Source organism: Vibrio sp. 2134-1 (assembly GCF_033339495.1).
This window is the reverse complement of record NZ_JAWOUS010000002.1, coordinates 403701-461371: the sequence shown is the minus strand read 5'-3', so window position 1 is coordinate 461371 and position 57671 is coordinate 403701. Positions and strand designations below refer to the sequence as shown.

At 43.0% G+C, this 57671-nt stretch carries 50 protein-coding genes (1 of these 50 only partly in view); 38 read left to right on the top strand and 12 right to left on the bottom strand.

Going from position 1 to position 57671, the window contains the following annotated elements:
- Window positions 1-68: 68 nt before the first annotated feature.
- A complete protein-coding gene (locus R7R78_RS04445) occupies window positions 69-1325 on the bottom strand; it encodes an aromatic amino acid transport family protein (protein WP_086047610.1) in 1257 nt (418 codons plus the stop codon).
- Window positions 1326-1704: 379 nt separating this feature from the next.
- Here R7R78_RS04445 and R7R78_RS04440 point away from each other — a divergent pair, with 379 nt between their 5' ends.
- The 11 genes from R7R78_RS04440 to nirD all read left to right on the top strand — a co-directional run bounded on the left by R7R78_RS04440 (window position 1705) and on the right by nirD (window position 15150).
- Window positions 1705-2139 (top strand): GNAT family N-acetyltransferase, encoded by a 435-nt coding sequence (locus R7R78_RS04440; protein ID WP_017634213.1) that lies wholly within the window; start codon window positions 1705-1707, stop codon window positions 2137-2139.
- Window positions 2140-2426: 287 nt separating this feature from the next.
- Complete coding sequence (locus tag R7R78_RS04435; protein ID WP_225473149.1) at window positions 2427-5090, top strand: nitrate reductase; 2664 nt, start codon at window positions 2427-2429, stop codon at window positions 5088-5090.
- A gap of 20 nt (window positions 5091-5110) precedes the next feature.
- Window positions 5111-6016: a uroporphyrinogen-III C-methyltransferase gene (gene cobA / locus R7R78_RS04430; RefSeq protein ID WP_225473148.1), complete on the top strand. Its 906-nt coding sequence runs from the start codon at window positions 5111-5113 to the stop codon at window positions 6014-6016.
- Complete coding sequence (locus R7R78_RS04425) at window positions 6013-6966, top strand: glycosyl transferase family protein (RefSeq protein ID WP_225473147.1); 954 nt, start codon at window positions 6013-6015, stop codon at window positions 6964-6966. Before cobA ends, R7R78_RS04425 begins: the two co-directional genes overlap by 4 nt.
- 229 nt (window positions 6967-7195) lie before the next feature.
- The gene (locus tag R7R78_RS04420) at window positions 7196-8113 is read left to right on the top strand and encodes a dienelactone hydrolase family protein (protein ID WP_225473146.1); all 918 of its coding nucleotides are present in this window, start codon (window positions 7196-7198) and stop codon (window positions 8111-8113) included.
- Between the two features lie 73 nt (window positions 8114-8186).
- On the top strand, window positions 8187-8768 hold the full coding sequence (locus R7R78_RS04415; protein ID WP_171306487.1) for an ANTAR domain-containing response regulator: 582 nt from the start codon (window positions 8187-8189) through the stop codon (window positions 8766-8768).
- Window positions 8769-9033: 265 nt separating this feature from the next.
- A complete protein-coding gene (locus R7R78_RS04410; RefSeq protein ID WP_005375887.1) occupies window positions 9034-10398 on the top strand; it encodes a CmpA/NrtA family ABC transporter substrate-binding protein in 1365 nt (454 codons plus the stop codon).
- A 72-nt stretch (window positions 10399-10470) separates the two neighbouring features.
- Window positions 10471-11436, top strand: a complete 966-nt coding sequence (locus tag R7R78_RS04405; protein WP_005387563.1) for an ABC transporter permease — start codon at window positions 10471-10473, stop codon at window positions 11434-11436.
- 11 nt (window positions 11437-11447) lie between these two features.
- Window positions 11448-12284 (top strand): ABC transporter ATP-binding protein, encoded by an 837-nt coding sequence (locus R7R78_RS04400; protein ID WP_213910243.1) that lies wholly within the window; start codon window positions 11448-11450, stop codon window positions 12282-12284.
- A 10-nt stretch (window positions 12285-12294) separates the two neighbouring features.
- A complete protein-coding gene (gene nirB, locus R7R78_RS04395; protein ID WP_225473144.1) occupies window positions 12295-14814 on the top strand; it encodes a nitrite reductase large subunit NirB in 2520 nt (839 codons plus the stop codon).
- On the top strand, window positions 14815-15150 hold the full coding sequence (gene nirD, locus R7R78_RS04390; protein ID WP_047009252.1) for a nitrite reductase small subunit NirD: 336 nt from the start codon (window positions 14815-14817) through the stop codon (window positions 15148-15150).
- A 98-nt stretch (window positions 15151-15248) separates the two neighbouring features.
- Here nirD and R7R78_RS04385 read toward each other — a convergent pair whose 3' ends face one another.
- Both R7R78_RS04385 and R7R78_RS04380 read right to left on the bottom strand, forming a co-directional pair.
- Window positions 15249-15653, bottom strand: a complete 405-nt coding sequence (locus R7R78_RS04385) for a PPC domain-containing DNA-binding protein (RefSeq protein ID WP_225473143.1) — start codon at window positions 15651-15653, stop codon at window positions 15249-15251.
- A gap of 1 nt (window position 15654) precedes the next feature.
- Entirely contained in the window at window positions 15655-16230 is a 576-nt protein-coding gene (locus R7R78_RS04380; protein ID WP_225473142.1) for a TetR/AcrR family transcriptional regulator, read from the bottom strand.
- A gap of 284 nt (window positions 16231-16514) precedes the next feature.
- Between R7R78_RS04380 and R7R78_RS04375 the strand changes: the two genes are divergently transcribed.
- The 4 genes from R7R78_RS04375 to R7R78_RS04360 all read left to right on the top strand — a co-directional run bounded on the left by R7R78_RS04375 (window position 16515) and on the right by R7R78_RS04360 (window position 19311).
- Window positions 16515-17129 (top strand): glutathione S-transferase family protein, encoded by a 615-nt coding sequence (locus tag R7R78_RS04375; RefSeq protein WP_225473141.1) that lies wholly within the window; start codon window positions 16515-16517, stop codon window positions 17127-17129.
- Between the two features lie 220 nt (window positions 17130-17349).
- Entirely contained in the window at window positions 17350-17610 is a 261-nt protein-coding gene (locus R7R78_RS04370) for a hypothetical protein (protein ID WP_017820228.1), read from the top strand.
- A gap of 29 nt (window positions 17611-17639) precedes the next feature.
- Window positions 17640-18869 (top strand): PP2C family protein-serine/threonine phosphatase, encoded by a 1230-nt coding sequence (locus tag R7R78_RS04365; protein WP_225473140.1) that lies wholly within the window; start codon window positions 17640-17642, stop codon window positions 18867-18869.
- A gap of 64 nt (window positions 18870-18933) precedes the next feature.
- Complete coding sequence (locus R7R78_RS04360) at window positions 18934-19311, top strand: ATP-binding protein (protein ID WP_263856255.1); 378 nt, start codon at window positions 18934-18936, stop codon at window positions 19309-19311.
- A gap of 70 nt (window positions 19312-19381) precedes the next feature.
- Here the strand turns inward: R7R78_RS04360 and R7R78_RS04355 are convergent, their stop codons facing one another.
- The 3 genes from R7R78_RS04355 to R7R78_RS04345 form a co-directional block, all read right to left on the bottom strand.
- Window positions 19382-19573 (bottom strand): hypothetical protein, encoded by a 192-nt coding sequence (locus R7R78_RS04355; RefSeq protein ID WP_025767706.1) that lies wholly within the window; start codon window positions 19571-19573, stop codon window positions 19382-19384.
- A 34-nt stretch (window positions 19574-19607) separates the two neighbouring features.
- A complete protein-coding gene (locus R7R78_RS04350) occupies window positions 19608-19943 on the bottom strand; it encodes an Hpt domain-containing protein (protein ID WP_031781126.1) in 336 nt (111 codons plus the stop codon).
- A 446-nt stretch (window positions 19944-20389) separates the two neighbouring features.
- Window positions 20390-22540 carry a serine/threonine-protein kinase gene (locus R7R78_RS04345; protein WP_225473128.1) on the bottom strand — a complete coding sequence of 717 codons (2151 nt, stop codon included), beginning with the start codon at window positions 22538-22540 and terminating at the stop codon, window positions 20390-20392.
- Window positions 22541-22852: 312 nt separating this feature from the next.
- On the opposite strand from R7R78_RS04345, the gene tagH reads away from it, so the two are divergent.
- The 22 genes from tagH (at window position 22853) to R7R78_RS04235 (ending at window position 51801) form a co-directional block, all read left to right on the top strand.
- The gene (tagH, locus tag R7R78_RS04340; RefSeq protein WP_053307738.1) at window positions 22853-24046 is read left to right on the top strand and encodes a type VI secretion system-associated FHA domain protein TagH; all 1194 of its coding nucleotides are present in this window, start codon (window positions 22853-22855) and stop codon (window positions 24044-24046) included.
- 11 nt (window positions 24047-24057) lie between these two features.
- On the top strand, window positions 24058-24513 hold the full coding sequence (tssJ, locus tag R7R78_RS04335; protein WP_005375933.1) for a type VI secretion system lipoprotein TssJ: 456 nt from the start codon (window positions 24058-24060) through the stop codon (window positions 24511-24513).
- A gap of 21 nt (window positions 24514-24534) precedes the next feature.
- Window positions 24535-25860 carry a type VI secretion system baseplate subunit TssK gene (tssK, locus tag R7R78_RS04330; protein ID WP_225473126.1) on the top strand — a complete coding sequence of 442 codons (1326 nt, stop codon included), beginning with the start codon at window positions 24535-24537 and terminating at the stop codon, window positions 25858-25860.
- An 11-nt stretch (window positions 25861-25871) separates the two neighbouring features.
- A complete protein-coding gene (tssL, locus tag R7R78_RS04325; RefSeq protein ID WP_225473124.1) occupies window positions 25872-27164 on the top strand; it encodes a type VI secretion system protein TssL, long form in 1293 nt (430 codons plus the stop codon).
- Between the two features lie 16 nt (window positions 27165-27180).
- Window positions 27181-30699, top strand: coding sequence for a type VI secretion system membrane subunit TssM (tssM, locus tag R7R78_RS04320; RefSeq protein WP_213966267.1), 3519 nt, complete (start codon window positions 27181-27183; stop codon window positions 30697-30699).
- Window positions 30681-31376 carry a type VI secretion system-associated protein TagF gene (gene tagF / locus R7R78_RS04315; RefSeq protein ID WP_169644549.1) on the top strand — a complete coding sequence of 232 codons (696 nt, stop codon included), beginning with the start codon at window positions 30681-30683 and terminating at the stop codon, window positions 31374-31376. The genes tssM and tagF overlap by 19 nt, the downstream gene beginning before the upstream one ends.
- Window positions 31377-31385: 9 nt before the next feature.
- On the top strand, window positions 31386-32180 hold the full coding sequence (locus R7R78_RS04310; RefSeq protein ID WP_213966266.1) for a PP2C family protein-serine/threonine phosphatase: 795 nt from the start codon (window positions 31386-31388) through the stop codon (window positions 32178-32180).
- The gene (gene tssA, locus R7R78_RS04305) at window positions 32173-33288 is read left to right on the top strand and encodes a type VI secretion system protein TssA (protein WP_158173106.1); all 1116 of its coding nucleotides are present in this window, start codon (window positions 32173-32175) and stop codon (window positions 33286-33288) included. Before R7R78_RS04310 ends, tssA begins: the two co-directional genes overlap by 8 nt.
- 15 nt (window positions 33289-33303) lie before the next feature.
- Window positions 33304-33834: a type VI secretion system contractile sheath small subunit gene (tssB, locus tag R7R78_RS04300; RefSeq protein WP_005387524.1), complete on the top strand. Its 531-nt coding sequence runs from the start codon at window positions 33304-33306 to the stop codon at window positions 33832-33834.
- Window positions 33834-35327, top strand: a complete 1494-nt coding sequence (gene tssC, locus R7R78_RS04295) for a type VI secretion system contractile sheath large subunit (protein WP_005375950.1) — start codon at window positions 33834-33836, stop codon at window positions 35325-35327. The genes tssB and tssC (R7R78_RS04295) overlap by 1 nt, the downstream gene beginning before the upstream one ends.
- Window positions 35328-35379: 52 nt before the next feature.
- Window positions 35380-36891 (top strand): type VI secretion system contractile sheath large subunit, encoded by a 1512-nt coding sequence (tssC, locus tag R7R78_RS04290; protein ID WP_225473122.1) that lies wholly within the window; start codon window positions 35380-35382, stop codon window positions 36889-36891.
- A gap of 10 nt (window positions 36892-36901) precedes the next feature.
- Window positions 36902-37696, top strand: coding sequence for a type VI secretion system accessory protein TagJ (locus R7R78_RS04285; RefSeq protein WP_225473121.1), 795 nt, complete (start codon window positions 36902-36904; stop codon window positions 37694-37696).
- 7 nt (window positions 37697-37703) lie between these two features.
- Window positions 37704-38168 carry a type VI secretion system baseplate subunit TssE gene (gene tssE / locus R7R78_RS04280; RefSeq protein WP_017635621.1) on the top strand — a complete coding sequence of 155 codons (465 nt, stop codon included), beginning with the start codon at window positions 37704-37706 and terminating at the stop codon, window positions 38166-38168.
- Entirely contained in the window at window positions 38165-39988 is a 1824-nt protein-coding gene (gene tssF / locus R7R78_RS04275) for a type VI secretion system baseplate subunit TssF (protein ID WP_005387518.1), read from the top strand. Before tssE ends, tssF begins: the two co-directional genes overlap by 4 nt.
- A complete protein-coding gene (tssG, locus tag R7R78_RS04270; protein ID WP_065275344.1) occupies window positions 39985-40950 on the top strand; it encodes a type VI secretion system baseplate subunit TssG in 966 nt (321 codons plus the stop codon). Before tssF ends, tssG begins: the two co-directional genes overlap by 4 nt.
- 10 nt (window positions 40951-40960) lie before the next feature.
- The gene (tssH, locus tag R7R78_RS04265; RefSeq protein WP_225473120.1) at window positions 40961-43528 is read left to right on the top strand and encodes a type VI secretion system ATPase TssH; all 2568 of its coding nucleotides are present in this window, start codon (window positions 40961-40963) and stop codon (window positions 43526-43528) included.
- Between the two features lie 208 nt (window positions 43529-43736).
- Window positions 43737-44216: an Hcp family type VI secretion system effector gene (locus tag R7R78_RS04260; RefSeq protein ID WP_005375967.1), complete on the top strand. Its 480-nt coding sequence runs from the start codon at window positions 43737-43739 to the stop codon at window positions 44214-44216.
- 48 nt (window positions 44217-44264) lie between these two features.
- Entirely contained in the window at window positions 44265-46100 is a 1836-nt protein-coding gene (tssI, locus tag R7R78_RS04255) for a type VI secretion system tip protein TssI/VgrG (RefSeq protein WP_225473119.1), read from the top strand.
- A gap of 11 nt (window positions 46101-46111) precedes the next feature.
- A complete protein-coding gene (locus R7R78_RS04250; RefSeq protein ID WP_005375969.1) occupies window positions 46112-46402 on the top strand; it encodes a PAAR domain-containing protein in 291 nt (96 codons plus the stop codon).
- Window positions 46403-47242, top strand: coding sequence for an NAD/NADP transhydrogenase subunit beta (locus R7R78_RS04245; protein WP_225473118.1), 840 nt, complete (start codon window positions 46403-46405; stop codon window positions 47240-47242).
- Window positions 47243-47601: 359 nt separating this feature from the next.
- Window positions 47602-48735: an exonuclease SbcCD subunit D gene (locus R7R78_RS04240; RefSeq protein WP_225473117.1), complete on the top strand. Its 1134-nt coding sequence runs from the start codon at window positions 47602-47604 to the stop codon at window positions 48733-48735.
- 9 nt (window positions 48736-48744) lie between these two features.
- The gene (locus R7R78_RS04235; protein WP_225473116.1) at window positions 48745-51801 is read left to right on the top strand and encodes an AAA family ATPase; all 3057 of its coding nucleotides are present in this window, start codon (window positions 48745-48747) and stop codon (window positions 51799-51801) included.
- A gap of 58 nt (window positions 51802-51859) precedes the next feature.
- On the opposite strand, the gene R7R78_RS04230 is transcribed toward R7R78_RS04235, so the two are convergent.
- Window positions 51860-52240 carry a cystatin domain-containing protein gene (locus R7R78_RS04230; RefSeq protein WP_005387498.1) on the bottom strand — a complete coding sequence of 127 codons (381 nt, stop codon included), beginning with the start codon at window positions 52238-52240 and terminating at the stop codon, window positions 51860-51862.
- Window positions 52241-52547: 307 nt separating this feature from the next.
- Here R7R78_RS04230 and R7R78_RS04225 point away from each other — a divergent pair, with 307 nt between their 5' ends.
- Window positions 52548-53081, top strand: a complete 534-nt coding sequence (locus R7R78_RS04225) for a lipocalin family protein (protein ID WP_017820207.1) — start codon at window positions 52548-52550, stop codon at window positions 53079-53081.
- A 207-nt stretch (window positions 53082-53288) separates the two neighbouring features.
- Here the strand turns inward: R7R78_RS04225 and R7R78_RS04220 are convergent, their stop codons facing one another.
- The 5 genes from R7R78_RS04220 to R7R78_RS04200 form a co-directional block, all read right to left on the bottom strand.
- Window positions 53289-54284, bottom strand: coding sequence for a succinylglutamate desuccinylase/aspartoacylase family protein (locus tag R7R78_RS04220; protein WP_054574303.1), 996 nt, complete (start codon window positions 54282-54284; stop codon window positions 53289-53291).
- A gap of 110 nt (window positions 54285-54394) precedes the next feature.
- Window positions 54395-55927: a putative basic amino acid antiporter YfcC gene (gene yfcC, locus R7R78_RS04215; protein WP_213877391.1), complete on the bottom strand. Its 1533-nt coding sequence runs from the start codon at window positions 55925-55927 to the stop codon at window positions 54395-54397.
- A gap of 212 nt (window positions 55928-56139) precedes the next feature.
- On the bottom strand, window positions 56140-56460 hold the full coding sequence (locus R7R78_RS04210; RefSeq protein WP_149192240.1) for a c-type cytochrome: 321 nt from the start codon (window positions 56458-56460) through the stop codon (window positions 56140-56142).
- 78 nt (window positions 56461-56538) lie between these two features.
- Window positions 56539-57543, bottom strand: a complete 1005-nt coding sequence (gene ltaE / locus R7R78_RS04205) for a low-specificity L-threonine aldolase (RefSeq protein ID WP_005375978.1) — start codon at window positions 57541-57543, stop codon at window positions 56539-56541.
- A gap of 22 nt (window positions 57544-57565) precedes the next feature.
- Window positions 57566-57671, bottom strand: the 3' end of a protein-coding gene (locus tag R7R78_RS04200; RefSeq protein WP_213969379.1) for an NUDIX hydrolase. The gene runs 410 nt beyond the window's last position; the window shows 106 of its 516 coding nt (coding positions 411-516); the start codon falls outside the window, past its right edge; it ends in the stop codon at window positions 57566-57568.

Below are 57671 nucleotides of genomic sequence, written 5' to 3'. Positions count from 1 at the left end.
AAAATTCAGGGAATCACCTTAACCTTGTGTAAGGTATTCCCCTGAAAATCCAAGCTAGTCTTTAGTTATTAGCTGAAGAAGCTAAAAATCAATGCACTTACCGCCACAATGCCTGCTGCTAGAACAAAGTAAGTAGAGACATTTCCTCGATATTGTTTCATCGCCTCGATTTTATACACCGCTAACATTGGCATAATAAATAAGATCATTGCAATAACAGGCCCTGACAATGCTTCCATCATACCAAGAATACTTGGGTTCATGATCGCCGCCGCCCAGATTGAGAAGAACAGTGCTGCCACGCTGATACGATCAACACGCTTCTCAGATAGGTTAAAATGCTTGGTAATTAAACCATTTAAGCTTTCACGCGCACCTAAAAAATGCCCAAGGAAAGATGAAGTGATAGCAACAAACGCTACTAAAGGACCAAGTGTTGCAATAAATGGATTATCGGTTGCGTTCGCTAAGTAAGACAATACGGATACGTTTTGTTCTTTTGCTTGAGCCAATTGTTCAGGTGACAGTGTTAGCACACAGGAAAATACAAAAATAAGAACAAAGGCAATAAGCATGATGCTAGTGCGACGAAGAATAACTTCGGATTTGGCATCTGCCTGCTTACCATAATGGCGACGTTGTACATTTGCAAAGCTTGAAATTGCAGCTGCGTGACTAAACGAGAAAATCACTACAGGAACTGCTAACCACATAGTGCTAGCAAAAGCTGACGCTTCTGGCATATCCATGACAGGCATGGTCCAGTTCGGTATTAAGTAAAATGATAGAAAGGCAAGAATGGCAACAAGTGGGAACACCATAATGGCAAAGGCCCGTAGCATTACTTTTTCACCCGCCATCATAATAGCAATTAGTGCAAACACTAGTACGCCAGAAAGCAAAGGTCTAGGTAAAGAAGCCATATCAGCCTGATTTACCATGAAGCTATCTACTGTGTTTGTTATTCCAACCCCATATATCAACAGGATCGGGAAGATCGAAAGAAAATACAGCAGTGAAATAGAACGACCTGCTTTTGCGCCGAAGTGCTCTTCCACTACATCAGTGAAGTCTGCGTTTTTGATCTTAGAAGATAGTACAAAACGAGCTAAGCCACGGTGCGCAAGATAGGTCATTGGAAAAGCAAGTACTGCCATCGCGACTAAAGGCCAAAAACCACCAATCCCAAGGTTAATTGGCAGAAACAGGATGCCTGCGCCAACGGCTGTTCCAAATAGGCTAAGAACCCAATGTGTATCATGTTTTGACCAAGCTGTGGTTGTGTTTATTTCACTAGGATTTAAGGCATTTCGAGATTCTTTCACTTTAAAACTCGCTTTTATAAAAATAATAATGCTGAAAATGGTAAAGGTTTTAGTGTTTATTATCACATGCGAAGCTTGGTGAATAATGCTGTGGATTTGGGGTGGTTGTAAATTATCCAACTATGAATTTTTTAATAAACCAGAATAAAGTTCTTAATTTTAATGATCTTAATGGTTGTATGTTTTGAAATTTTCATCTTGTATGGTTTTTGATTTTGCGGTTAAAACTTAATCACGGATGTATGTTCTAAGTGAGTTAGGCCTAATTTTCAGGAAGAATATTACATTTCTTAAGCACTTAATTGAGATGTTTGTGTCCCGTCATTTAGATGAGATTTAGGTATACTGCTGCCATTCATGTTAAAGAAGGAGTCATTGAATGGACATCTTGTCTGCGCAAAAAGAGGACTTATTTGCCATATATAAGCTCGAAAATACTTTATTTGGAGAACACGCCTATCCTCAATTTTTCTTTCGGCAAGCTTTTGATTGTTGGGGAGAGAGTTTACTGGTAGCAAAAGAGGGAGAGCAGGTCGCAGGGTATATATTGCTAACGACTAGCACAAATGCACATCAATATTGGATCATGTCATTGGCCGTCGATATTCAACATAGAGGTAAAGGTATTGCGCGTTCCCTCCTAGAAAACGTTATTGCGTCGTTGACGTTAGGCTCAAGCGTGAAATTGACTGTCGATCCTAAGAACCAACCTGCATTGTCTTTATACCTCTCCCTTGGCTTTAAAACGTTAGAAGAAGAAGCGCATTATTTTGGTGACGAAGAATCCAGGTTAGTTATGGAATTAGTAAAGTAATACTGCACGATAATGACCGAAATTTGCACACAATCAGTGCGTAGCATTACGTTGCTATAATTGGTTTTAAGCTAACCCTTTGTATAGTAAGGGTTTTTGATCTTGGCACCTCACTTGCTTTACATAAACGTTCATCGATAACTCGATGCGCCGCTCTTAATAGCAGGCGAGAGCGGTATAGGGTATTACTTTTTTGAGCTTTTATAGGCAATGCAGCCTCTCTCGTTTCGGGAGAGGTTTTTTTTCGCTTGTAGCTCGTCATTCTAAGGAAAGAATCAGGGGGCGGAATGTCGCAAGGATGCAAAAAAACCACTTGTCCCTATTGTGGTGTTGGATGTGGTGTCGAGGTCAATGCGAAAGGAATCGTTGGGGATGCGTGTCATCCTGCAAATGAGGGATCACTGTGCGTAAAGGGCGTCGCGCTGGCAGAGAGCTTGAATATGCCTTCGCGCTTGCTGTATCCAAAGCTTGTCACCAAGCAGCGACCTCAAGGGCAAGAAGTACAATGGCAACAAGCCACGGATCTAATTGCAGAGAAGATTCATCAAGCGAAAGCAGAGTTTGGACCGGATTCCGTCGCGATGTACGTGTCAGGTCAGTTGCTAACGGAAGACTATTACGTCGCCAACAAACTCATGAAAGGCTATGTTGGCAGCGCAAACATCGATACGAACTCCCGTTTGTGTATGTCTTCGGCGGTTGCGGCTCATGTACGAGCATTTGGTGAAGATGTCGTTCCCGTCAATTACGACGATATTGATAAGACTGAGCTATTGATAATTTGCGGTGCTAATACCGCTTGGACGCATCCTGTTTTATTCCGACGTATTCAACAAGCGAGAGAAAACAATCCTAACCTCAAGCTGGTGGTCATTGACCCGCGTGAAACGGTCACAGCACAGCAAGCCGATTTGCATCTACCGATTAAAAACGATGGGGATGTATCACTTTTTAATGGGCTGCTTAAGTTTCTTATTGAGCAGCAATGCATTGATTCTGAATACATAAATTCCTATACCGACGGGTTTGATACACTTAAAGAAGAAGTCTCTGACTTGCGTTACGATGTCACTAATCTAACGTCTTCAATTGGGATTTCAGAAGAAAAACTCACGACATTCTTCCAATGGTTTGCGCAAAGCCCAACCGCAATCACGTTGTTTTGCCAAGGGGTTAACCAAGCCGAAAATGGTGTCGATAAAGGCAATGCCATTATTAATGCACATTTGGCGTCAGGTAAAATTGCCAAGTCAGGTTGCGGACCATTTTCAATTACAGGTCAGCCGAATGCGATGGGCGGGCGAGAAGTCGGTGGATTGGCAAATCAATTAGCGGTTCATCGCGCTTTTGATGCAGAGTCTATCAAGCAAGTGCAGGCGTTTTGGGATTCACCAGAAATTGCCACTCAGCCCGGTTTAAAAGCCGTTGAGCTGTTTGAGGCGGTAGAACGTGGTGAGATTAAAGTTCTCTGGATCATGGCAACCAATCCGGTTGTCTCTTTGCCAGATAACCAATTGGTAAAACGAGCACTAGAGATTTGTCCGTTTGTGATTGTTTCCGATATCACAGCGGATTCGGATGTAGCGCATTACGCGGACCTGTTGCTGCCCGCTGCTGGCTGGGGGGAGAAGCAAGGCATGGTGACCAATTCTGAGCGTCGACTTTCAAGGCAGCGCCAGTTTCAAACGCCTCCGGGTGAAGCAAAATCAGATTGGTGGGCGATAAGCCAAGTCGGGCAAGCTCTGTGTGCATTGGAAAAGACACAAAATGGCTTTGCGTTTACTTCTGAGCGGGCGGTATTCAGGGAATATGCGGCGATGACAGGCATGAATGCAGATTCGCCATTGAAGCTAGATCTTTCTCAATACGCCAACTTAACCGAGCAAGAATACGAAGAGTGGGTGCCGACACAATGGGGAGGAGAGCGTCCTTTTGCTGATGGAATCTATTCGCACCAAGATGGAAAAGCGCGCTTTGTCGTGACCAGTGAATCTCCAACGCGTTTAGAAAGAACAAAAGGCTGGTGGCTCAATACGGGCAGGCAACGTGATCAATGGCATACCATGACGCGCACAGGTCATATCGCACACCTTGCCGCCTCTGAGTTAGAACCAACCGTGTACATGAACACACTCTCTGCTACTCAAAATCGCTTAAAAGCAGGACAACTCACCAAGCTGTTTCAGCCTACTTCAAACACCAGTATTTATGCCAAAGTTGCCATTGATGAAGGTTTGGGTTTTCAAGAGCTATTTATGTCAATGCACTGGGCGGGTCGATATGGCGGTGAAAGCAGTGTTAACGCGATAGTAAACAGCGCAAAAGACCCTATTTCCGGGCAGCCTGCGTTTAAGTCGTCTTATGTTGAAGTGCAAGACGCAGCGGTCAAAACCTACGGTATGTTCGTCGGTACACAGTTTGATTCCGGCAAGTTTCTCTACAGCGCATTTCAAGCAGAAAGCAATTTGGGCATTTGGCGCTTTGCACACGATAAGCGACCAAAGAAGCAGAGTTTTTGTCGAACAGACAAGAGCCGCAGGATTACGATGGATATTGCCCAGGGTTGGCTCGCGGTGGATTACGACCTTGTTGGAGACGTTCGTATCATTCGCTCTGTTTTGGTGGTGTCTAGCGAACCGATTCAAACCGACTACACCAACTTTACCGGTTTGATTGGCAAACCGATGGAGCTATCGCAACTGCTTACCATCACTCAATCGCAAAGCAGTGCCAAACTGGTTTGTAGTTGTTTCCGCGTCACCGATAAACAAATACATGACGCGATGGAGAAACAAGACTGCACTTCACTGACTCAACTTCAAAACAAACTCAAATGCGGCACTAACTGTGGCTCGTGCGTCTCTCAAATCAAACAAATGGTCGACAGCCATCAGCATCAAAAGGGCAAACAGCAAGCGAACCAGCAAAGTCTGGCGATTCAAATTAAGTAAGTCATAAAGAGGATAAGCACATGGAAGCGCCTTATCAAAAGTCTTGGTTTAAGAAAGGACAAGCGAGTCAGAATCAAGGACGCTCGTCTCGCTTTTCTAAGCATGACCAAGCAAGCAAACTGAACCAACTTTTAGAAGACCATTCAGTAGACCTCGACGCGAACCACAACGGTTTTGTCTCGATTGTCGGAGCAGGGCCGCACGATCCTGACTTGTTAACCATGAAGGCTGTGAAAGCGATTATGTCGGCAGAGGTGTTGCTTTACGACCGTTTGGTTAACAAAGATATTTTGGAGTTGGCTTCGCCACAAGCCGATTGGATTTACGTGGGCAAACGATGCGGACAACCTAGTATTGGTCAGGAAGAAATTTGTGACTTGATGGTATCGCTCGCTCAGCAAGGAAAGCAAGTTGTGCGCTTAAAAGGGGGAGATCCATTCGTATTTGGCCGTGGAGGCGAAGAAGCGTTAGCACTCGTCAAACACTCAATCGCTTACGAAGTCATCCCCGGCATTACCGCTGCGATTGGGTGTTCTGCAAACAGCTTGATTCCGCTGACTCATCGTGGCGTTGCTCGCAGTGTTACCTTTGTGACAGGGCAAGTGGTAACAGGCGCATTTGAGGCGTGGAGCCAACTGATGCAAAGCGGACAAACGTTAGTCTTCTATATGGGGTTAGAAAAGTCATCGCAAATACAAACGGGATTAATCAACTCCGGTTTGAGAGAAGATTTCCCAGTCGCGATCATCACTCATGGTTGCAGCCCTCAACAACAAGTGCACGTTACACAACTCAATCAGCTCAATGATTTATCGATTACACTTAAAGGCGTGAGCCCAGCATTGATTGTGATGGGAGAAGTTGTCAAACTGCGCGAACAACTAATAGAAACCGTACAGTCAGTGACGGAATACGAGGGAATATGAGCAGCATTTTGGAATGTATTAGAACAGTCGGTCGTGGCGAACGTGGTAGAAAACCACTGAACTTTGACCAAGCGTTTCGAGTTATGGATGAATACCTAAACGGTGAGTGCGACGACGATCAGATGGCAATGCTGTTGATGCTGATCCGCGTACAGAACGAGACTCAACAAGAAATCGCTGGCTTTGTGAAAGCATTCCAATCCCGCATGCCTGCTATTGGTGCAGACATCGACTGGCCATGTTATGCAGGCAAACGTGAAGCGGCAGGTCAACCTTGGCACCTGTTGGCAGCGAAGATCCTCGCCGATAATGGTCATAAAGTGTTGATGCACGGCTATCACGACCGTCAATCTGGTCGTTTACACGCTGAAGACTACCTCGACAAATTTGCTATTACGAAAGCGGAATCAGCAGAAGACGCAAAGCGTGTATTAGAAACACAAAACATTGTGTATCTGCCGCTCAGTGCGTTTGCTCCTCAAGCAGAAACCATGATCGGTTGGAAGAATCGTTATGGGCTTAGAACGCCGATTAATACCGTGGTTCGAGCATTGAATCCGGGGCAGGCGACGGTTGGTATTCGTGGTAGCTTCCATCCTGGGTTCCAACAACTTCATGCTGAAGTTGAATTCGAGATTGGTCAAACCGCTCACGCCGTTGTGTCATTCAAAGGACAATCGGGTGAGTCAGAATACAACCCGAAAGTAAGCCAAACGGTATGGTTAAGCCAAACAAGCGGCGTGACATCGCACTACTGGACGGAGCAAATGCTGTCTGAGGTGCGAATGCCTGCGAATTGCCCATTTGGGACGTCAGAAGACGACATGAATCAAATGGCGAATACGGTTCTTGCCACCATGACAGTGGTGCTATTTGCACAAATTCACGACAGAGAAAAAGCATTCGAACGTGCCTTCTCTTACTGGCAAGTCTATTGTGGCCAACAATAACGCACTATTGTCAATTAATGTAAAACCAACGACGCAAAGTTGTTGAATCTGAATCCGTTATCTATTGTTTGAAGAAGGTAAAAGATCCTAGCTCGCCAATGATGTGTTTCACCACCTTGCTCCGTATCAGAGTGGTGAAACCGCAGTTTTAGCCTCAATCGCGTTCGTTTTTAGCTTCGCGTTTGAGAATGAGAAAATCCCATATGGTAAGACACAGAGGACATGGATAATGGTTCTAAAGCATACCACTCCTAGTGAAAAGGTTTCTCATCCGATCCCGCAAGAAGCCTTCGATTGGTACGACGAATACGCCCACGGAAAAATCACGCGCCGTGAGTTTCTTAATAGGCTGGGTGGCCTTGCTGTGCTCGGCTTTAGCATGACAGCACTGGTCGATGCGTTAACCCCGAATTACGCACTCGCAGAACAAGTTTCATTTAACGATCCTGACATCAAAGCAACTTACGAAACCTTCCCATCTCCAAATGGGCATGGAGAGGGGCGTGGTTATTTGGTGATGCCACAGAAGAAGACCTTAAAATCGCCGACTGTGTTGGTGATCCATGAAAACAGAGGTCTGAACCCTTATATCAAAGATGTCGCAAGACGACTTGCAAAGGACGGCTTTATTGCTTTCGCTCCAGACGCGCTTTATCCACTCGGCGGCTATCCGGGGAACGACGATGAGGGGCGCGCCATGCAGAAAGAAATGGACAGAGCCAAGATCGAACAAGACTTTATTGCAGCCGCGAACTTCCTCAAACAATACGAGGGTGGAAACGGTAAATTGGGCGCGGTTGGATTCTGCTTCGGTGGATACATTGTCAACATGCTTGCCGCGGTAATACCAGAAGAGCTCGATGCAGGTGTGCCTTTCTATGGAACACCAGCGGCGCAAGAGATCCAAAAGCAAGTCAAAGGGCCACTGATGATTCACTTTGCAGGGCTCGATAAGCGTGTTAACGACACATGGCCTGATTATGAGCAGCAATTGATCACGACCGACGCACAGTATCAAGCGTTAATGTATGAAAACGTCAACCACGGTTTCCATAACGACTCAACGGCACGCTACGCTCCGGAAGAAGCAGCGCTCGCTTGGGAACGTACACTCGGCTTCTTTAAAGAACATCTCGCCTCTAGTTAAAACGCTTCAACCTTAGTTGGCACATTCCTTGTTATGTCTCTCTTAGTGAGTGAGATATAAACAAGGAATGTGCATGACTCAATCAACGTCAAAAACACCTATCATAGTATGCTGTGACAGCCTCCAAGAGCAGGCTCGATTGTCCGGCTTATTGAGCAAAGATTACGACAACATCATGGGTTGCCAATTGGCACAACTAGAAACGTTAATGCAACGAGAACCGTCAGCAAGCGTTGTGGTTGGATGGCAGCAACCAACCGCGGAACTGCGTTTGATCGTCGATTTCTGCCGCAGAAAATCGGCACCACTTCTTATCGTCTTAAAGCAATTATCATCTAATGATATCAATCGTTTATCAGAAAAAATGGACTATGTGCTCATGCCCCACGATAGTGAGTTTGCGCTTCAGCCTTGGATTGAACATGCGACATTGGTGAGAGCGAAATTCGAAAGTATGCAATCGGAAATTGAATCGCTGACCCATAAGATTGAAGAGCGCAAGCTGGTGGAAAAAGCCAAAGGTCTGCTGATGAAGATGCACAGTGTTGATGAAGAACAGGCTTATAAAGCACTTAGAAATTCAGCCATGCAATCGAGCCAAACGCTCGCACAAGTTGCCAAGAATTTGATAACTACTTTGGAGGTGCTTGATTAATTGCTCTACCACTTTGGGGTTAGAGTGCGTTTTCTAACGTGGTGCGTGTTGCACTATCAGCAAGCAATAACAGGAAATAACAAACGGCAAGATATACTAATTTATTGTATTTACTGTGAAAAATAAGTTGGCACAGTAATTGGATTAGTAGAATTGGGTTTATTGTTGAATCGCTTATCTCAATTATCAACGGCGGTAATTGTAGACTTAGCAACGGCGCTACTGCTCTTCGGAGTAGTGGCGCTTTTTTTATGGGAGCAAACCAATGAAATGGAGTTCTATGCTGAAAGTGTCAGCAATTTCGTTATCGGTATTCACCACGGTCAGCGTAAAGGCAGAGTTGGGTGAACCAGAAATTGAAGATCTGAAGTTTGGTTTTATTAAGTTAACCGATATGGCACCGCTGGCGGTTGCTTATGAGAAAGGCTTTTTTGAAGACGAAGGCTTGTACGTCACTTTAGAAGCACAAGCAAACTGGAAGGTACTATTAGACCGAGTCATCGACGGTGAGCTTGCTGGCGCGCACATGCTTGCTGGTCAGCCATTGGGCGCAACGATTGGTGTCGGCACAAAAGCAGAAGTGATTACCGCGTTCAGTATGGATTTGAACGGCAACGCAATCACGGTTTCCAATGATACTTGGGAACAGATGAAGCAGTACATTCCAAAGCAACCAGATGGCAAACCTGTTCACCCAATCAAAGCGGATGCACTGAAGCCTGTGGTCGACAGCTATCTGGATAAAGGCAAACCGTTCAACATGGGGATGGTGTTCCCTGTATCGACGCACAACTATGAGTTGCGATACTGGTTAGCGGCAGGTGGGATTCATCCTGGCTTTTACGCACCAGACTCAGGCGATAACAGTGGCCAGTTGGATGCTGACGTTCTTTTGAGTGTTACACCGCCACCACAAATGCCAGCAACAATGGAAGCGGGCACGATCAAAGGGTACTGCGTAGGCGAACCATGGAACCAACAAGCCGTATTCAAAGGTATTGGTACGCCAGTCGTGACCGATTACGAGATCTGGAAGAACAACCCAGAGAAAGTGTTTGGTGTTTCCAAAGCTTGGGCTGAGAAGTATCCAAACACGCACATTCGCGTAGTGAAAGCCTTGATTCGAGCGGCACATTGGTTAGATGAAAACGACAATGCCAACCGCCAAGAAGCAGTGAAGATGCTATCAAAAAGCGAGTACGTCGGAGCCGATGCCGAAGTTATCGCCAACTCAATGACCGGCACATTTGAATACGAGAAAGGCGACAAACGAGACGTGCCAGACTTCAACGTGTTCTTCCGTCATAACGCCACGTATCCGTATTACAGCGATGCGATTTGGTATCTGACTCAAATGCGCCGTTGGGGACAAATCTCAAGCGAGAAATCCGATGATTGGTACATGGATGTGGCGAAAGAGGTTTACCGTCCAGATATCTACCAACAAGCAGCTCAAGCGCTAATTGAAGATGGTGTGTTGAGCAAAAAAGACTTCCCAGATTTTAGTGCTGAAGATGGTTTCCGTGCGCCACAAACACACTTTATCGACAACATCGTTTATGACGGTCGCGAGCCAAATAAATATCTAGAGAAGTTCTCTATCGGGCTTAAAGGAAAAGACAAGGTTTAACCATAACGATAAACGCCACAGGCGAGGGAATTCGCTTGTGGCAACAAGGATGTAAATTTCTTAGGAGTGAGTATGTCTAGTAATGTCATTTCCCTGTTTCCTGCTAAGCAGGTAGTGAACCGAAGTCGGTTGGTACTTTTGCCCGTCATTGGTTTGCTGATCTTTTTGGCAATGTGGCACTTAGCAGCGAGAGAAGTGCAAACCTCATTAGGTACGCTACCGGGGCCTGTGCAAACTTTTCAGCAGTTCAGCAACCTTGTCGATGACCATTGGCAAGAGCGAGAAAAGGAACAAGCGTTTATCGAACGTCAGGAAAAACGCAATGCTGCGAAGTTAGTCAAGAATCCGGATGCGGAAGTGAAGATTCGTCCTTACACAGGTAAACCGACGTTCTTCGACCAAATCATAACAAGCTTAGTGACTGTAACTGCCGGCTTTCTATTGGCGACTGTCATTGCGATTCCACTTGGCATCGTACTTGGTCTGAATCAAGGACTGTATCAAGCGTTCAACCCAATCATTCAATTGCTCAAGCCCGTATCACCTTTAGCTTGGCTGCCTATCGTCACTATGGTTGTAAGTGCCACTTATGTGAGTGATGACCCGATGTTTGCTAAGTCGTTCATTAACTCTCTGATCACAGTGGCGCTGTGTAGCTTATGGCCGACGCTGATTAACACCGCCGTGGGCGTAACGAGCGTTGATAAAGACTTGGTCAACGTGAGCAAAGTACTTCAACTTTCGTGGTGGCAGCACATTCGCACCATCGTTTTACCTTCTGCCATTCCAATGATCTTCACCGGTTTACGTCTCTCTTTAGGTATCGCTTGGATGGTATTGATTGCAGCAGAGATGCTCGCGCAGAACCCTGGGTTAGGCAAGTTTGTTTGGGATGAGTTCCAGAACGGAAGTTCAGCATCATTGGGTCGCATTATGGTCGCGGTCATCACAATCGGCTTTATTGGTTTGATGCTCGATAGAGGCATGCTGCAACTTCAAAAGTGGTTGTCTTGGAATAAACAACAAGCGTTGAGATAAGGGAAACGATCATGGAAAAAGCATTATTAGATCTAACGCGTTTAGGGATGCGATTCCCAACGCCAGATGGCGAGTTCATCGCGCTTAAGAACGTCGATTTACAAATCAATAAAGGTGAGTTTGTATCCCTAATTGGCCACTCTGGCTGTGGTAAATCAACGGTATTGAACTTAGTCGCAGGGCTACACATGCCAACAGACGGTGGCGTGATCGTCGATGGACGAGAAGTAGCTGGACCGGGACCAGACCGCGCAGTGGTGTTCCAAAACCATTCATTATTGCCTTGGTTAACCGTGTATCAAAACGTTGAGCTTGCAGTAAAACAAATTGCCGGCAAAAAGGGCAAAGTGTGGATTCAGGAGCAAGTGAACCACTATTTGGAGTTGATTCAAATGCAGCATGCCGCGCACAAAAAGCCCGATGAAATCTCGGGTGGTATGAAGCAGCGAGTCGGCATCGCGAGAGCACTGGCACTTCAACCAAAGGTTCTGCTGATGGATGAACCATTTGGCGCGTTGGATGCGCTAACACGCGCGCATTTACAGGATGCACTGATGAAGATTCAAGCCGAGCTAAACAACACTGTCATCATGATTACCCATGACGTGGATGAAGCGGTGTTGTTATCTGACAAAATCGTGATGATGACTAACGGACCGGCAGCAACCATCGGTGAAGTGTTAGAAGTGAATCTACCTCGCCCTCGTGAGCGTGTCGCACTGGCGGATGATGCGCAGTATCAGAAGTGTCGACAAGCGGTGCTGAAGTTCCTTTACGAGAAGCAATCCAAAGTCGAGATTCCTGCTTCGAAAGAAGACAAACCCAAAGCCGCAGCGCAAACGGCATAAGGAGGCAGCGATGAACAGTCCTTTAACGATTCCAGTAAAGAACGCATTGAGCCACATCGTTGTGGTAGGCAACGGTATGGTCGGGCAACACCTCGTCGAGCAATTAGTGCAGAAAAACGCGCATTTGGAGCACCGAATTACCGTGATTGGTGCAGAGCGTTTTATCGCGTATGACCGTGTACAGTTGTCCTCTTTGTTTGCGGGTAAGTCTCATGATGATTTGATGCTGAGTAACCAAGAATGGTACGACATGCATGGCATCCAACTCGTACTTGGCAGCCAAGTAACAGGCATCGACAGAGAGCAAAAGCGCATTCTGCTTGATGGTGAAGATGTGCTGGGTTACGACCAACTTGTGCTCGCTACTGGTTCGTACCCATTTGTGCCGCCAATTGAAGGTAAAGACCGCGACAACGTGTTTGTCTACCGCACGCTTGATGACCTTTCACAAATCAAAAAGGCATGTGAAGGCGCAAGAACAGGCGCAGTGATTGGCGGCGGCTTGTTGGGTTTAGAAGCGGCAAACGCACTCAAACTATTGGGGTTAGAAACTCATGTTATTGAATTTGCGCCTCGCCTGATGCCCGTGCAATTAGATGATGGTGCAGGCTTGGTGCTAAAAGAGAAGATTGAAGCGCTAGGGCTAACCGTTCACACCTCAACGGGTACGGAGCGAATCTGCGATGGTGAAACGGCTAAGCATCGTATGGTGTTTAAAGACAAAGATCCTCTCGAAGTGGATGTGATTGTCTTTTCCGCAGGGATTCGCCCTCAAGATGAGCTGGCAAAAATGGCTGAGCTGGAAGTAGGCGAGCGAGGCGGTATTGTGATTAACAACCAATGCCAAACCAGCGATGAGAATATTTATGCGATTGGCGAATGTGCTCTTTGGGAGCAAAAGATCTTTGGCTTAGTCGCACCCGGTTACACCATGGCGAGAACCACTGCCGATGTCTTGACTGGGATGCCGAGCGATGGTTTTAAAGGTGCAGACATGAGCACCAAACTCAAGCTGCTTGGGGTGGATGTGGCGTCTATCGGCGATGCACAAATGCAAACCGAAGGCGCTCAAGAAATGGTCTTGCAAGATGCGGTCGCAGGCATCTACAAAAAGCTGGTGGTTGATGCGAGTGGCACTCAATTGCTTGGTGCGATTCTCGTTGGTGACAACAGCGACTACGATGCGCTCTTACAGTGTTATTTGAACAAAACGGTTCTACCAGACCACGCCGCGAACCTGTTGTTTGATACCGGAATGCTTGATGGAGAGATGCCAGACAGCGCCATCATCTGTTCTTGTCACAACGTCACAAAAGGCGACTTAGTTGCCGAGATACAAGCTGGCACTACCAACCTGACGGACCTTAAAGCCAACACCAAAGCTGGTACTGGCTGTGGTGGCTGTAGCAATATGGTCAAATCGGTATTGGATACTCAACTGGCAGCCATGGGGGTAGAGGTTAACAACCACCTTTGTGAGCACTTTGAGCTCAGTCGCCAAGAGATGTTCCATATTTGCCAAGTGGAACAAATCAAAGACTTCGACACCTTAATTGCACTGCATGGCAAAGGGCATGGGTGTGATATCTGTAAGCCGACAGCGGCATCTGTGTTTGCTTCTTTGTGGAATGAACACATCATGGAGCCACAGCATCAATCTCTGCAAGATTCTAACGATGCTTTCATGGCTAACCTGCAAAAAGATGGCTCTTACTCGATAGTGCCTCGTGTTCCGGGCGGCGAAATCACACCAGACAAACTTATCGTGCTAGGCGAAGTTGCTCAGCAATACGATCTGTACACCAAGATCACTGGCGGTCAGCGCGTGGATTTATTTGGTGCGCAGTTAGAACAGCTTCCTGAAATCTGGCAAACCTTGATTGATGCTGGTTTTGAAACAGGACACGCCTACGGCAAATCGGTGCGCACTGTGAAATCTTGCGTGGGTTCTACTTGGTGTCGTTATGGTGTTGATGATTCGGTTGGATTAGCCATTGAGTTAGAGAACCGCTACAAAGGATTGCGAGCGCCCCATAAGCTTAAGTTTGCCGTATCGGGCTGTACTCGCGAGTGTGCAGAAGCGCAAAGTAAAGATATTGGGGTGATCGCTACTGAAAACGGCTGGAATCTATACGTTTGTGGTAATGGCGGCATGAGACCAAGACACGCAGATTTGTTTGCATCCGACTTATCCAAATCAGAGTTGATCACCATGATCGACCGAGTATTGATGTTCTACGTCAGCACCGCAGATCGCTTGCAGCGCACGTCTGTGTGGATGGAGAACATGGAAGGGGGCCTAGATTACCTTAAACAAGTGATTTTGGATGACTCTCTCAACCTATGTGACTCATTGGATGAGCAAATGGCGCGAGTCATAGATACCTATCAATGTGAGTGGAAGAGTACGCTGGATAATCCTCAAAAATTGCAACGCTTTCGTCCTTTCTTGAACAGCACGTCGGGCAGCAAAGTCTTGCCGTACCAGCGTGTGCGCGGTCAGCGTATTCCCGTGAAACAGGAGGTGTAAATGGCAGCTTTAACCAAAGTGAAATTGTGTCAGCTTGATGACCTAATGCCGTTCATCGGTGCCACGGTGTTGATTGAAGGCGAGCATGTCGCGTTATTCTACATTCCAGATAGCGGTGTTTACGCCGTTCAAGATTGGGACCCAATTGGTAAGGCTTATGTGATGAGTCGAGGGATTGTCGGTGATATTGATGGTGAGATGTGTGTCGCATCACCACTGTATAAACAGCACTTCAGTTTAAAGAGTGGGCAATGTTTGGAAGACGATGCGCACTGCCTAAAAACGTGGCAAGTAACGATCGACGATAATCAGGTTTGTTATTTAGCCGAAGAATGATCCTCGAAATTAGCTTGCTCGATATGAGTAAATGCTTAGCGTAAGAGACAAGCGAATAAAGCTCCAGAGACTGCACAGTATGGCTCTGGAGCTTTTTACTATTTGGAAGGATTCACTTGCAGTTCGGTATAGCCAGTCGAGTCGTCCATCGCTCTAGTGAACTCAAGTTCTGAGTAAGAATGGATGATCAATTCTGCGGTAGTATCAATCACTGTGCCTTCCAGCAAATGCCCACCCCAAACTCGTCCTTCACGATCAGACACCGAGATATGAACGTGTTGATGCTCAGGCGTCAGGGTTCCCATCACAGATACGATTTCAAATGGCTCTTGTTTGGTTAACGTACTCTCTGCACCTGCCAAACGAAGGTTGAGGTGAAAGATACAGCCAACGCATGAGGCAATCGAGCCTGCTTTGATACCATGCTGCTCGACCAATTTCGCTAGGCTCAGCTTTAAGTCCATGCCTTTGGTAAGGCGTACTGCTATCACTTCAATCGACATGTTATTTCCTAATCAAAACCAGCAAGCAGGAAAGCGCCGTATCCAAGTCGGCATAACGTTTGGCTTTGCCAAGTACGCGCATGCCTTGCATGTTGTTGAGAACAAAACGAGCAAGCTCTTCTGGTTTAAGCGTTTTCGGCACTAAGGTTTCTTTTTGTGCATTGGTCAGCGCATCCGCAATGATGTCGATAAGATGGTCAAACAAAAAATGCCCTTTACGCAGTACATCATCGTCTTCACCTGCGTGCTCAATCAACGCATTTTGAATAAAACACCCACAGCTGCGTGTGCGTTGCAGCTCAGCAAAAGATTTAAGGAACGATTCTAATTCAGGTAAAGACGCGTCGTCTTTTTCCAAATCATTCAGTGAAGGTAGCGAGACCTTCTTCAAGTAAGTATCGAGCGCCTCGTAGTAGAGCTGTTGCTTGTCACCATAGGTGTTGTAAAGACTGAAGCGGTTGATGTTCAACTCGTCGGTGAGATCCGAGATGGACGTGTTCGCAAAGCCCTTGCGCCAAAACACATCCATAGCCACGAGAAGCTTTTCATCTCGGTCGAAGTTGGCTTTTCTTGCCATAAATTACCTGCCTGGGTCTGCTTATCGGGTAATTAAATTGCTTTGGAGGGATGGTACAGAGAACCTCTAGCGTTCGAACTGAACCAATATGATGAATACCCATCTATTCTTGGGTATCAGCCTCCAAATTCATGTGAACTCACAAACGGCATCAAAAATCTCGCTCAGCAAACAGCCCCACAACTGTTTGAAAATTTTTGATAGTGAAGTTCTTGACTGATCGTTTATAAACTGGCTACAGTATATCCTAACCAATCGGTTAGAAAAAGATAAAAGGATGTGAAATGAAGCTCTATGAAACCGCAATGACTCCAAGTTGTAAGCGAGTTAGCATTTTTCTAAAGGAAATCGGTGGCGAGGTTGAGCGAGTTGCGCTGAACGTTCGTGAGGGCGATAACCTATCTGAACCGTTTAAATCGAAAAGCGTGAACGGCAAAGTGCCTCTGCTGGAACTGGATGATGGTAAGACGATCTGTGAAAGCGTGGCGATTTGTCGCTACCTAGATGAAGCGTTTGAAAATGATCTGGCGTTGTTTGGTGCTAACCAGCTCGAACGTGCTCAGGTGGAAATGTGGCATCGTGTGGTGGAGTTCCAAGGACTAAATGCGGCATTTCAGGCGTTTCGAAACATGACCGGAGTTTATGGAGACAGAGAACGTTGCGTTGAAGCATGGGGCGAAGAATCAAAACAACGCGTCTATGAATTTCTGCCTGTCTTAGACAAGCGGCTTGAACATAATGATTTTATCGCCGTAGACCATTTTACTATCGTCGATATAACAGGCTTTATTTTGATCAGTTTCGCAATTAAAGGCCTAGAAATTGATGTGCTATCGACGTCGCCAAACATTGCTCGATGGTATAACCAAATTTTAGCTAGACCTGCATTTCAGAGTTAATGTATTGCAGCGAGTGGATGATAGCTCGCTGCTACCACCTTACCGATTCTTAACTCAGCAGGATATTCAAATTTTTTCAGATTTTTCTTATTTTTTCTCCTATCGCCTATAATTGGAAAAACAACCTCAATTTGCTTCGTTGCGTTTTAGAGCCTTGAGCTCTTGGTCCGTAGACGCTCTCTTTCATCATGGAAAGTCTAATAATAGACAAGGAGAGGTCATGAGTATTCAAGTGAAAACTATCAATAATATTCTAATCGCCCTGTTAATGGTTTCGGTTTTTGGTCTATTCGCACTGTACCTCAATTACACACAGCAGAATGAACAGATTGAAAGGCTGCAAAGTCAGTTAATCGAAAAAGAGCATCAGATACTAATTTCTAATGAAGCGTTGTCTTACACTCGATATCAACACCAATTATTAGCCGAAGACTACAGCCGTTTTAGAAATGAGCAGTCAGTGACTAGTGTTTTGCGTTAGCCAGTAAAGCAACCGTATTAAGGAGGAAGATGAAACCCATTCTTTTGGTCGATGATAGTAAAACAGTCCTGCTTTACATCAGCAGTGCATTGGAAAAGCAGGGCTATGAAGTGGTTGCAGTTGAAGACGGAAGAGCGGCGCTTGAAGTGCTAACCCACCGCCCTGATATTCAGTTTGTGCTGAGTGATTTAATGATGCCTGGAATTAATGGTATTGAATTGTGTCGCCAATTAAAATCTAAAGTTAGCGAGCGTTACATTTTCTTTGTTCTACTGTCTTCTAGAAATGACCAAAGTTCGATCGTGAAAGGCATTGATGCTGGCGCAGATGATTTCGTAGATAAGAAGACGTCTGTAGAGGAACTTCAGGCCAGAATCCGTGCGGGGTTTCGTACTTTAGAGCTGCACAACAAACTCGTTGAGAGAAATAAAGAACTAGATGCGGCCTATCAAACAATTCACCAAGACCTGCAGTCTGCGAGTCATCTGATGGAGCAACTACTCCCTGCTGAATCAACTATCCAAAATATACAGTTTAGTTATGTCTACAAACCATGCTCCCAGATTGGTGGTGATATGTTGGGGTATTTGGAGCTCGATGAACAACATGTTGCGTTTTATGTATGTGATGTTTCTGGTCATGGTATTTCTTCAGCTTTGATGGCTTTTTCTATTCAACAGACACTATCTCAAAGTCAGGGGCCTGATTCGATCACGATGGAGTTGAGAGATGACGGCTATTACGTAAGTGAGCCAGCATCTGTGATTGAACGGCTAAATCGGCGTTATCAGCAAACTAGAAACAGTCAACTTTACTTTACTATGGCTTACGCCATTCTTAACACAAAATCAGGGCAACTTAGCTATTGCACGGCTGGCCACCCCAGGATCTTAGTTTGGCGAGCGAGTACGAAAACGATGGAGCAGATAGGTGATGATAACTTTATCGTTGGTGCAATGCAGCCGATGGAATATAGCGGTAACCAAATTAGTCTAGATGAGGGCGATGCATTGTGGCTTTATTCGGATGGTTTGATTGAAGCGAGGCAGGGTGAGGAGATGTTTTCACTACAACGATTGGCATCGAGTATAAAAGCTGTTTGCACGCTGCCAGTTGAAGATCAAGTGGGAGACGTCTTTAAAAAAGTACAATCTTGGCACAACGAAGATGAGTTTGATGATGATGCCAGCCTTTTACAGGTAAAATGGCATGGTGAGAGGCTCGATTTTAAGGAAAAGAATGTCAAAGAGCGAATTTAAACGAACTTACGGGAGCTCCCTTACTCACTCACGAAGTGCGAGCAAAGACGTTGTTCGGTTTTTGATGGGTCATCAAATCCCCTTAAATGCAACTCAATCATTGGAGCTTTGTGTCGTTGAGCTCATGAATAACGCTTATATTCATTCTTACAGTGAAATAGAAGGCCTGCCAATTGAAGTGGAGTGTAGGGTTGGGGATGACCAAGTGTCCGGTTTCGTGGAACTGAGAGTCTCTGATTGCGGAGCGCCGATCAATGAAAAGACGTTCATCCAACATAAAAATAAACAGATTGAGGCACCTAACTTAATGGATGACGATAGTTGGTCCTCCTCAGGTCGCGGACTGATGTTAGTCGCTCAATTATCTGACCTGTTTACATTGGAAAAAGGTTTCGAAAACAATACGTTTGTTGTAGTGAAAAGGAATAGGGAGAGAAACTAACAACCAAGCAAAGTCGATTTGCTTCACTTGGTCCCTAGCGTTAATCTGACGGTTGCGTTGTATATCATTGTTATTTTGTATTCGTTGTTGGTGCCGGTGATAGTAACGCCTCCAACTCTTCTGGTGTTAGAATATCACTGATGTTTAACATATTACTTTCATCATCTAGCGCCATCTTTGTACGGCTAAGTAAGTACCTTTTTTGAGTTGGTGTTAAGTCTTTGAGAGACTCAATCAACTCCCTGAAATTGCTATTATTCATTGCCATATTTCCCCCAGTTAAGCCTTGAATTTCTTTATTGCATATTCTTCAAGTAAGTGAAGATTTGTTGATTAATTGCAGCTAGCTCTTTAGTAACTATAGCTATATCTGAGCTATCTGGCGCTGTATCGTTTCTGGTTTTTTCTTCTATTCTTTGAAACGCAATGACCGCGGTGTCTTCTCCGAAACTCTCTAGAATGCCCTTTAAACTATGAGCTAATAGATAGAGTTCTGACCAACATTTGCTTGCATATAGCTCATCTATACGCTCTATATCATTCGTGTGATCTTCAAGGTATGTAGAAAAAACAGTGACGATCAGATCTACGTCGTTATCCATGTATGTATTGAGAACATCAAAATTAATCATGTATACCCCTATTAAACGTTGAGGTAGAGGAATGTTTCGGATAATGAAGGCTTAGCCGAAGGTATGAATGGCATAACCAGTATTTGAGCAGAAATAGTTTGCTTGTCGCTTGAGATAAACTTACAAAAAGAAAGTCATTGTTAAAGATATTTTGACTTATATCCAAACGGCAATGGTCGAAATGTAGGGATGAAAAAACTTCAACTCGCGTGTTTTTAACACAAGTAGCAAAGGGGATGTTTCCAAGTAAAACGCCGAGTCGGTAAGTGTCTTGCAGTCCTAGTTTAAGGCTATCGTTACATACGGACGCCAGACGTTCGCCAACTTTGACTATTCCTTCAGTCAAGGCTAACTCTCCTCATTAAGTACAAGTATAAATTAGCAATCTAGTTGCATATTGGCAAGTGATCTGCGGCAAAAAAGGGACTCGCGTCCCTTTTGTATTACTAGCTTTGCTTAGAGTCCTGTTCTATTTGCTTCATAAGCTCGTTGGCTTTCTTCATAGCGCGTCTTGCGCTTGAAGTCCTTCGCTTATTAAGTAATATATCGGAGAAGCGTAAGTATTTATCAGCAGTTTTGAATCTTAAATCGTTAACATCCTGAAAACCAATAGGAAAGTTTTTCGAGAACAGATCCACATCCTTCACCAAGTTATCGAGATGAGTTGTCGTCCTTGCCTTTTCTAGGCGAGAATAAAAGTTTTCAAACTCTTCTTGGAACAGGATTCTAGCGGCATCTTCTGGAAACGGTAGAGGGCTGTTGGAATCTAGCGCTGTCTCATATAATTTCATTTCCAGCACTGCATCTTTCATCGCATTACTTATCTGTAAGTTCTCTTGATGCTCTTCTACGTTTGAAAAGAAGGTGTTCCCAACCTTAATAAGAGCAACAAGTGCAGCTGCGTCTTTCTTTTGGAGTGCTTCAGTGAGGTGCTGACCGAAAACATCGCTAGATAACGAACTTGGCGTGAAAGGATAACCTTGATGAATCTGATTTAACTCATCCTTGAGCTCATAGATGGATTTACTGCCGTCTTCTTTACTGTACCGAGACTTTTCAAGTTGACTATTGATTTGCCTTGCTATCGAAAGTAACGTGGAGTGCTTGCTTGACTGAATATCTAAGGCAAGAACTTCTATTTTATGTGAGTCAGGGTAGTAGGTTTTTGCTTTATCAAGTATGGACTCAATTTCATCATAATTCGGGTAGTTGTTGGCATCAGAATTCAAAACCTGATCAATTTCAGATTCAAACTCGCTGAGAATATAGGTCTTGTGTAAGCGTAATAAGCCAGCCTTAACGACTGGATGTAAGCTTTTTTCACTATTAATCAGTGCTAAACTTTTTTCTGCTGGCGTATCAAGCTGCCACTCTTGTCCGGCAATTTGATCATTTTGCTTGCTAATAACGGTTTCCAAAGTGGCGATGGTTTCTTGTTGCTGCTGATAACCAAATACAATGCCGCTAACTAATAATATACTCGCTGCCGCGCCGCTAGCGATAGGCCAATAGCGCATATTCAATTTGCGTTTCAACTGCTCAGGGGTCAGCTCGTTCGGAATGATGCCAGTTGAAAATACGCTTGAAAATATTGGCCACTTAGATGCGGGCATGTTAGTTGGTTTAGAGACCTTGATCTTCTGTTTGAGAGCTTCATTAACTGGAGTTCTTGCGTAAGGGTGTTTGCAACTCAATAACTCGTAAGCAATACAAAATAGAGCAAACATATCGTCGCTTAAGTTCGGTTCCTTACCGGATAACAGGTTGAGTGATGCATAGTTGGGAGTATAACCAAGCGTTTCAACATTTTCGGATTTACGTTTAGCCGCATATTGATCCTGCTTTAATTGATGAGTTTTAGATACACCAAAATCAAGCAACTTAACGTTACCCTCAGACGTTAAAATCACATTAGCGGGCTTTAGGTCGGCGTGCACTACACCAAGAGAGTGAGCATATGAGAGCGCATCGAGTACCTGATTTAGGATTGATAAAGTTGCATTAAACTTCAGCCCATGCGGCCTAGAACGCTGTATTAAACTCTCTAATGTTTCTCCATTAATATACTCCATAACTAAAAAGTATATTTCGCCATCAACACCAAAATCAAAAACCCTAATGATATTAGGGTGGCTTAACCTTTGAGTTTGTTGAGCTTCACGTATTAACATGCGTGCAGTCTCTGGTTGAGAAGCAAACTCTTTCTGTAATATTTTTAACGCAACGTAGGGTGTTTCTGAACCTGAAGATTCAAGAATCTTATCTTTAGCTAAGTAAACATCGCAAAGCCCACCATGCCCAATAACCGACTCAATTTCATACCGATTTTTAACGGTCGTTCCTATTAAGCTTTCGTTAATAACATCTTTGTTATTATTTAATGAGTCATCTTTATTGTTTTTTTTCTTATTAACTAACGGAGTGTTTTCTTTTTGAGACAGTTTTGTATTTGTTTCATTTTTATTTTTAACGGAGGTTTCATTATTAGTGAGTTTGGTTGATTTAATTGCATTGTCTCGTTTTTGAGTCTTTACAATTTTAGTTTTATCTCCGCTCTCTTCGTTATTTATAGAATTGTTTTTATTACTGTCTTCCATCACAAGAACTCCGTATAAATGATGGGGGAATATATACCTTTCTGCTCAATGAAAAGTCATTATGTTAGAATTTCTCGGCCAAACTAACATTCGTTTTTTTATTGATGAAAGTCTAAGTGTCAAAAATTTGAACTTGGTTGGATAATTAAAATTGTTGAACAATACGTGATTGCTTTGATAAAAAAATGATTCATTATTCCGTGCATGATTTTCAATGGCAGTATTAATGTTTTTATTAATCTTACTGTTAATAAGAAAGTAGTTAATAATAAAATTAAAAATAATATCTAGCAGGTCTTTGGCGAGGTTTACATGAAGTTGGTTTTAACCATAACAAGTTTTCACAAATTTACTCCAGAGATTGAGAGTGAGTTCGTGTTTGAATCAAGTGATGAACATGCCAAGGTTACATTTGGTAGGTCTGAACAATGTGATTGGACACTACCAGATCCTGAAAGAGTGGTATCCGGAACTCACGGAGAACTGATTAAGTTTGGTGACAAATACTTGATAAAAGACCTCTCAACTAATGGTACTTTCGTAAATAATGCTGTAACTCCTGTGGGTCAAGGAAATGAAATAGCACTAAGCAATGACGATATGGTTAGCTTAGGGGATTATCAAATTTCAGTTTCTGTTCAAACAGATACAGATGTATTCAGTCTTGAGACAAGTAAAAGTCTTTCTAGCGCTCCCCCTGAAGTAGTCTCAAGTCCATCGGAAGAGGAATTTGTTGACCTAGGCCTTAGTGCTAGTGAACTATTAAACGAAAGTGTTCCTTCTGACTTTCAGCTAGATATTGGTTTAGTCGATGATTTTATTGATATCCCAAAGCCCGAAAAACAGAGCACCGTATCTGAAACTTTACCGAAAGTTAACCGACAATCAGAGCACCTATCGACTCCCAACTTTGATACCAATGGGGGTGAACTTGCGGCTTTTGTTAGAGGGGTGGGTATAGATCCAATGATGATTCCCAGCGATAACCGAGAGGAATGGTTCGAACAACTGGGGGAGTCATTTTCTTTGATGCTAGTTGGTTTAATGGAAACACTGCATAACAGAGCAGTGTTTAAACAAACAAATCGACTTAGTCATACCGCATTTCGTAAGTCAGAAAATAACCCTTTAAAGTTTTCTGCAAACTTAGAAGATGCGATTCATAACTTATATAACCGTCAAACCGCTAGCTTCTTAAAGCCAAATGCAGCCATTAAAGAAGCATTTAATGACATCGAAAGTCATGAGCAAGCCTTAATGAAAGGTGTTGAAGGTACGGTTTCGAGTGTTATGTCACTTGTTGAACCTACTTCTATATACTCAGATGCTTTAGCGAAAGACACGGTTATTAATAAGGTTATTCCAGCTAGAAAATATGCTCAAAGTTGGAAGAGGTTTGAGGATATTCATGAAAAGTTATCCGATGATATTATCAATAAAGAGTCTCCGTTCTATTTAGAAGACTTCGCTAAGCACTATGAATTAGCATTAAAAAACAAAGGCTAGGAATTAGGGTGATGAAAAAGTTTTACCAATATATTTTGTTATTAATTTCAATAGCTTTATTTGGGTGCTCAGCAGCGAACCTAGTTGTTGATCCATACTCAGATTTAGAAATAGCAGCAAGTCATAACATTAATCCTGATTCAAACGGCAGGCCTTCTCCTGTAGTGGTGTATGTATTTGAATTAACGTCAAATACCATTTTCGAAAGCCAGGACTTTTTTTCTATTTATGAAGAAAGTGAAAAAGTCTTAGGACCTGATTTAGTGAATAAATATGAAGTTTCATTAACTCCAGGTCAGAAAGAAACATATCAAGCAAGTATGTCTCCAAAGACAGAATATTTAGGCATTGTCGTAGCGTTTCGAGATATTGAAAACTCAAATTGGCGACAAGTCATTAAAGTGGATAAGACCGGTTACAACACATATCAAGTATTGTTAGAAGATCTGTCTTTGGTCGTTAAATAACGTTTAGTTGGCTAATTATAAATGACGCAATACTCCAAGACGGCTTGGTGCGAAGGAATGTTTTTACGTCCCCAGCACTTCCAACAACAAGAACGCGCAACCTCTCAAGAATTCAAGGGCTTACATCAGTTAGGTGGGGCTTACAATTGGGGAGTTTGGAAATGTCGAGTAAAAAAACACGCGCTAAAAGATGGTCTTATTGAACTTGAGCATCTTGAAGCTGTTTTGCCAGATATGACGTTGGTTAATACGTTAATATCCAACGATTCAGTTTCGCCTCTACTTATTGATAAAAACACTGAAAATACGTTAGTAAAAATAACTCTCCCTCTTTCAAGTGTTACAGGTAAAAACGTTTCGGATGTAAGCGAATCGATCGTCTCTCGTTATGTACTTCAAGATATCGACGTGATAGATAACCTTACAGGACAAGATGAAGAAACCATCCAAGTTGCAGCCCTTAACCTAGAGTTGAAAGCGAGTAATGACAAATTAGCGGGTTATGTGGAGTTACCTATCTTAAGGATCAAAGAGGTAACTCCTGAAGGGGAAGTTATACTAGACGATGAGTACGTTCCTCCGCTTATCAATCTCCTTAGCGACAAAGTTATGTCAGCCTATCTACGTAACGTTATCGCGATGACAAAGATGCGTGCTGACGTTATTGCGCAGCGCTTGATTAAGGGTAAATCTGCATCGGCATCTGCTGTTGATTTCATCATGCTCCAAATGCTGAACCGATATGAGGCTAAGTTAAAGCATTTCAGTGAGTTAGATAGGTTACATCCACTGGAATTAGCGACGACACTTAAAGGTTACATTGGTGAGTTAGCCACTTTTTCTAATAAAACTAAAAGAGTCCCAAGTTTGCTTGCGTATGATCACTTAGATGTATCAAGTGTCTATAGCGAGTTGAATCAGATACTCAGTCAGTACCTCAGTGTTGTTCTTGACCAAACTGCGACCAAACTTCCGTTGGAGCCTCGCCAGTACGGTATTCAAGTGACGCCACTTCCAGATAAACGCTTGCTTGAGTCATGCCAATTTGTGCTAGCAATTAAAGCAGATACCACAACAGATGAAATAAGACGCCTGGTCCCAGCGCAACTCAAGTTTGGCCCGGCAGAACAGATTCGCGATCTAATTAATAATCAGATCAACGGTATAAACGTATTGCCGTTGAGTGTCGTCCCGAGACAGATTCCTTACCAAACGGGTTATGTCTATTTCGAAGTTGTCAAGAAAGGGCCATTTTGGATGAGGCTAAAAGATAGTGGCGGTATTGCGCTTCACCTATCAGGGCATTTTCCGAATGCTGAACTTGAGCTTTGGAGTATTAATCAATAGGCGCGCTCTGTATGGAACAAACGATAGTAAAACCAACACCGGGTGGAAGAACTCCCGCATCGAAACCACAATCAGAAAAGTCTGTGGATAATACCGTAGTTATCTCAAAAAGCCCTGAATTGGTGAACAATGATTCAGTGGTCGCTTATGGGAATAACTCTCTACTAGCAGAGGCGAATGGCCTGTTATCTATTATCGGTCAAATTCGGTCGACAGCGACTCATTCCGATCCGTTGTTTCTAAAAGAGACATTGGCACAAAAGCTTAGAGATTATGAGAACCGATTACGTCAGCATGACGTTGATTTGGATACCATTGATACAGCTCGTTATTGTTTATGCTGTTCACTAGATGAAGTTGTCCTTAACACCAATTGGGGTGGGCATTCATTCTGGAGTCACGATTCATTACTTAGCTCCTTCTATGCTAGCAGTCAAGGTGGGGAAGCGTTTTTTAAGCATCTTGATAAGTGCATGGCGAAACCAGATGCGAACTTAGATTTGCTTGAACTAATGTATGTGTGCTTATCTCTCGGGTTTCTGGGTCAATACCGTTTAGAAAAAAATGGACTGGAATCGCACCGGAAATTGAGAAGACAGGTTATTGCTACTCTTAAGTCTTATGGGAGAGGAGTCCCTCAGGAGCTAAGTAATAGTATCGACCAACACATTTTGAATGGCTCAAAAGCTTCTGATAGAGCCCCTCTTTGGGTTGTATGTTCTGTAACGGCGGCATTATTGGTCTGCATATATATGTATTTTAGCTATGAGCTAAATAAGGCATCCAATCGCACCTTTTCTCAATTAGTCAATTTGATTCAACCGCAACAACTTAACCAAGATGCAACGTCAGAATCAAAATCAGCGCCAATTGCAGAAAAGATTTCAATGTATCTAGCAACTGAGATCGGTAAGGGGCTAATCAATGTTGAGCCGCTGCAAGACAGGGTAAGAATTTCGTTAAAGTCTCAAGATCTATTTGAATCAGGTAGTGCTGATGTTGTCGCTTACATCCAACCCGTTATTTCTAAGCTTGCGAGAACATTGGAGTCGACCCAAGGCAAGATCATTGTTACTGGTCACACCGACGATAGGTCTATTTTCACGAGTAAATATCCCTCGAACTGGCACCTATCATTAGCTCGAGCCACTGCTATGTCTGAACAACTGATCTCGAATAGTGCATTAGAAGGGCGAGTGATACCCGAGGGATTGGGGGATGCAAGACCATTAGTTGAAAACAGTAGTGATGAAAACCGAGCTATTAACCGCCGGATTGAAATCGACCTTCTTGTCGCGAATTAATAATAGGTAGATAGAGATGCGTATTAAAGAAATTGGCAGAATATTTACTCAAAGATGGTTTCTCGGTCTTATCGGTGTCGCTGCTTGTTCTATTTTCATTTGGGTTGTTGGTCCACTTATTACGATAGCGGGATATGAGCCCCTAAAGAGTGACTTTCAACGGCTAGTCACTATTCTTGTGTTGGTGTTGCTTTGGGCGATATTTAACGTTACCAAGCAGCATAAGCAAAAGGTGAAAGAAGACGAAAGTATTCAAACGTTGCTTGAGGTTGATAGCCAATCAGATAAAGAAGCGGCAAGTGAAATTGACTTAATGCGCGAGCGTATTGAGCAAGCTGTCAAAGTAGTGACGAAAACACACAAAGGCAAGAGAAGCTTGTATGACTTACCGTGGTATGTATTGATTGGCCCTCCTGGAACGGGGAAAACAACCGTATTAAAGCAGTCGGGGTTAGAGTTTCCATTAGGAGACAGCCTTGGCTCTGACTCTATTGCCGGTGTAGGTGGCACTCGTCACTGTGATTGGTGGTTTGCAAATAAAGCAGTTCTTATAGATACGGCTGGCCGGTATACGACACAAGACAGTCAAGAAAAGGTCGACTCTAAAGCGTGGCATGGTTTCTTAGGATTGTTGAAAAAGTATAGAACGCAAAGACCAATTAATGGTGCGATTGTTACGATAAGTTTAGCCAGCGTGATGTCTCAGACTCGAACCGAGCGAAGTCTTCATGCTCGAGCAATTAAGTCGAGACTTCAAGAACTGAAAAACCAGTTAGGCATGCAGTTTCCGATTTACGTATTGCTCACCAAAATGGATTTAGTTGCCGGTTTCAATGAGTTCTTTGCTGATTTAGGTAAGGAAGAACGAGAGGAATTATTTGGTTTCATGTTCCCTCGTGAAGTGGATGATGAAAGAGGCGTTATTTCTCTATTCAACAAAGAATTTCATGGCATGTTGGAGCGCCTTGATGCCCGTATGCTTAGAATACTTGAAACAGAGGACGATTTAGATAAACGCGCGCTTATCTTTGAATTTCCAAAGCAATTAAGAGTGCTACAAGCTAATCTTGACGAGTTTTTAGCTGAAATTTTTGCACAAAACAGTTTTGAAGAGCCTGCCTTGATTCGTGGTGTGTTTATGTTGAGTTCGGTTCAAGAAGGCTTACCAGTCGATAAGCTGATGAATGAATCAACCAATGGACTTGGGTTAAATCGTTTAGCTCTAGCAAAGAGTCAGACTGGTTCTCATAGTTATTTCGTAAAGAATCTTTTTGACAAGGTTATTTTCAAAGAGCAACTGTTAGGAACAGTTAATCGTCACTATCAAAAGCAGTCAGGTTGGATGCGTCGAGGTGTTTACATTGGATGTACAACGCTACTGCTAGGAGCTTCTGCGCTTTGGTTTATGAGTTATAAGTGGAACTCACAGTTAATTGTCGATACCAATGAACAAGCGAGCCATATTGATGCAATGATTGGCGCTCAAAGTTTAGATTTTGAAGCGGATATTGTTTCAGCTGTAGAAACATTAGATAAGTTGATGACGCTTCCTCTCGGAAAGCAAAGCGACTACGGTGATGCCGACTCTGTAAAGAGGTTTGGTCTCTATCAGGGAGACAAAGTGTCTCAGGCGGCAAACAATGCATATTCTGATGCTTTGACTCAATATTACGCCCCTCTGCTTCTTGATAGCTTGGTGTCAGAAATGGAGAGCAATCAACAGCATCGTGAGTATTTGTACGAAACGTTAAAAACGTATTTGATGTTATTCAATCCAGACAAATATCAACAAGATGAAGTGTTGGCTTGGTTTAACTTTTATTTCGAACGTCAATATCCGGGTGAGCTAAACGCAGACTTAAGAAGACGTTTGCTACAGCACACTCAATATTTATTAGGCAACGATGGACAAGGCTTTACTTACAACACTGCTGCCGTGACGAGTGCTCGAGAAGTGTTGACTCAAATGTCTCTACCTGAACGTGCTTATCAGCGAATGAAAATACAATTTTCTAAGAGTCATGTACCTTCATTTCGCTTGACTGATGTATTGGGACCTAAAGGGCTTGAGCAGTTCGAGCGAGCTAGTGGAAAACCGCTATCACAAGGCATTTCGGGCTTCTACACGTACAATGGTTTTCATAGCATTTTTCAGATTCAGATCAACCGTACAGTAAAAAGCCTAATGGAAGAGAACTGGGTTTATGGTGACGATCTTAAGGCTCATGAAATTGATCAAGATAGTGCCATCCAAGGCGTTCAGTCACGATACTATCAAGATTATGTTAATGAATGGAAAACGTTGATCGAAGATATTCAATTGAAGCAGGCTCCGAGCCTAGAACTTGCGACAGAGCAAGCGAGGGTTTTATCTGGAGTTGAAAGACCAATCGAATCTTTGTTGAGAGCAATCCAAAAAGAGGTTGCTCTATCAAAAGTATCATTGTCAGAAAATCAAAAAGCCGCTTCTGAAGTTGCTGGTAAAGTTGCCAAAGTTAAGTTTTCAAATACGGCAGATAGACTAGACATGTATTTACCTGAAGAAAACGGTTTCAATGTTGCTCTGCCAGGTAAAGAAGTCGAATCGCATTTTTCAGAGATCTTACGCCTTGGTGAGCAAGACTTTGATGATATTCAACAAGCAATGGTTAACTTGCGTTCGTATTTAAGTGACTTATCAAGCTCTGGTAACAATCAGAAAATTGCCTACAAAAGTATTTTAGATGGAACCGTTACACAAGATGTCGCAGCTTCCTTTGCTCGTGCTAAAGAACTTTTGCCGAGACCATTTAATCAATGGCTAGGTGAGCTTTCTCAAGAGTCGGTTAAGTTTGCGGAGAGCGGTTCGAAGGATCATCTAAATCAACTTTGGGTAACACAGGTGGTCCGCCCTTATCAGCGGACTATTGCTGGCAGATATCCATTCGAGCCCAACGCGAGCAGAGAAGTTAGATTGAAAGACTTTAAGCGATTCTTTGGTTATGGAGGTACGCTTGACGCATTCTTCCAAGAATACCTCGAACCGTTTGTGGATACTTCGAAAAGTCGTTGGCGATTAGAAAAGGAAATTGGAGTTCGTCCAGAAACACTAATGGTCTTTCAAAGAGCGCAACGTATCAGGCAGTCTTTCTTTGAATCTGATAATTCATTACGCGTAGAGTTTGGGATGAAGCCTGTTTATCTAGACCAGCACATTACTCGATTTGTCTTAGAGTTGGGTGGACAAGATTTGGTTTATAAGCATGGACCAGCAAGAGCTAAATCGTTGAGTTGGCCTGCCGGTCAAGATCAGACTCGAATTGTGTTCACACCACCTGAATCTAAACGCGAAATTGCGCATACCTATGAAGGTGAGTGGGGCATATTCAAGCTTTTGGATCAATCACTTAAAGCAAGGCCAGAATCGCGTAAAGACAATATAGTTATGATTGATTTAAAGGGAAATAAGGTGCAGCTAGAGCTTATTCCTTCTAGTGCCATTAATCCGTTTTGGTCAAATGAAATGGAGAGGTTCAGATGTCCACGAACCTTATAACATCAGGCTGGGGATATATCGGCAAAATGCCTGCAAAAGGGGACTTTGTGAAAGATGGTTTATCACAAGATTTCTCGGAGCGTTGGCATGATTGGCAACAGGCGGTTATTGCAGTCAGCAGGGAACAACTGGGTGAAAGCTGGAATGAGCACTTTTTAACGGCTCCTGTGTGGCACTTTGCTTTGGATATTAGCTATTTAGAAGACTCAACCTACATTGGTAGCATGATTCCTAGTGTTGATGCATGCGGTAGATACTTTTTCTTTACTATAGCTCGTGCCGTAAAAGGTGAAGCTGCGCAATATTGGGGTGACAGAGCTTGGACCGAGGACAGTGCCGCTCTTGCTCTTTCGGTACTTGAGGACGATTTTGTCTTTGATGTTTGGCATAAGAGTACTCAAGAAAAAAATGACCTCGTTGCGAATGTAACAAGTGAAGTGAGGTCTCTGGAGTTTCTTTATCAAAGCCAAATATCTACAGTTTTTCATGATGACGGCAATACTGATCAAAACACGCTTTTGAATTACCTCATTAAAGAAAAATTGAGTAAACCATGTTTTTGGTGGACTGAAGGTTCAACGAAGGTTGAACCATGCATGTTCATTACGAGTGGATTTCCTTCAATTGGTCAGTTTTCAGCCATGCTTGATGGCGGTTGGAAAAAGTGGAATTGGTAGGATAGAAGAATGAGTTGGAACTATTTTACCTTTGCTAAATCGCACGCAGGAAAAGTACGCCCTTATAACGAGGATGCTCTGTTGGATATGACAGAACAGCATATTTGGGTGGTTGCCGATGGAATGGGTGGACACAGTGCTGGCGATATAGCAAGCCAGATGCTAGTGGATAGAGTCGCGCGCCACATGCAGGATGTCTCCAATACTAATATCGATGATATCCGAAGAGTGGTTCAAGAAGCGAACTTAGAAATTTACCAATACGCACAAAATCACTTAGACGGTAAAACGATGGGAACAACACTTGTTTTGTTGTTTATTCAGGATGGGTATTACCACTGTCTTTGGGTGGGTGATAGCCGAATTTACCAGCTTAGAAGTGGTAATTTTGTCCAAAAAACACGTGATCATAGTCAAGTCATGGACTTAGTGGATCAGGGCTTATTGGCATTTGAAGATGCTGAATCTCACCCTCTTGCAAATGTTATTACCAGAGCTGTTGGGGTCGACGAAAGTGTCACTATTGATCAAGTTTCAGGGCAGTTGGCTGACGGCGATCAGTTTTTACTCTGTAGCGATGGGCTCTCTAAGGAACTTACGAGTGATGAAATTCATCGGACATTGTATGCAGACTCAGTCAACCAAGCTGGATTAGCGCTCATGCATTCGGCTTTGGTTCGGGGCGCAAGTGATAACGTAACTTGTGCTTTGATCAAAGTTCGCCAAGCGCAAACGGAGTGCGAAACAGTAACTAGAGAAGACGCGACAATACCTGTCTTTCTAAGAGGGAGAGCTTATGAGTAATGAAATGTTTGATTGGTATGAACAAGCGTTGGCTCCTATATCTCAAGAAAATCCTACAGGTGTTGATCCTAGAGAGGATGTATCACCACAGTCTGCTTACTATCGGTTGAAAGATCAGCGTATGGCCGCCCGCAACGCTGAACGTAATGCTCTTATAGAAGAAGAAAGTATCTATACCCACAGTAATTTATGGCGAGTATTTATTGAAGATGTCCCAGAAATACTCACGAATCAGTCTAAAGATTTGGAATTTGTTGCCTGGCTTATAGAAGCCCTAACTCGATTGTATGGTTTTCGTGGTATGGGCGTTGGCTACAAACTCGCAACCAGTTTAATTGAGAACTTTTGGGATGATCTGTACCCAATGCCTGATGAAGATGGTATTGAGACAAGAATATCGGCGATTATTGGCCTCAATGGTATCGATAGTGAAGGAACACTTATTTTTCCAATTGCTTGTATACCATTGACTGACTTAGGCGTGGAGCAAGCTTATGCCTATTGGGAATATCAGCAAGCTATAGAGCTTGAGCGCTTAGACGAAGATAAGCGCCGAAATCGAGTCGAGCTTGGGGCTGTTGAGCTATCTGAAATTACAACTACGGTTAAGTCGACTTCTGATACGTTTTATCGAGAATTAATCACGGATTTGGAGTTCGCTACGGAATCATTTAATGAATTCAGTCAGCGATTAGATGAAGCGGTCGGTGATGTGACTCCTAGTTCTTATATATCAAAAAGACTTGAATCAATACACTCGGCATTAAAGCACCTTCTTGGAGATCGTTTTAATCAACCACAAGCAGTGATTGAAGAGCTAGAGGATCTTGATGAATCTTCTTCTGAACAACCGTTAAGTTCACAAAGTTGTGATGCATTATTAGCGACAAACATGAAATCACGAGAGCAGGCAATTAGACAATTGCAGCAAGTAGCTGATTTCTTCCGAGAGAGTGAACCTCACTCACCAGTTTCTTACTCCATCGAACAGATCATTCGTTGGTGTGGGATGCCTCTGCCGGAGTTACTGGCGGAACTTATCTCCGACGGGGATGCAAAGAAAAGCTACTTCCGTTTGGTTGGCATAGCAGAACAAAATGAAAATTAATAAAGGGAGAATGGTATGACGAGTATCCACTCGAAACTATCACGAGTACGGAAGCCTCGTGTCCACATTACCTATGATGTTGAAACTGAAGGTACAACTCTTAAGAAAGAACTGCCTTTTGTTGTAGGTGTAATGGGTGATTTCGCTGGTCAAAACACAGAAGCGTTGAAGCCATTAAAAGACCGCCGTTTTATTCAGATCGATCGAGATAACTTTGACGATGTACTCAAAAAAATGAATCCATCGGTGAAGTTTAAAGTTGCGAATAAGCTTGCGAATGACGATTCACAGTTTGAGGTCGATTTAAACTTTAAATCAATGCAAGACTTTGAGCCTGCTGCGATCGTAAATCAAGTTGATCCACTACGCCAATTGATGGAAACGCGTAATAAACTGCGTGATTTGATGACAAAAGTTGACCGCTCAGAAGAGCTTGAAAATATCCTAGAGGATGTTTTGAACAATACGGACAATCTGGCAAGACTTGCAGGCGAGTTAGATCTTGACAAGAAAGCGAAGTCAGACAGTACTGAAGGAGCGGAATAATGACGACTGAAGCTGAAAAACAGTTAGATCCAACAGTTAATGAACAGACAACTTCATTCTTAGATCAAGCTATTGGTGCGACTAAGCAGACCGAAGCTTCTCGTGCTGAGGAGCTGATTAAAACGCTCGCTGAAGAAGCAATGAAAGGGACAGTTACTTGGAACAAAAACCTAACAGTAACTTTTCGTGAAGCGATTAATTTGCTCGATAGGCAGATTTCTGATCAGTTGTCTGAAGTAATGCATCACCCAGAATTACAGAAACTCGAAGGTTCTTGGCGCGGCTTAAATTATCTAGTGATGAATTCAGAGACCAGCTCTACTCTGAAAGTTCGCATGATGAGTATGACCAAGAAAGAGCTACATAAAGACTTGAGCAAAGCTGTTGAGTTTGATCAAAGCCAGATCTTTAAAAAGGTTTACGAGTCTGAGTTTGGTAGTGCTGGTGGTGAACCGTATGGTGCATTGATTGGAGACTATGAGTTTACCAACCACCCAGAAGATATTGAGTCGTTACGCCTAATGTCAAATGTAGCGGCTTCTGGTTTCTCTCCATTCTTGTCCGCGGCTTCACCAGCACTATTCGGCTTTGATGAGTGGACTGAGCTGTCAAAACCACGCGACCTAGATAAGGTATTTGAATCACTAGAATACGCCCAATGGCGTTCGTTCCGCGAGAGTGCCGATTCGCGCTTCGTTAGTCTGACGATGCCAAAAGTCCTTGCTCGTTTGCCATACGGACAAGCTACCGCTCCAGTCGAAGAGTTTGGGTTTGAAGAGTTCGAAGTAGATCCTGTTTCAGGTATTGCTGTTAACGCTGAACATAACGACTACTGTTGGATGAACTCTTCGTATGTTCTTGGTGTTAAGTTAACCGACGCATTTTCAAAATATGGATTTTGTACTGCCATCCGTGGTGCAGAAGGCGGCGGTCGAGTGGATAACTTGCCAACGCATTTCTTCATGAGTGATGATGGCGACCCTGATATGAAGTGCCCAACAGAGATTGGTATTACCGACAGACGTGAGGCGGAGCTTGGTAAGCTTGGTTTCTTACCGCTTTGTCACTACAAAAACACCAACTATGCAGTGTTCTTTGGTGCGCAAACCTGTCAAAAACCAGCGAACCATGAATCCCCTGAAGCAACGGCCAATGCGGCCATTTCTGCCCGCCTACCTTATATGATGGCAACATCTCGTTTTGCGCATTATTTGAAAGTAATGGCTCGAGATAAAATTGGTAGCTTTATGGAAGCAGAAGACGTTGAGTCTTGGCTGAACCGCTGGATCCTAGGTTACGTCAATGCTTCTGAAGGCGGTGGTCAAGAGATCAGAGCGAAATACCCTCTAGCAGACGCTCGTGTTCAGGTTAAGGAAATTCCTGGCGCACCTGGTTCTTACAATGCCGTAGCATGGCTGAAACCTTGGTTGCAAATGGAAGAACTGACGACATCTTTGCGACTTGTGGCCAAGATCCCTCAGTCAGGTGGATAAGAAATGAATTGGCTGGTCGAAAGGCCAGCCATGACCAATCTTTATGTTCTAGATGGAATTAGCAGTGTCACTTAACTTTCGCGACCCTAGCAAGCTAAAACATGAGTTCAGTACCGGAGGCTACGCTGAACTTGATAGCCCGTGGTTGACTCGATTCAATGAATCTTCTGATCTTGTAGCGTCAGCGCGAATTTGGTTAGAAGGTACACGTTCAAGAGATTTGGACAGCTTTCGTCATAGTGTGATGAACACAATTAACCGCATTGATGAGCTATTAGAATCTCAACTCAATGAAATATTACATCATCCTGAGTTTCAACAGCTCGAAAGGGGGTGGGTTGGAGTTAGGTATTTATGTGAACAGGTTGATTCTCGTTCATCGGATTCTGTAAAAGTTAAGGTTTTAACGGCGACATGGAATGAAATCAGTAAAGATGCTTTAAAAGCCATCGAGTTTGACCAATCAGCACTATTTAAGTTGCTCTATCAAAATGAATATGGCACGGCAGGGGGAGAACCCTTTGGTGTGGTGGTTGGAGATTATCAGCTTCGCTGTGATCCTAGTAAAAATTATTTTGATAGAGATCTGTCTGTGTTGAGTAAGATCTCTCAGTCTGCAGCTGCAGCATTCAGCCCATTTATCATGTCTGCGTCGCCAGAGATGTTTGGTGTTGATAGTTTCGCTCAACTCTCTGCGATAAGAGATATAGCAGCCCAATTTGAACAGGAAGATTATGCAAAGTGGCGTAGTTTGAGAGACAACGATGATGCTAAATTTATTGGTTTGACTGCACCTAACGTCTTGTTCCGTCAGCCATACAAAAGTGATGGCTCGCGGAATGATAAATTCAACTTTCAAGAACACATCTACGACTCCAACCGAGATTTGCTGTGGGGGAGTAGTGCGTACTGTTTTGCTGCCGTATCAATTAGAGCATTTCAGGAACATGGTTGGTTCACGCATATGCGAGGGATTAAACAAGGCGATTACAGTCAGGGTATTATCGTCGCTCCTACAAGGAGCACGATGCGTGTTAATGGCAAGAATGACCGTGAAAGATGTCCGTTAAACTTGAAAATCTCTGAGAGAAAAGAACAAGAATTGTCTGAGTGCGGTTTTATTTCTATTTCTCCAATACCTGAGACCGATATGGTAGGGATGACCTCGAATGTATCTCTCTACAAGCCCAAACAATACGCAGAAAAGCATATTTCAACGAATGCAAAACTGACATCGATGTTGCAATACACATTGTGTGTATCGCGAGTCGCACATTATCTCAAGGTTATGGGGCGTGACAAAATTGGTGGGTATCAAGACGCGGAAAGCCTAGAGCGTGACTTTCAACGCTGGTTACACCAGTACACTACCGCATCAGATGAAGCGTCTGATGAGCTTCGGGCTAAATACCCCCTAAATGAAGCAAAAATTACAGTTCGAGAGAAAAGAGAAACTCCTGGACATTATTACTCAGTTATCCATTTGCGACCGCATTTTCAACTCGATCAAATGGTATCTAGCATTAAATTAATTACCGAATTATCACCAGAGCACATGGTGTAAGGAAATAACAATGACTCAATGGAAAAATGCTTTGTCCCAAGGCCTATTGCAACACGCTCTAGAGCAATTAATTGATGAAATTAAAGCAACGCCTAAAGATGCGAGCTTGAGAAGTTCTTTCATTGAGCTTCTGTGCATTTATGGGGACTTCGAGCGTGCGGACGCTCAGCTCATGCAATCGATTAAATTGTTTCCTGAGTATCTGCCTGGTGCAAGTCAGCTGCGACATTTAGTGAAAGCAGCTCAAGCTAGAAAGGATTTTATTAATGGTGCGGCTAGTGCCAAAGTATTAGGTGATGAGGAATTAACTAAAGATCTTGTTCGATTTAATCTTGCTCTCGGAAATCAAGAGTACGAAGAAGCGTCACGTCTATCACATCGCATTGAAGAGCATCGTACTATTAAAGGGTTTAACGTAAACGGCACAAACTACGAAGATGCTAGAGATATTGATGATCGTTTAGGTGGTTACATTGAACTGTTTTCTACAGCAGGTAACTATTTTCTTGTACCCATATCGAGCATCCATACGCTAGAAGTTAAAGCACCTACTTCTTTGTTAGAGAGTATTTGGCGACCTGTCGAGTTTGATATCGATGGACTTGGTGAAGGCGAAGGCCATATGCCTTTGACGTATGTCGACTCAGAGACCGATGCGCAAAAGTTAGGTCGAGAAACGGATTGGAAGCAGATTGGTGAGCAAGAATCTTTTGTTGGCTTGGGTCAAAAATGTTGGTTAGTCGGTGACTCAGCGCTTCCAATCTGTGATTTGACTACATTATTAGAACAGAAACAAATAGCGTAGAAATATCATGTCGTTAACCGTTTCTCTGCTCGACAAATTGATAGATAGTGATCCTCTCACTCGAGATGAGAAAGACTTCCCTGCAAGCCAGCAACAGATGTTGAGCAGCTTACTTAGAGATCTAGAGTCGATGCTGAATAGTCGTATTGGATGGAAAAACATTCCTGATGATCTTCTAGAGGTTCGTTATTCAATATTGAATTATGGGCTGCCAGATTTTTCCTCAATGCCCTATAGCAGCCAAGAAGGGCAGAATCAGCTTTGCGACATCGTTCATGATGCAATTAAAGAGTTTGAGCCGAGGTTAAGGAACCCTCATGTCCAGATTTCGGACGAGAAAAACGCTATTGATAGGGTATTGAGGTTACAGATAAATGCCACTTGCTTAATTGATAACAGTATTCATGAAGTGCGATTCAATTCTGAAGTAGAGCCGGTAAATTTAGGTATGAAACTGAGTAGAGCAAAATGAGTGAAGAGTTTCTCAAGTACTATAATCGCGAGTTAGCTTATTTGCGTCACAAAGGGCAAGAGTTTGGTGAGCAGTATCCCAAGATTGCCGCGAGACTTCGTATTAGTGAGGAACAGGTTGACGATCCACACGTAGAAAGATTGTTAGAAGGCTGCGCATTCCTAACAGCAAGGATTAGACAAAGCTTAGACAATAGTTACCCTCAGTTTACAGAGTCTTTGATGGGACAGTTATATCCGGATTTTCACGCCCCAATCCCGTCAATGTCAGTCATTAAAATGAGCTGTTCTAACTCCACTTCCTCTTATTTTGATGTAGAAGAAGGCGAGCGAGTTGTTATCGGTGCTCCTGGATATCATGAGTGCGAGTTTAGAACTTGTTATCCGGTCAGAATGTATCCTGTTGATGTGACCTCTGGCGTTTTTAAAAATGCGCCTTTCAAGCCAGTTGGCTCACGATGGGAAAGCAATGCTCATTCAGTTTTGAAAGTACAGCTCACGGCTCAAGATGAAGAGACTCCTCTTGGTGAAATGGGGGTAGAACGGCTGCGCTTCTATTTAAACGGTCAATCTCAATTGACTTTTAAGCTCTACCAAATGCTGTTTCAAAACCTAATTGGTTTATCTGTTGTTGTGGATGGCAAAGAAGTTCGTCCTTTAACCAAAAGACATCTTTCTGAAGTGGGATTTTCAGAAGATGAGAAAGTTGTGCCATACAGTAAAAGAAGCTTTTCAGGAGCAAGATTACTTGTTGAGTATTTACACTTTCCTGAGAAGTTTATGTTCTTTGATATCACCGAACTTGGATTATCAGAGCTAGATCTTAGAGAGCAAGTCGAACTGTATTTTTACTTTGATACCAACGATGACTGGCTTCCAAAGCAAGTGGACGAAGAAAGCTTAATGGTAGGCTGTGTGCCTGTGATCAACTTATTTAAAAGTATTATGGAGCCTAAGCGTATTCTACCAACTGAATACGATTACCACTTGTCTCCACAATACCAAGAAGCTGAAAGTAATGAGGTTGTCTCAATTTCTGACGTAACGTTGAGAAACTGGAACAAAACGTACCACAATTTGCCATGTTATCACGCTGGTGAGCACACGCATTATACGAACACTAGTGAGATTTATTGGTTGATGAGACGTGAGGATAAGAACTGGGCTGGTGGGTATGATGAGCCAGGTAGAGAAACTTACATTTCTTTTGTTGATAAAAAACATCAATTGTTCAGCCCGGATAGCCGGGAAAACTGGTTAATGTACGTGGAAGCTGAGTGCTGTAACCGCAACTTAGCGCAGAAACTTCCATTTGGAGGTGGGCTGCCGCAAGTATCTTTACCGGAGGTAAATGACAATTTCGAATCTGTTCGTTGTTTAGTTTCTTTATCAGAAACTATTCGGCCAGAAATGGATGAAAGCACACGATGGCAGTTAACTAAGCTTTTAACTTTAAACCATTTTACCGAGGAAGATGGTTTAGCAACTTTGAAGCAGACCCTTAATCTCTATGCATTTTCTGGGACAGCAGAAACGAAAGCGGTAATCGATGCTTTAACTAAGTTAGAGTTTGAGCCTACTACAGGAAGAATTAGTCAGAAAGGCAAAGTTGGATTTGCGCACGGTATAAAAATTATTTTGACGGTTTCTGATCAAATTTTACCTAAAGAGCAGATCTTTCTCTTAGGTAGTGTTTTATCTGTTTACTTCTCGCAATATGCTGAAATTAACATTTTTACGCAGTTAGAAATAAGACTTAAGTCCACAGGAAAGTCTTTCCACCTATGGCCCGCATTAACTGGCGATAAGGTGTTGCTATGAGCGCGGAACAATTTTATCGAGAATTAAAGCAACATCCATTGTTTGAAGCGATTCATCTTATTGAACACGAAGTTCTGCAAGCAGAGGCGCAAATAGGAACAGATGCGTTACCGAAGCATGAAAAGCTAAACTTAAAGGTTAATCCATCATTAGGTTTTGAAAATGCTCAGCTTTGTGAACTGAAAAATATAGATGACAGCAAGTTAGAGATTGAGACCAATTTAATAGGCCTAACGGGTGAGCAAGGTGTGCTTCCCCAGCACTATAGTGAATTGGCTTTACATCGCCAAAAAGAAGGTGATACGGCTATGGTGGACTTCTACGATATTTTCAATCATCGCTTATTATCTCTTTATTATCGATGTTGGCAATTGAGTCAGCTGACTGTTCAGTCTCGTGCGCATGCGCAGGGCGCGCGTTCGCCGTTAGAAAGCTGTAAATCGGCATTAACTGGGAAAGGGAGTTCACTGTCCCGGCACTATGGTGGTGTGTTTGCTTCACCAATGAGAAGTAAAGGTGGACTAAAAAGTATTCTTGAATGTTTATCTGGATGCCAAGTAAAAGTTCATGAATTTCAAGGACAATGGTTACACCTTACGAAAGAAGAGCAAACACGCCTTGCATCCCGAACTATGCCTGAAGGGCAGTTTGCTCAACTTGGTTTAGGAGCTTCTTTGGGTTCGAAAGCATGGAATATCAACGCGGGGACAACAATAGAATTTCTGCCAAAAGATAAACAGCTAGTTAGTAAATTGCTTCCTAACCAACCCAATATAGCAATCATTAAGAACGCTGCTTATGAGTTGATTGGAAAACATAAACAACTGAAGTGGCAGCTCACCACCAAACATAGTTTGCTACCACAAGCTTGTTTATCGAAACAGCAGGGGCAGTTAGGTATTGGTTCTGTGCTTAAAAAACACGAACGTACAAAAGATCGAACTATAACAATTACTATTTAAAGGAAATGTAATGGCTTCACTCTCACTTTCAGCGTTGGTCGAAAGATTGTCTCCTCAGGCTAAGGAAACACTTGAACAGGCAGCTGCGATGGCAAGCTCCCGAACTCATCACAGTATTGAAATGTCTCACTGGTTAATGATGATTATCCGCCATCCTGACGATATTTACTCTGAAGTTTTTGACGAATTTGATGTCGATAAAATCAAGGTTGAAACCGATATTCAAAAGGCATTAGAAAACTACAAAACAGGATGCCAGTCGGTGCCAGGGCTATCAGCTCATACGGTGACTGTTATGCAAAATGCCTTGTTATCTGCAACCATTGAATTCAATCAAGAACAGTTGGGGTGCATCCATCTTTTATTTGCCTACTTGTCTGATGATACGTTAGTCAACATGGCTGGTTCGATTAGTCCTGAACTAAACAAGATAGAACCATCTCGCTTATTGAACTTTAAAGAAAGTAATGCCCCTCAATCAAGATCGAATGACTTAGCGCAGTCAAACGCGAATTCCGCCTTGAATCAATTTACAACAGACCTTACTGAGCAAGCTAGGGAAGGTAAAATAGATCCGGTGATTGGTAGAGATAATGAAATTCGTCTAATGATCGATATTTTATTAAGACGCCGACAAAACAACCCGATTCTTACGGGAGAAGCTGGCGTTGGAAAAACAGCCGTTGTTGAAGGTTTGGCGCAAAAGATCATTGATGGCGATGTACCTCCCGCTCTGCAAAATGTGGCGATTAAGTCTCTGGATTTGGCATTACTGCAAGCCGGCGCAGGCATGAAAGGTGAGTTTGAAAACAGGCTTAAGAACCTTGTGAAGGAAGTAAACGACGCTCCACAGCCTATTATATTGTTCATTGATGAAGCTCATGGCCTAATTGGCGGTGGTGGGCAAGCGGGCCAAGGTGATGCGGCGAATATTCTGAAGCCAGCATTAGCGAGAGGCGAACTCAGAACGATAGCAGCAACTACGTGGGCAGAGTATAAAAAGTATTTTGAAAAAGATGCAGCTTTAACTAGGCGTTTTCAAGTCGTAAAGGTTGATGAGCCAGCCCCTGAGCTCGCGATCGAAATGTTACGAGGCTTACTTGATGTAATGGCACAACACCACGATGTTCATATCACTAACCAAGCTCTCAATGCAGCGGTCCAACTCTCAGCTCGATACATTAATGGTCGTCAACTGCCAGATAAGGCGGTTTCTGTTTTGGATACGGCCTGTTCTCGAGTTGCGTTAAGTCAGTCATCTACACCGGGAGGTCTAGATGCGAAAAGAAACAAACTTAAAGCAAAGCAAGCTGAGTATGAGCATCTTAGCCAAGAGAATCGATTAGGAGCATCTCTTGATGTACAGCTGCAAAGTGTCCGAAAAGAGATTGATGCGCTATCTAATGACATTATTGAATTAGAAGTACTTTGGGAAAAAGAAAAAGAATGGGTAAGTGAAGCTAAGTCACTTAGAACCCAAATAATCCAGGAGGGTTCTGAGACTGCGAGAGACAAGTTACAAGAGCTTGAAAATAACCTCTCCGCTAACTCACAGCCCTTAGTTTTTTCGCATGTAAATGAAGCGCTAATCGCAGAAGTTATTTCGGATTGGACCGGTATACCGCTGGGTAAACTTCAGGATGATGAAATCCAAGCAGTATTGGGTTTGAAAGAAAGTTTGTGTAAGCGAGTTGTCGGGCAGGATCACGCTTTAGAGCTCATGTCTGAAGTGATAAAAACCGCGAGTGCGCAGCTCACGGATGAGACACGACCAAATGGTGTATTTCTCCTAACCGGACCAAGCGGAGTGGGTAAAACCGAATCGGCTTTGGCGATTGCAGAGAAAGTGTATGGTAGTGAAGAAAATGTCACGACTATCAATATGTCGGAATTTAAGGAAGAGCATAAAGTCTCATTGCTATTAGGTTCTCCTCCTGGTTATGTCGGTTATGGAGAAGGAGGTGTACTGACTGAAGCTGTTAGACGTAAACCTTATAGTGTAATTCTCCTCGATGAAATGGAAAAAGCGCACCCTGGTGTTCAAGATATTTTTTATCAGGTATTTGATAAAGGCTCAATTAAAGACGGTGAAGGTCGAGATATAGACTTTAAAAACACTATTATTATTATGACCGCGAACACAGGGACCGAAACGACGATGTCTTTGTATTCTGATCCTGATTTAGCGCCTGAGCCGTCAGCACTAAAAGATGCTTTACGCGATGATTTGTTGGTTGACTTTAAACCAGCATTTTTAGGGCGTGTGAATGTATTACCTTATTTGCCTCTATCAAGAAAAGTATTGATAGAAATAACAAAATTAAAGTTGGATAAAATTACGACTCGTATTCGTAAGCACTATAACGCTGACCTGTTTTTTGATGAGGAACTAATTAATGATATTGTAGACAATAGCAATGAGTCTGGGAGTGGTGCGCGTGTGGTACAAACAACCATAGAAAATACATTGCTTCCGAAGATTTCTCATGAAATATTGCATGCAATTCTTAATGATAAGACGTTTGATGAAATTATTGTTAAAGGTACAACTAGTGGACTCGATGTCTCAATAGTTTAACATCCTTTACACTCTCAATAATAATTGGGAGTTGGTTCATATTAACTATTATTTTTTATAAAAAACGCTTAAATTCAATCTTATTTAAAGATATAACAGGGCGTATTTAAAATGAAGTTTTTGATACATTAATCACTAATTATCACCAAACGTCAGATAATTAAATTACTACGATATATGTCAATTAATAATGCTATAGGAGATTAGCATGCAGTCTAATACGTATCTTAAATACGCAGATATTAAGGGTGAGGCAACAGCCGAGCAATACAAAGATTTGATTACACTACTATCTGTAGATTGGAGTGTAGGTCGTGAGATCTCATCATACACTGGTACAGCGATGGACCGTGAAGCGAGCGCTACTCGTCTATATGATTTGACTATCACCAAACTTCAAGACCGTTCTTCTCCTGACTTATTTAAAGAAGCGACGATTGGTAAAGGTAAACCAGCGGTTTTCCATATTACTAAGCAGGGTGAGAAGGTTGAAGAGATCATGAAGATCGAACTGACTGATGCGATGATTTCTAACTACTCAGTTTCTATCCAAGACGATCGTCCAGTTGAAACTATCACAATTTCTTACACAGAAATGATGATGACAGTGACTCCTACTGACGATAAGAACAACACTTCTGCTCCATTGGTATACGGCTACAGCGGTGTTAAAGGTCAACAAATGTAATTTTCATGCGGGGGAGTATTCCTCCGCATTTTTTGAAAGAAGTATTTAATGAAAAGAGCAACTCAAGATAACAATTTCATCCGAATTTCTTCGCCATTCGGTAAAGATGCCATCATACTAAACTCGTTTGAGTATAGAGAAGAGATCTCAGAACTTTTTTCATTGCGTGCTAAAGCTTACTTTAATGATCAACGAAGTGAGTTAAACGAAATTATTGGTAAGGAAGTTACCATTACCCTTGAAAATAATGAGGATGTTTCTTCAAATCCTCGTTATATGCATGGTTATGTTTCTGCTGCAAGATTAGAAGGGAAAAGGGTTTCTAATACACATAAAGGCGAAAATTATAAAAACATAGAATTATTAATAGAGCCTAAATTACGTTTCGCTGAATATCGAAAAAATTGCAGAATATTTCAGCATAAAGATATAAAGGAAATTATCTCTGAAGTACTATCGGAGCATAGTGTTGCCTTTAGTTTTGAATTAACCAAGTCCTATCCTAAATACACATACAAAGTACAATATGAAGAATCAGATCTTGAATTTGTTCGACGTCTGTTATCGGAGGAGGGGCTATCATTTTGTTTTACACATACTAAGTCTGCCCATACGCTCAATATTTTTGATGACATCAGTTTTTATAAGCCGGGTACTGAGTTTTTAGTCGATTTTGATACAGGTACGGCGAAATCTAGCCACATTTCTTCTTGGCATGAAACGCAAATTCTGACTACTAAAGCGAGTCAAAAGTCAGGCTATAACATGCTCAAGCCTTCTTCGAATCCTAAAAATACTGCAAAGGGTGAAAGTGATTTTTTTACAGTACCTGGAAGCGAGTATTTTGAATACATGGGTGAAATGGAGAGCAATGATCAATACGCACTGAGAAACACGCATGCAATAGAAGCACTACAGCAAAATGCATATTTGTGTCGTGGCGTGGCTACGTGCAGAACATTCAGTGTGGGCAAGTGCTTCAAGTTTAAAAAGCATGAAGATAAATCTCGAGTCGGCAAAGAATATGTACTGTCTTCTGTTTTTTTGTCTGCTGCTGTTTATAACCAGACTGGTCAAGGTGGCACCGGTGCGCAAGGTGTCAAAGTCTCGTTTAGTTGTGTTGACTCAAAGACAATCCTGCGTCCTTCAGTTAACTACCCTAAACCTCAGATGAAAGGTTTGCAAACCGCAGTAGTTACGGGGAACAAAGATGGTGAAATTTACATAGACAAACATGGCCGTATCAAAGTTCAGTTTCACTGGGACCGTGTTGGTAAATACGATGTAAATAGTTCATGTTGGATTCGTGTTGCGCAAAATATTGCAGGTAACGGATGGGGGTCGGTGTTTCACCCTAGAGTCGGACAAGAGGTCATCGTCGAGTTTGTTAACGGAGACCCTGACCAACCAATCGTTACGGGGTCACTATATAACGGTAGTCAACTCCCTCCTTACGCTTTACCAGAGCAAAGTTCTCAGAGTGGTTATAAATCACGCTCTGTACAAAAAGGTACATCCAATTTTAATGAGTTGCGCTTCGATGATAAGCCTGGTGAAGAGCACATTTATCTTCATGCTGAAAAACTGTTCCAAATGCTAGTTGAAGACTGTGTTGATATCGCCGTTGAAAACAGTAAAACCGAAAAAGTGACCAATGATGTTAATCAAGAGGTTGGTCAGAACGCGAGCTTGAAAGTAGGTAAAAACTTTTCGAATGAAACGGGTGAAGTGCTGTCTTTTAATGCAGGAAAGAGCGTCGAGATCAAAGTAGGTGGTGCTTCTATTCAGATGTCTAGCTCTGGAGAAATCAATATCAAAGGTAATAAAATATCCATTAACGGCTCAGCTATTGCTCTTAAAGCTGGGCAAATTTCATTGAACTAAGGTGATTTAAAGTGGGTAAACCAGCCGCAATTTTGGGTAGCTTTCATCTTTGCCCTAAAAAAACAGGAAAGATACCGCATGTCGGTGGTCCCGTCGTTGTTGGTTCACCAAACGTAACGATTGGCGGGATACCTGCGGCAAGACAAGGCGACAAGCTTATTTGTATCGGTCCTCCGGATAGTATCTCAGCAGGTTCTTCTAGCGTAACAATCAACGGTAAACCAGCCGCGAGAGTCGGCGATTCAACGTCTCATGGTGGCAAAATTCTATCTGGTATGCCTACGGTTTTAATCGGAGGCTAGATGCCACTCGCATTTCAAACGCATCTTCTATCTTTTAATGGCCGTTCACACACCGTTCGCGAGATAGCTGATGATTCTTTTAGATTGTCCGAGGAAATCCGATCCCCTGACTTTGCTCAATCAATAGATGAGCATATATTAAGCCTCCTGCGCTCTGAGCGCGAGAGTCTTGAGCAAGCTGATATCAAGGGGAATCTCTGTGTTCTTTTACCATCTTCGGTAGACAAAAGTTTGCTTAAAGCATTGATAAGCGAGCTTTCTATTTTCGTTGACCAAACTGTCAATACTGAAATTTACTTTTATCCTTATGGCCAAGCTGCATTTTTGATGGCACTAAATCGGATAAATCGTGAAGTTAATGAAACGCAAGCGACTTGGATACTGGCTATAGAGGTTACGAGCGATGTAGAAGGGCATGTCAAACCTCAAAGCTCTATCATTTTAACCAAGTGTTTTTTTCGACATTCAGGTCTTGTGCCTGATGTTGTTCGAATTGATTTAGATGCCAAACAACAACGCATCGCCGTGGACAAGGTGTTTAAGCAATTAGGAGTAAGTTGTGAACATCCACTCAGTCAATTGTATTTATCCGTTAATAAGAAAGAACCGCAATGGTTAAACTCAATGCAATTCTTGTCTCCGTGGGTGACCGATCAAACTCAGTATCAATTTGTTGATATCAAACTTGGCGGATTGGGTGCATGTGGCGGCGTTTTAAAAGCGTTAGTGATTGATGAGCTTCAAAGAAGCAGCCCCTGCCCAGACTTTCACGTGTTGCAAGCCGACATCGAGCCAGATGGCTATGCGGTAGGAGTAATATACAATTGGCGTAGTGAATAGGTCTGGCTATTGCTTTTCCTTCTAGTAGCTGAGGTTTTAGTGATGCAAATGTTATGGGGGATTGACTCGAAATTGGCCCTTTAATGATGTTTGGACAATGACTAGTCGCAGCTTGCTTTTCAAAATAGCTTTGCTCACCGCGTTTTTACAGTGTTCTTCTCGCTTTCTGATTAAATAGCCAGCCATAGAACACAAACCACATGAAAAGCTGTTCGACTCAAGATATCCTTACCGATATAAAATAACTTGAGTTTTTGGCTTGTTCGAGATCCCACCCGTGACGCATTCCTGTTTATAAACGGTACATGGACTCTGACAGAAGCAAGCCTGCTCATAGAATTGGCGGAAAGTGAATTCGAATGAAGTTTATCCACACCTCAGATTGGCATCTTGGTCGACAATTCCACAACGTATCACTACTCGAAGATCAACAAGCAGTACTCGAACAACTGATTAACTATATTGAACACAACCCCGTCGATGCAGTTGTAGTGGCGGGAGATATCTATGACCGTTCGGTGCCACCAACGGTTGCAATAGAACTGTTAGATCGAGTCGTGAAACGCATTTGTACCGAGTTAGAAACACCAATGATATTGATATCTGGCAACCATGATGGTGCAGAAAGGCTAGGTTTCGGCTCAGAGCAAATGAAAAATGCAGGTCTCCATATTGTTAGCAACTTTGAAGATATGCTCACTCCCATCATCATAAAAACGGACTCTGCGGATGAGGTCGCGTTTTATGGTATGCCTTATAACGACCCTGAACAGGTTAGGTTTGCCTATAAAGCCTCGGTATCCACTCATGATGAGGCTCATCAATTGCTTGTTGAGCAAATTAAAGAGCGCTTTATCTCTAAGCAAAAGCGCGTGCTCGTGAGTCACTGTTTTGTTGATGGGGCCATCGAGTCAGACTCTGAACGACCATTATCTATTGGTGGCTCAGATCGCGTGAGTCATGAACACTTCGTAGATTTTGACTACGTCGCACTTGGTCATTTGCATCAGCCTCAAAAGAAAGGCGCAGAGCATATCCGTTACTCTGGCTCTCTCATGAAGTATAGCTTTGGTGAACAGAACCAGAGAAAAGGTTTCACGTTAGTTGAACTGGACAAGAAAGGATTCGTTTCTGCAAAGCATATTGATCTTACGGCTCCTCATGAAATGCGTATTGTAGAGGGCGAGCTGGATAAAGTTATTGAGCAAGGGAAAACAGACCCCAAGAATGAAGATTATTTGTTAGTTCGTTTGATGGATAAACATGCGATTTTAAACCCAATGGAAAAACTTCGTTCAGTGTATCCAAACGTTTTACACCTTGAGAAACCTGGCATGTTAATTGGGGTAGAGCAGGAAATGGCGCAAGCAAAGTTGGCGCGAAGCGAAATTGATATGTTCCGAGATTTTTTTATTGAGGCGCAAGATAGCCAGTTGTCTAAAGAGCAAGAGCAAGCTGTTACTGACATTATTAAGCAATTATCACAGCAATAGGGACCAAAGATGAAACCAATTAAACTAATCATGCAAGCCTTTGGTCCGTTTGCAAAAACTGAAATCATTGATTTTGAGAAGCTTGGCAGTAACCCTCTATTTTTGATTAATGGTCCTACAGGTTCCGGTAAAACGTCGATCTTAGATGCCATTTGCTTCGCCCTTTATGGTGAAACCACAGGTAATGAGCGACAAGGTATTCAGATGCGGTGTGACTTATCCGCGCAAGATTTACCAACCGAAGTAGTTCTCGAATTTTCGTTACACGGCAAACAATACCGAGTTGTTCGATCCCCTGAGCAGGAAGCGCCCAAGGCCCGTGGTGAAGGGATGACGATTAAAAAGCACACTGCGGCTCTTTATGAACTCGGTGAGACTGAAACGCTTATCACCAGCAAGACGACTCAGGTTAAAACTGAAGTTAGCAATATTATTGGCTTGAATGAAACTCAATTTCGTCAAGTTATGGTGTTGCCTCAAGGAAAATTCCGAGAACTGTTGCTTGCTAGCTCTAAAGAGCGTGAAGAAATTTTTGGCCAGCTCTTTCAAACTGACATATATAAAAAAATTGAGTACGCGCTCAAAGATAAAGCGAGTGCAATTAGTAAAGCGAAAGGCGAATTTGATAATCAAATTCGAGGTGCTTTACAAGTTGCAGAAGCGAGTTCTGAACAAGAACTATTACAACAACTGGAACAAGTAACTAAGCAATTAGAGTCTGATAAAAAGAATGAGCAAGCAGCGTTAGATAAGCTCAATACTGCTAAATCTGAATTGCAAAAAGCGGAAACCTTGAATGGAGAGTTTTCGAAACGAGAGCAAGCAGAAAGCGCACTCAAGCTGCATCTAGAACACTCAGATTCGATAAAAGCTCGTCAACAGCAATTAGAAAACGCTAAAAATGCCAATAAGATAGAGTTGCCCTACATCTCATTACAAAATGCAAAAGCTCAAACGCAAGAGCTTAGGCAAAAAATCGTAGCTTTGAAAGAGAGTCTCGAAAAAGCTCATGTCGTTGCGAGAGAACAAGAAAACTTGCAGCAAAGTGCAAAAGAGGCCGCGGCAAAGGTCCCGCAGTTAACGCAACTGCAGTATCAGCTTGAAAGTATGAAAAACAAGTTGGTCGAGAAAGACAATTTGGAAAGTAAAATAACGGCGGGTTATCAACAAAAACAACAATTTGAAGCAACGTTAAAACAGTACATAGAACTAAAAGATAAGTTAACGTTACAGGCCCAGCAGGGACAGAAGGAGCTAGAGAAAGCACGAGTTGATGTTGCGCTTATTGGCAGCATCGATGCGGAAATAAAACAAAAACAACGGCTGCTACAGGATCTACAAAAGCTGCATGATCTTACTTTAGAGCTCTCTAAACTCAATGCGCTAACTGTAGGTAAGCAGCAGTCACTAAACGAAGCCAGTCAGCGCTATATGCAGTGTCAACAAGACGCTGATACGATAGAGCTTAAGTGGCACAACGCTCAAGCAGCAGTATTAGCGCAGCGACTAAAAGCAGGTGAAGCATGCCCGGTGTGTGGTAGCGAAACGCATCCTAACCCCGCAACGTTTGTTGAAGAAGCCGTTACAAAAGAGCAAGTTCAGGCGGCTAGAGCGAAAGAGCGAGAAGCTCAAACCTTGTTGAACCAACTAAGCAATCAGCTAGAACAACATAACGTTGTCATTAGTCAGTATCAGAATCAGTATAACCAGTTGAAAGAGGAGTTGGGTGAGTATGCTACATCTGAGATCTCGACGGTTCAAAATGATTTGCAAGCGCTTAATGCTCAACTCCTACGTCTACAAGCTATTGATATTGAAAAATTAGAAAGGAACGTTGAACAGCTTAATCAACGCTGCGTCGTGGGTGAAAATAAAATTCATGAGCTGCAGAATCAAATGGCGGCAAATGAATCAACCGTTAAAGCGAACCATGAACAATTGGCTCAATTACAAGCTTTTATTGACCCAAAATACAGTTCCGCTGACTTGCTTGAACGTGAAATTTTGCTGACAAAAGAGCAAATTCTGAGTTTGAACACAGGCTTAGAAAAGGCGCAAAACGCTTTGCAGCAAGCGATATTGGAGAAATCAAATGCGGAAAGTCACTTAGCGACGAACAAGCAGTGGTTATCTGAGTCAGAGCAAAAACTTAGCCAAGCAGAATTAGCGTGGAATGAGGCACTACAGGCGAGTAAATTTGAAGATGAAAGCCATTATCTAAGTAGTCGAGTGGGAGATGATGAACTTCAAGCCTGGCAGCAAGAAATAGACAGCTTCAAACAGGCACAAACCAAGCTTGAGCAAACACTACATGATTTAAATCATGCATTGAAAGATCTTGAAAGGCCTAATTTAGAGTCGTTTAACGACAGGTTAACCACTCTGCAGGCGCAATATATTGAAGTAAGGAATCAACTTGATACCACACGCTCAATATTTGAACGTCTTGAAAAGGTTCGTAAAGATATTGCCGTGTTGCATGAGAAAAATAGTAAGTTAGAAGAAGAATACAAAGTCTTTGGTACGTTGTACGACGTTGCTAGTGGTAAAACAGGCAGCAGGGTTAGCCTACATCGCTTTGTTCTTGGTGTACTGTTGGATGATGTGCTGATTCAGGCCTCTCAACGTTTAAGCCTTATGAGTAAAGGGCGCTATATTCTTGCTCGAAAAACAGAGGGCTTCAAAGGTGCTGCGGGTCGCGGCTTAGATTTAATGGTTGAAGATGGCTACACAGGAAAAACGCGTGATGTTGCGACACTTTCCGGCGGTGAATCATTTATGGCAGCGCTTGCTCTGGCACTTGGTTTGTCGGATGTTGTGCAATCCTATAGTGGCGGTATTCGTTTAGACACTTTATTTATTGATGAGGGCTTCGGTAGTTTAGACCCAGAGTCTTTAGATCTTGCTATTCAAACGCTAGTGGACCTGCAACAGACTGGGCGCATGATCGGTGTTATTTCTCACGTTTCTGAGTTGAAAGAACAAATGGCGCAGAGGATTGATGTAGAACCATCAAGACTTGGTTCAACGGTGTCGATTAAATCTCAATGTCGCTTCGCTGTCTAATTCAGTGACTACTGTTAGATCAAAAAGCCCCTAATGTTGGGGCTTTCTGACTAAGTCGCTACTGTTCGCAAAAGTGGCCTTCTTTTGGCGATTGGGTAATCGCATATTCGCCATCGAGGTTGCGATAAACAATCGTGTTCCAAACAGAGCCATCATCCAATTCAAACTCAATAGCATAGTTGACGCCACTAACGATTTGCGCGTGAACATTCAGTATTTGTTTAAACGACGCTATTGTGTCCATTTTCTTTAAAACAAAGGCCATTGCCTTTTGTGCATCAGGGGTCGCGTTAAACTCATTCCACCCACCTGGCATGTTTCCTTGTGCATTACATACATCTGCCGAGGTCGTTAATTGTGTCGTTTCGCTCGGCTTTTCCTGCTGACAACCTGCAAGTAACACCAAAAGTGCACAAACTGACACTGTTTTTAATTTCATAACAATAACCTCTGTCTATAACGCAACGTATTATAGGAGGGTGATATGCCTACGAATGTCTATGTTGTGCAAAGTTTCTATATGCATAGGGTTAAATGCTGACAAAATATACAAGCATGGTCAGCTTGTAAGTCAAAAATAGAGCAATCTTGTTAACGATTTGCTGAGATGACGAGGTTTCGGTGTTCAGCGCGCTATTGATGATGAAGAATTGTGATGTGTCCCTATTAGGGCGATGGTGCGGCTTAGTGATCGATTTGTTATCTTCTAGAGTAAAATCAATCACTAATTAAAATTTAGGTGTTGTATGAAATCGATAAAAATATTTTTACTTTTGTCACTTGCAACTTTATTTGGTTGTACCTCGAAGCCGGATGGGGTGGAACCCGTGAATAATTTCGATTTAGAGCCATATCTAGGTAAGTGGTACGAAATTGCACGCCTAGACCATTCATTTGAGCGAGGCTTATCCAACGTTACCGCTGAGTATCAGGTTCGCGAGGATGGTGGGGTTAAGGTGATAAACCGTGGATATTCCGAAGAAGAGCGACAGTGGTCAGAAGCTGAAGGCAAAGCTTATTTTGTTGAAGATAAAACGGTTGGACACTTAAAGGTTTCCTTTTTTGGGCCAATATACTCTTCTTACATTGTTTTTGAGCTAGGTGAAAACTATGACTATGCGTTTGTTTCCGGTTACAACCACGACTATTTGTGGCTACTGTCTAGAACGCCTAACGTTGATGAGAAAGTAGTGGAGCGCTTTAAGTACGTAGCTAAAGAGAAAGGTTTCGCTATAGACGAGCTCATTTTTGTTGAACAAGAGAAACAAAGACAGCTTTAAGTTCATCAGCGTGGCTGAAAAAGCGGACAGAGGGGAAGCTTCCTAATTAAGAGCTCAGTTTGTCATTTCGCTTAACAGTAATTTGTTACCGCGTAACTTAATGTGGTCAAAATGGATATAGCCCCATCATTTGTGATTACTCGTGATGGGGCTTATATAAATTTGAGTGAGCGTCGAAAGGTTGATCTATCAACAAACGGTTATGGTTTACTTAATCAAACGAACGATCAGGGAACCTGGTGCTCGAATAGATTCAACATTGTGGCTAAGTACTGTGCCGCTTGTTGGGGCGGTGTAGCGTTTAATCTCAGCGCCAAAGCTGTCGTATTGAATCGCAAGAAGTTGGCCTTGCTCGACAAAATTCATCAAACTGACATGAGGCAGTACAAAGCCGCCGTGTGTCGCTTTCACACTGACGATTTCGTTTCCTTCCAAGCATGACGTAATAGGGTCCATATCACCTTCAACAATGTTATGCTTTTTCAGCACATTAAAAATGCCTGTTACAGTTCGGCTGATAAGTTCTTGCTCGGTGTATCGCCCCATACCTACTTCAACAGTAATACTTGGGACACCATGGTTATTCCAAACCGTTTCAAGGACGCCAGCATCTCCAGGATCATTTAAAATCGCATCAGGATTAATGAGGCGAGCCATTTCTAATGATTGCTCGATTCGGAAATCTGCAAACACGTAAAGTGGATAGGCCGCACCACTGGTTTGAGTGTGAAGGTCAATGGCTAAATCAGCATTTGGCTTGAGCAAATCATTCCACAATGCATATAAGTAACGTTGGGCCTCATTGCCGTTTTGGTCACCAGGAAAAAAGCGGTTTAAGTTTGCAGGAGACGCATCAGGGTCTGCGGAATAGAAATCGCGGCTGTGGTTTAGCATACCTGGCATGTTAATGGTTGGAACAATAGTGACAGTACCAGCGACTTCAGTGCCGATGAGCTCTCGAGCAGTTTTCTGCGCTGCTAACACACCATTGTACTCATCACCATGAACCCCTGCGGTAATCATGATTTTCTTGCCAGGTTTTTCACCTTTGAACACTAGTACAGGTAGGTGTTGCCACTGAGAGAGAGCATTCGTTGCGATGCGAAACCAAAACTTATGCTCGCCCGAATTTAGGTCTGCTACATTGAGAGATTGAATCACTTGATGACCCTGAATCACGTCATCGAGAAATTGTGTTGCCATTAAAGTTACCACTCCAAAACCATAAGCTAATCTAAAACCTTAGCGTCGTCATACCATGAATATTAATAAGGCGAGAACATGTCTCGCCTTAATTACCAATTGGTTTCGTTTTACGCAAAACCCATAATATGAGCTGCGATAACGACGATACTTGATAGGGTAAAGAGTAATAGAATAAATCGCCAGCAGAATTTTGCCCAGTCACCCCAGTCGATACGGCAGACACCAAGCGTTGCCATGAGAGATGCCGAAGTAGGGACGATAACGTTAGTAAAGCCATCGCCAAGTTGGAATGACAAAACTGCGACTTGGCGCGTAACTCCTGCAATGTCTGCCAGAGGGGCCAGTAGAGGCATCGTTAGTGCCGCTTGTCCGGAGCCTGAAGTGACAAAGAAGTTGAAGATAGATTGGAATACATACATTAACCATGCTGCAGCTACGTCAGGAAGCCCACTGATCACGCCGCCAGCACTGTTTAGAATTGAGTTCAGTACACTCGCTTCATCAGTTGTACCACCACCAAGGATCAACAATACCCCTTTTGCACAACCCACTAATAGGGCAGGTGCAAGCATAATAGCTGCACCTTCTTTAAATGCATCAGCTGCGCAGTTTAGCGTCATACCGTTCAGGCGGAAAATCGTACCGATGATCGCGACAACAAAGCCCATAGTGAAAAATTGAGACGCGATTTCTGGGATGTACCATGCGTTAGCGACTACGCCCCAAACGACCCACACCGTGGTCGCAATAACCGTAAGGATAACGAGTGTGTCACCTAGGTTCCAACGAGAATCTTGATTGCCAAGCTCTTGCTGACGGAAATACAGGTCTGTGCGATGGCTGTAAGAAAGTTTAGGATTTGACTTCACACGAGCGGCGTAGATCATTGTGAAAGCGATACCGATTAACGTAAAGCCAGCCCATAACCCCATGCGTACTGTCATGCCGGATAAAACAGGTACACCCGCAATGCCTTGCGCAATAGCGACGGAAAAAGGGTTCATCCAAGAAGTAGCGAAGCCAATTTGAGTCGCAACATAGGTAACCATTACCGTAGTGATACCATCATAACCAAGGCGAACCATAAGCGGCGCGATAATAATCGCAAACGCTACGGCTTCTTCACCCATACCAAATACCGCACCGCCTAGCGAGAACAGCAAAAATAGCACTGGAATGAATAGAGCTTCGTTACCTTTGGTCTTATCGATAAGGCGCAGGATACCGTTATCGATTGTGCCTGTGCGCATTACAACGCCGAAAGCACCGCCGATAACCAACATGAACATAATCACGCCGATTGCGCTGCCCCATTTAGAGCCAGAAACTAGCCCTTCGAAAGGGAAGTTCATTAGACCAATGCCACCACCAGAAGCAAACAGGCCAACCTTGTTGTAAACCAATTCACCGTTTTCGTCGGTTGCATAAGAGAAAGAAGAAGGATCGATAACTGTGCGAGTTTTTTCTGCACCGTCGACCATGTAGGTCACCTGTTGGCTATCAAAATGACCAGCAGGAATTAAGTAGGTAAGAATCGCAGCAAGAATACCAACAATGAAGATCAAAATGAGGGTATCTGGCATCTGCCACGACTTGGGGGTAGCAACCGAGTCTGCTGGTTGCGCATGTGTGTGAGACATAACTTACTTCACGTTAAATTCAATAAAGCATGAAATATCGATAAAATAGAATAAAAAGTCAATATTAATGCTTATGTTGAACTATAAATTCATCAAATATTTGAAGTGAAGTTAATTTGATTGTTTTGTGGTCAAATGTTGGCTTAATGTTTCAATATGCGTTGAGTTTGGATGATTCACGAGCTTTCATAGTACATCTACAGGTGATCTAATCACTTGATTTCTGTCTGTTCTGCATAAAAAGCAGCGACATCACGAAGGTCTTCATCATTTAACATTTTTAACTGTGCTGCCATCATTTCTGCAAGTGGCCCTTTACGCTCACCGGCTTGATAAGATTTCATGGCATTGTAAAGGTACTGAGCATTTTGACCAGCAAGGCTTGGATAGGTGTTGTTCGTTGCGATGCCTGTAACACCGTGACAATAGACACAGCTAGGTGATTTGATTTTACCTTTATCAGCATCACCAAACGGTTCGGCATAGATAGCGGAAGAGAAAATAAAAGAGATTAAAAGTACAAATCTGAGCATGGAAGTTATCTATTCGCTAGAAATCATGCCGATACAATAAAGCTTCCCCTTAGGGGAAGCTCAATGATCAAAATCAAATTAAAGTAGAGATTTTATACTTGATAAGAAAGTGTCGATGTCTTTCGCTGAAATATCTTTATGAGTTACAAAACGAATTGGATTTCCAGGGGTTATCGTGATGTTTTGTTCCTTTAGTTTCGCAGCGATACTTACTATGTCCACTTGAGGATCAAGCTTCGCGAACACGATGTTCGTTTGAACAAATTCAGGGTTGACTGAAAAACCAGGCAGTTCTGCTAAGCCTTCCGCTAAGGTTTTTGCGTTGATGTGATCTTGTTTTAGCTGTTCCACTTGTTCGGTAAGGGCAAGTTTGCCTGCTGCGGCAAGAATACCCGCTTGACGCATACCACCGCCGACCATCTTTCTTAAGCGACGTGCTTTTGCGATGTAGTCTTTGCTACCAAGCAGTAGCGAGCCAACAGGGGCAGCCAGACCTTTCGACAGACAGATCGTCATTGAATCAAAGTACTGACCGATCTCTTTTACCGGAACATCAAGTGCAACGGCTGCGTTAAAAACGCGAGCGCCATCTAGATGCATCTGCAAGTTATGTTTATTCACGAAGTCACGTGCTTCTGCTAAGTAAGACAGAGGCAGTACTTTACCATTAATTGTGTTTTCTAAGCTGAGAAGCTTAGTGCGAGCAAAGTGACAATCATCTGGTTTAATCGCAGCAGCCAGTTTATCAAATGGTAGCGTGCCATCTGGGTTATTTTCGACTGGTTGAGGTTGAATTGATCCCAAAACCGCCGCGCCACCAGCTTCGTATTTGTAGTTATGTGCTTGTTGCCCACATAGATATTCATCTCCCCGCTCGCAATGCGCCATTAAACCGAGCAGATTGGCTTGAGTGCCTGAAGTGGTAAACAAAGCTGCTTCGAAACCAGCAAGCTGCGCAGCAAATTTTTCAAGCTCATTGACCGTAGGGTCATCACCATAAACATCATCCCCAACGGGGGCCTTAAACATGGCTTCTCGCATGGCTTGGGTGGGCTGTGTAACGGTATCTGATCGAAAATCCATGAATGTCTCCTTGGTCAAAGTCCTAAATATATCCGCAAAGGCGCGCTTTGCTTAAGCAAGCGATCGTTTTGGCATCGGTGATCGTGCCATCGACAATCTTTTCTTCGAGTTGCTTGATTGACAAGGTG

Coding starts and splice junctions, on each gene's coding strand:
- tssC (WP_005375950.1), top strand. CDS start 33,834: ATGACGACTGAAGCTGAAAAACAGTTAGATCCAACAGTTAATGAACAG.
- cobA (WP_225473148.1), top strand. CDS start 5,111: ATGGAAGCGCCTTATCAAAAGTCTTGGTTTAAGAAAGGACAAGCGAGT.
- nirB (WP_225473144.1), top strand. CDS start 12,295: ATGAACAGTCCTTTAACGATTCCAGTAAAGAACGCATTGAGCCACATC.
- R7R78_RS04440 (WP_017634213.1), top strand. CDS start 1,705: ATGGACATCTTGTCTGCGCAAAAAGAGGACTTATTTGCCATATATAAG.
- tssC (WP_225473122.1), top strand. CDS start 35,380: ATGGAATTAGCAGTGTCACTTAACTTTCGCGACCCTAGCAAGCTAAAA.
- R7R78_RS04420 (WP_225473146.1), top strand. CDS start 7,196: ATGGTTCTAAAGCATACCACTCCTAGTGAAAAGGTTTCTCATCCGATC.
- R7R78_RS04435 (WP_225473149.1), top strand. CDS start 2,427: ATGTCGCAAGGATGCAAAAAAACCACTTGTCCCTATTGTGGTGTTGGA.
- R7R78_RS04400 (WP_213910243.1), top strand. CDS start 11,448: ATGGAAAAAGCATTATTAGATCTAACGCGTTTAGGGATGCGATTCCCA.
- R7R78_RS04220 (WP_054574303.1), bottom strand. CDS start 54,284: ATGGCAACACAATTTCTCGATGACGTGATTCAGGGTCATCAAGTGATT.
- R7R78_RS04350 (WP_031781126.1), bottom strand. CDS start 19,943: ATGATTAATTTTGATGTTCTCAATACATACATGGATAACGACGTAGAT.
- R7R78_RS04260 (WP_005375967.1), top strand. CDS start 43,737: ATGCAGTCTAATACGTATCTTAAATACGCAGATATTAAGGGTGAGGCA.
- tssK (WP_225473126.1), top strand. CDS start 24,535: ATGACGCAATACTCCAAGACGGCTTGGTGCGAAGGAATGTTTTTACGT.
- tssJ (WP_005375933.1), top strand. CDS start 24,058: ATGAAAAAGTTTTACCAATATATTTTGTTATTAATTTCAATAGCTTTA.
- R7R78_RS04375 (WP_225473141.1), top strand. CDS start 16,515: ATGAAGCTCTATGAAACCGCAATGACTCCAAGTTGTAAGCGAGTTAGC.
- R7R78_RS04425 (WP_225473147.1), top strand. CDS start 6,013: ATGAGCAGCATTTTGGAATGTATTAGAACAGTCGGTCGTGGCGAACGT.
- tssI (WP_225473119.1), top strand. CDS start 44,265: ATGAAAAGAGCAACTCAAGATAACAATTTCATCCGAATTTCTTCGCCA.
- R7R78_RS04225 (WP_017820207.1), top strand. CDS start 52,548: ATGAAATCGATAAAAATATTTTTACTTTTGTCACTTGCAACTTTATTT.
- R7R78_RS04355 (WP_025767706.1), bottom strand. CDS start 19,573: ATGAATAATAGCAATTTCAGGGAGTTGATTGAGTCTCTCAAAGACTTA.
- tssL (WP_225473124.1), top strand. CDS start 25,872: ATGGAACAAACGATAGTAAAACCAACACCGGGTGGAAGAACTCCCGCA.
- R7R78_RS04405 (WP_005387563.1), top strand. CDS start 10,471: ATGTCTAGTAATGTCATTTCCCTGTTTCCTGCTAAGCAGGTAGTGAAC.
- tssB (WP_005387524.1), top strand. CDS start 33,304: ATGACGAGTATCCACTCGAAACTATCACGAGTACGGAAGCCTCGTGTC.
- R7R78_RS04345 (WP_225473128.1), bottom strand. CDS start 22,540: ATGGAAGACAGTAATAAAAACAATTCTATAAATAACGAAGAGAGCGGA.
- R7R78_RS04210 (WP_149192240.1), bottom strand. CDS start 56,460: ATGCTCAGATTTGTACTTTTAATCTCTTTTATTTTCTCTTCCGCTATC.
- R7R78_RS04240 (WP_225473117.1), top strand. CDS start 47,602: ATGAAGTTTATCCACACCTCAGATTGGCATCTTGGTCGACAATTCCAC.
- tagH (WP_053307738.1), top strand. CDS start 22,853: ATGAAGTTGGTTTTAACCATAACAAGTTTTCACAAATTTACTCCAGAG.
- R7R78_RS04245 (WP_225473118.1), top strand. CDS start 46,403: ATGCCACTCGCATTTCAAACGCATCTTCTATCTTTTAATGGCCGTTCA.
- R7R78_RS04360 (WP_263856255.1), top strand. CDS start 18,934: ATGGGTCATCAAATCCCCTTAAATGCAACTCAATCATTGGAGCTTTGT.
- R7R78_RS04235 (WP_225473116.1), top strand. CDS start 48,745: ATGAAACCAATTAAACTAATCATGCAAGCCTTTGGTCCGTTTGCAAAA.
- tssE (WP_017635621.1), top strand. CDS start 37,704: ATGTCGTTAACCGTTTCTCTGCTCGACAAATTGATAGATAGTGATCCT.
- R7R78_RS04285 (WP_225473121.1), top strand. CDS start 36,902: ATGACTCAATGGAAAAATGCTTTGTCCCAAGGCCTATTGCAACACGCT.
- R7R78_RS04230 (WP_005387498.1), bottom strand. CDS start 52,240: ATGAAATTAAAAACAGTGTCAGTTTGTGCACTTTTGGTGTTACTTGCA.
- R7R78_RS04385 (WP_225473143.1), bottom strand. CDS start 15,653: ATGTCGATTGAAGTGATAGCAGTACGCCTTACCAAAGGCATGGACTTA.
- ltaE (WP_005375978.1), bottom strand. CDS start 57,543: ATGGATTTTCGATCAGATACCGTTACACAGCCCACCCAAGCCATGCGA.
- yfcC (WP_213877391.1), bottom strand. CDS start 55,927: ATGTCTCACACACATGCGCAACCAGCAGACTCGGTTGCTACCCCCAAG.
- R7R78_RS04365 (WP_225473140.1), top strand. CDS start 17,640: ATGAAACCCATTCTTTTGGTCGATGATAGTAAAACAGTCCTGCTTTAC.
- tssM (WP_213966267.1), top strand. CDS start 27,181: ATGCGTATTAAAGAAATTGGCAGAATATTTACTCAAAGATGGTTTCTC.
- tssH (WP_225473120.1), top strand. CDS start 40,961: ATGGCTTCACTCTCACTTTCAGCGTTGGTCGAAAGATTGTCTCCTCAG.
- tssG (WP_065275344.1), top strand. CDS start 39,985: ATGAGCGCGGAACAATTTTATCGAGAATTAAAGCAACATCCATTGTTT.
- R7R78_RS04415 (WP_171306487.1), top strand. CDS start 8,187: ATGACTCAATCAACGTCAAAAACACCTATCATAGTATGCTGTGACAGC.
- tssA (WP_158173106.1), top strand. CDS start 32,173: ATGAGTAATGAAATGTTTGATTGGTATGAACAAGCGTTGGCTCCTATA.
- R7R78_RS04380 (WP_225473142.1), bottom strand. CDS start 16,230: ATGGCAAGAAAAGCCAACTTCGACCGAGATGAAAAGCTTCTCGTGGCT.
- R7R78_RS04370 (WP_017820228.1), top strand. CDS start 17,350: ATGAGTATTCAAGTGAAAACTATCAATAATATTCTAATCGCCCTGTTA.
- nirD (WP_047009252.1), top strand. CDS start 14,815: ATGGCAGCTTTAACCAAAGTGAAATTGTGTCAGCTTGATGACCTAATG.
- tagF (WP_169644549.1), top strand. CDS start 30,681: ATGTCCACGAACCTTATAACATCAGGCTGGGGATATATCGGCAAAATG.
- R7R78_RS04310 (WP_213966266.1), top strand. CDS start 31,386: ATGAGTTGGAACTATTTTACCTTTGCTAAATCGCACGCAGGAAAAGTA.
- R7R78_RS04410 (WP_005375887.1), top strand. CDS start 9,034: ATGAAATGGAGTTCTATGCTGAAAGTGTCAGCAATTTCGTTATCGGTA.
- tssF (WP_005387518.1), top strand. CDS start 38,165: ATGAGTGAAGAGTTTCTCAAGTACTATAATCGCGAGTTAGCTTATTTG.